The sequence below is a fragment of the Prochlorococcus sp. MIT2302 genome (assembly GCF_059772385.1).
This window is the reverse complement of sequence record NZ_CM186285.1, coordinates 785100-841540: the sequence shown is the minus strand read 5'-3', so window position 1 is coordinate 841540 and position 56441 is coordinate 785100. Positions and strand designations below refer to the sequence as shown.

Genomic DNA, 56441 nt, shown 5'->3' with positions numbered 1-56441 from the left:
CTCTAATTAGAAGATCAAGTTGTTCGTCCCAATTAGACATCAGTTATGGATATGGTTCTATATAAGCTTAATTTTTATAATAAGTTGTACTTAATGCTATTTATTACTTTTTGGCTCAAAAGGTAATCTACCTGAATCAGATATAACTTCAGAGGTTACTGAGACTGCCGGTTTATCTTGTTGCTTAAGTTGATCATCTAGTATTTTTTGTAAATTGTCTGGCAATGATTCTCTGCTAAGCAGAAAAGTTTGTAAGCCTTGAAAAATATTTGCAATAACCATATAAAGCAATACACCAGCGGGCAAAGGGAAGAATAAAAACATTCCGGTAATCATTACCGGTGTAATTTTATTTGCAGTTGATTGTTGTTTGTTAACAGGCATTCCTCTACCAGAGAGTACCTGAGAGATAACGAGCGTTAATCCAAACCCTGCTACTAGAATTGCAATATCCCAGTGAATAGCACCATCTACATAAAAGCCAACATTTCCTAGGGCTTTTATAAATAAGAAACCGCTTTTAGCAGCTAAGCCAGGGATCTTTGCTTCAACAGTTGCATCACCAGGATTGAGTGCATTTACAGTCCCATCAGAGGATACTTTTACAATGTTTTCTCCTTTTGTGACTTTCCAAGAAGGAGAAAATTTTGAACCAGTTTCATATTTCTTTAGTTCGTTAACGTATGAATCCCCACTCAAAGTTTGTAAATTAATTTTAACTGAATCACCTGAACCGATTTTTGTACCACCTGGAAGAGAAGCTACCACAGGAAAATGGTTCTTTTCAGTAATGAATATTGAGTGCTTCGCTGTCTTGAAAGGCTTTGGTTCCACTGCAGCAATTTGGTCTGATGGCAGAACTTTAATGTTTACCAAATAGGGAACATCAGCAAAAGGTGAACCTCTTAGAGTTGCAAATAAAGCAAATAATATTGGCATTTGAACTAAGAGTGGCAGGCAACCTGCTAAGGGACTCCCGAATTCACCCATCAATTTTCCTAATTCTTCCTGTTGCTTTTGAGGATTGCTTGCATAGCGGCTTTTGATTTCAGCCTGTCTTTTTTGCATAACAGGTTGAGCTATCTTCATCCTTCTCGCGCTTCTGATTGAGCCTGCGCTAAGAGGGAAAAGTGCTAAGCGAATAACTATGGTTAGTGCGACAATCGCTAGTCCGTAACTTGGAACTAATCCGTAGAAAAAATCTAGGATCGGGATAAGTAGATTGTCTGAGATGTACCCGATCACGGTTTTTAAGGAAGAAAGGTTGAAGTTGTTAGGCCAGTTTGCCTTAGAGGATGTGTTCTTGTCTCACATATTTGTAAGGACTCATTAGTTTGAAAAGCCTTGAACATCTTTGTTGGATTTATTTATAGGTGATTTTTCTATTTTTTCAAGTATGTAAGATTCTGTCTCTCGAAAGTTTGGGAGTGATCTCATTTCAAGTCGAGCTCCATCTTTTAAAACTAAAACCATATCACCATAAGATCCTAACCCTCTTGGAATTGCTCTGATCTCAGCAATTTGACTATATACAACTTGAGTTTTATCCCTACCAAACCAGCCACCAGTAACAGATATTCTACGGGTTGTTATCTTGTATCTGACCCAAAAAGCTCTTACTAAAGCTCCGAAAGTGAAAGGTAGACCGATCAGCGTAATTCCAGCGATTAAATTTATTATGAGGTCTCCACTGGCAGGCCCTCCTTCGTAAAAAATGTCTTCGTTTTGACTGATTATCATTTTGTTATTCCAGCCTTGATGAGCAGTTTGTCACATTCTTTCAAAAGATTGATATTAGAATTTTTCATGCAGGAAGGTTTCAAAGAAATAAAAGCCCAAACTTCTTTTTCGTGTTCGATATTAGAAAGTCTTTGAGCCAAATGTTGGTGAAATAACCGTCGAAGCTTATTTCTTGTAACTGATTTTTTGCTTACTTTGTTGCTTATGGATATTGCACATTTTATGAGGGGCTTGATTTTGGAGTCGTTCTCTTTGAAATGTAGTTTTGTATTTGCATTTGTAACTCTTAGAACCATTGAAGAGCTATAGAACCTAGTTCCCTTCTTGTAAATAAAGTCAAAACATTTATGACCTTTAAGTCTCATGTGTTTTGGCAAAACCATAAGAAACCGCTTCTGTTACAAGTATCCTTGTTAGGTGAAGATTTATTTAGACAGTTAAACGAGCTCTTCCACGTTTTCTACGAGTTCTTAAAACTCTCCTTCCAGTGTGAGATCTCATTCTCACTCTGAATCCAGAGACTCTTTTCCTTTTTCTACTAGTTCCACCAAAGGTCCTTTTTGTCATTTTTATTTATGCTCGTATTGGATTAGATATATGTAATTAATTTATCAGTTCACTGTACGTCTATGTTCCAAGTTCCTAAATATGTTGAGATGTCGATTTCTCCAACATTTTGAGAAAACGCCTGGAATTGAAACATACCTCTTTTTCTGGGATTGAAAATTTTCATTACCACTGCGTAAGAATCTTTGTTTAACGGAATTGGTTTTTGTGGGGATATATCAATTTTAGTTTGGTTCTTATTGATTCTTATCTCTGATGGAACATTCTCTACGCAACGGGTTCTTGATGTATAAGAACCAATTTTTACTTTGCATAAACTTAGTTTTTCAGGCTTAATTTTTGCTTCAAAATAATCAGGTACTCTGAGAGTCAATTTGCTGATATCTGATTTTCTTTCTTTACCCCTAAGAAAAAAGTAATAAGTTGCTCTTTCAAGTCTTTCAGATGAGGATTGAAGGTATCTAAGTTTTTTATAACCTTCCTCTGGGTACCATTGGTACTCAAAAAAGCCTGGTGATGCTGATGATTTCGGGGCTAAGTTATAAGCTCCTGCACTAAACAAAAATGCAGAGAATCCAATAAAAAAAATTTTTTTTACGATTGGTAAAGAATGATTTTTGAACATGACTTATTTTGGTTGATAGTTATAAGGCACTTAAGTATTTTTCAAGTGCATTAAAGTAAACCCAACTGAATATAGGCTGTTGTTGGGAAAAAAACTCGCTTTAACGGTCTGGCCTTAAATTTTTTGCTTTACCGAGGTAAGGGTTTTGAGGTGTTTGCTCATTTGGTAAAGAAACGTAAGCAAGTAGACGAATACATTTGGCCAAGTCGTCTTTAACAAACATTTGTTGACAGTCTAAAAGGGCAATTTCCCCCCAACCTTCTCTTCTTCTAGCAATAGACGCGGGGAAACAAGCATCTAAATCTTTGGTTACAGAGAAAGTAACAGAAATAATTTGATCGGGGATCAAATTATTTCTGGATACTAATTCAATTAGTAATTCATCCACTGCAGACGTAATTGATTCCACAGAGTTGTGTTCAGAAGTTGTTGCACCCCTTAATGCACATAAATTAAATTTATTTTGAAAATTCATAGCTTATGGCTTGTATAGCCACAGAATTTGCCCATTCCCCTCCAACTCTAGATTTAAAGCGTTTAAAAGGTTATGAATCAATTTTCCTCCTGGCAGAAACCCTAATAATTTCTTTTTGGTTTTGCCAAAGGTAATTGGCTTTGTTTTTTCATCTAGGTTCGCAATTTTTATTGCAAGCAATTTTGCATCATTTTCATCGCCAATTTCATCCACAAGTCCAAATTTTTTGGCTTGCTCTCCAGTGAAAACTCTTCCATCTGCAAAACTCTTAACGACTTCCGTTGTTAAGTTTCTTCCTTTTGAAACTGCCAAGACAAATTGTTCATAACTACTATCAATCAGAGATTGAAGCAATTGTCTCTCTTCGTCTGATAAAGGGCGGTCAGGAGAAAGGATGTCTTTGTAAAGCCCACTTTTTACAGTTTCAAATTTAATACCAACCTTTTCTAATAGCTTAGAGAGGTTGTTCCCTCTTAAAATCACTCCAATGGAGCCTGTTATTGTTCCTGGATTGGCAACGATTTTTTCAGCACCAACTCCTATATAAACCCCTCCAGAGGCCGAGATATTGCCAAAACTAGCCACAACATGACAACCTTTTTCTCTTAGTCTCAAGAGAGCACTATGAATTTCTTGGCTATCACCAACTGTTCCTCCTGGGCTATCAATGCGAAGTAATAGGGCTGGGAACTCTCTATCTTCAATTTGCTTTAATGCTTTTAGGACATTTTTTCGAGTTTCTGCATTGATAGGACCTTCAATACATATTCGTGCCATCCTTTTTTTGGATTTGCGTCTCAAGGGCCAAATCATTCAAATTGTGCATAACTTTATTGATATTAAAAAGGAGATTGCTTTCTGACCTTATGTTTGTCATTTGGAATTGGTTTTTGATGATTTTGCCGTTCGCTCTTTGGGGGACTTCAATGGCGGCTATGGCACCATTGGTTAAGGCTGCAGGGCCTGAGATTGTTGCCTCACTAAGGCTTTTGCCCGCTGGTCTAGTGGTTTTAGCTTCCGTACCTTTCTTGAAGAGAAGTTGGAATATTTCAAAAGATGATTTGGTGTGGTTTTTAGTATTTACTTTGATTGACGCAACACTTTTTCAGATTTTTCTGGCGAAAGGTTTAATGGAAACAGGCGCGGGATTGGGTTCGGTCCTTATCGATTCCCAACCTTTGATGGTTGCTCTATTAGCAAGGATTTTGTTTGGAGATGCAATAAATCCAATTGGATGGATTGGTTTGGTTCTTGGATTGGTTGGAATAATTTGTCTTGGGGTTCCTACTGAATTGCTGGGAAATTGGTTTTTACTTGGCAAATTTGAATCAGAAAGTAATTTCTTAAGCCATGGAGAGGTTTGGATGATATGTGCAGCCACATCTATGGCTTTAGGAACAGTTCTTATTAGATATGCTTGCAAAAACAGTGATCCTGTTGCCGTAACAGGATGGCATATGGTTTTAGGAAGTATACCTCTTCTCGTTTGGCATGTTTTTGATAAAAATTGGCCATTATTTCCAGACTGGTCTGCTTTTGAATGGACTTTGATGTCTTATTCAAGTTTGTTTGGTAGCGCACTGGCTTATGGCTTGTTTTTTTGGTTTGCAAGCCGTAAAGAATTAACTAGCTTTAGTACCCTTGCATTTTTAACACCAGTTTTTGCTTTAATTACTGGTGGAATTTGGTTAGGAGAGAGACTCTTCATTCTTCAGTGGATTGGAGTGGTTTTGGTTCTAATTTCAGTATTATTTGTAAGTCAAAGGAGAAGATTCTGGGGGGATAAAACTAATAATGAACTACTAGAAGAAGGTTAAATTTAGTGAGAAATAAACAATTAAAACTTATTCTTGTAAGTACACCTATAGGTTATCTTGGCAGTGGGAAAGGAGGTGGAGTTGAACTTACTATTATTTCTTTAGTAAAAGGATTAATTTCATTAGGTCATAAAATTATTTTAATTGCACCAGAAGGTTCAAAAATACCTTTTGAAAGTGAATTGCTTGAATTAAGATTAATAGATGGAATAGATCAACCTAGTTGGCAACATCAGAAGAGAACAGACCCAGTATTAATTCCCTCTAATGGTGTTTTACCGAAGTTATGGGAAACAGCTATTGATTTAGGAAATCATTCTGATGCAGTTATAAATTTTGCCTATGATTGGCTTCCTTTATGGTTAACAAAAACTCATGAAATTAAAATCTTTCATTTAATTAGTATGGGTGCTGAATCACTTATAATGAAAGAAATTATTAGTCAAATAAGTCAACTATTTCCATATCAGTTAGCTTTTCATACAAAAAGACAATCAGAAGATTATTGTTTGAAAACTGATCCAATTATTGTTGGTAATGGTTTTGATATGGAAAATTATTCATTCAATGAAAAAAAGAATGGTCCATTAGGTTGGGCTGGAAGAATTGCACCTGAAAAAGGTTTAGAAGATGCAGTAAAAGTTGCGAAACATCTAGGTGAAAAATTATTGGTTTGGGGACTTATTGAGGACAAAGAGTATGCTTCAAAGATTGAAAATACTTTTACAAAAGAAAGTATTGAATGGAAAGGTTTTCTTCCAACAAATGAATTTCAGGACCAATTAGGTCTGTGCAGAGCTTTGATAAACACACCTAAATGGAATGAAGCTTACGGTAACGTTATTGTTGAAGCGATGGCTTGTGGAGTTCCAGTAATTGCATATGATCTTGGAGGACCTGGGGAATTGATCGAAGATGGTTTTAATGGTTTTTTGGTGGAACCCAATGATATAGATGGATTGATCAAAGCAACACAATCAATTTCAAAGATTAAAAGAAAAAATTGTAGGGACTGGTTTGAAAAAAAAGCAACTAACAAAGTCTTTGCGCAACGAGTTCAAAATTGGCTTTATAAAGGTTTAAATAAAAAATATCTCTGATGACTTTTAAGATTAATTGAAAAGTTAAAAGAAATCATTTCAGCAATTTTATATTTGATTGATTTAAGATTTTAAAGAAAGTGGTAAAAAATAATAGCTATATTTTAAAAAACCAAATTTTTTTATTTCTGCTTGGAAACTACTAAACCGCAGAGATTAAAAGAAATGATTAATTTCTATTAAGTGAATTTAATAAATCTTGCTTACTACATTTCTCAGGGATTATAACAATGCCTAAATCGTCCTGAAGCCTCTGTAAATCCATTACTGAGTCTTCAGTTATTGAACTTATTACATCCTCAAGACTTGCCCCCATATCATTTGACATCTCAAGCAACATTCTCAAAGTCTCACCTTTTAAAGAGAGATTTACGTTTAGATTAACGTTTTGATCTGAGCAATGATCTGAGTTCATAAAGAAAATATTAAGATATTACGCGGTAGTTTGGTGCGATTTATTAAATAACTTCAGAAAATGACTTTTTTAGAAATTTTTCTAGTTTATTTTTTTGGAAATCTTAATTTCACATAAAAATGGTCAAAAAAAATCTTCCTAAGTAATGACTCAGGAAGATTTAACAATTTAGTTTAAGGCTTAAAACATCTCTCCTTTTAGTTTCTCAGCCCATCCTGAAAGCCTTTCATCAGTCATGTCTGATTCACTGTCTTCATCAAGAGGTAATCCACAAAATTCTTCTCCAACTACACTTTTTGATTCGTCAAACGTGTAATCAGATTTTGCTGTGTATCCAACCATTGAGGCGCCTGCCTGTTGGAAGTACCTATGGAGCTCTTCCATTGCATCACAGTAATTTTCTGTGTAAGTAGAAGAATCACCTAAGCCGAAAATCGCAACTTTCTTACCACTTAAGTCTAGTTCCCCGATGTCTTCAAGGATTGAGTCCCAAGCAGTTCCTGACCTTTCAGAGTCAGCACCGGTATTCCATGTAGGGATTCCACAAATAACCCCATCATGTCCAGTTAATTCACTAAGGTCATCGACATCTGAAATATCCTTTGGACCTTCAGCAGAGTCAAGTAAGCCGTGCAGCCGTTCAGCTATATCTTCGGTTTTACCTGTTGTTGTAGCGAAGTAGATTCCTACAGTCATGGAGCAATTTAAAATCAAGACTACTTTAAAGCAGCTTTGCACATTTAGAGTGAATTTGGCTTTTTTTAAATTTTCTTGTCTATTTAATATTGATTTTTGATACACAAATAAGTCATTATTTACTCTTTAGGTTTTTAGGTAAATAATTTCTAATTTTGTTTGTCGTTGAAATTACGATTCTTGAATGTAGTCTTTGGAGGGGTTTTCAGGGAAAAATGTTCATAAAAAATTCTAAGAAGAAATTGATTACTATTTATTTGAGATTGATTTGAAAAAAGATTAGGAAATTAGTAAAGAAGGTTCTCGTTAAAGGTCTTAATCTGAAAACATTTGTATTGGTTAGTTGAAAGCATTCGTTCTTAAACGAAAGGTTGACTTGATTTTGTGTTTGTAAAGCCTTTAAGTTATTTGGATATTTAATTTTAATTAATGGATATATCCCTTTTCGTTTAAATTGCGTCGATTTATAAGCTCGGTCCCATCATGCCAAAACCACTTTGAAGACCAAAGGAGATTATTACAAAAGTACTGATAGCCAATCCAATTAACACAGATGTGTAGAGCCTGTTTACTCCATAACCAGCTTCAACAGGATTAAAATCAGCAACTACGAAAGATTTCTTGCTGTATTTCCCTCTATCTGTAAGACCTATTGCCCCTAAAGCTGTCTGAGGTGTAAGTGACGCTCCCTCGTCATCTATGAACCAAGGCTTATTGGTGGTTTTGTTCTCAGGAGATGGTTCACCTAGAGAAGTAGCTGCGTATGAGTTATTAATTCTACTGGAATCTTCTTTGAAAAATCTTGGAAACATATAAGTGTGCCAGAGGCCTATTACGCCAGCCCAAGCAATCATGCTTACTCCAGCTAATCCGAAAAGAATTTCTTTAAAACCGAATTCCATAAATCAAACTAATTAATTTACGCCTTTCTAGGGGCAATGGCTCCACCATATCAGAAGTTTTGCGAGTCAACTTAGAGAGTTATTAAAGCTTCTAAATTCGGACCAATTTGTTACAGAATCCATAAGGTCAATCAATCAATCTGCCTTTTTGACTCTCGTATGCCAAGATTTACTGCATAAATAAAAAGTTGGATGATTAACCTCAAATTACTTTTGGTACTAACCCCAGTCATTTTTACAGTTGCCTTTACTGATTATTGGTTGAGAAGATGGGGAGTATTTGTCTGGGATAATGGACCTACCATTCAAAATGAGCAAGTCTGGGAAGATACTGCAATTGTTGCTGATAAAGGAAGACCTGCAGGGGGCTATCCAGTTTTTACTGTTAGGACTTTGGCGGTGAATGCATTGGGTATTCCCACAGTATTTTTCCTTGGTGCAATTTTCGCAATGCAATTTATTCGCCGTGGTGTAATAAACGCATAACTAAAAACTAAAAATAAAAAAAGGCTTATCGTTAGATAGGCTTTTTTTTATTAGAAAAATTATTTTATTCTAAATTTGATAGATAATTTTAAGATTATTTTTTTCATCAATCAGAAGATACCAATTCGTCTTATAATTGCTGTAGAAACAAGTCAGCTATGGAAAATCAAGAATCAACCCAAGCAGAAAGTAATAGCTTAACAGCTGTTTTAGATAATCCTAAAACTGATATAGACATTTCTCCAATTGATGATCAACCAGAAGTTTTAGAGGAAAGGAAATTATTTCCTACTGATCAAGACTCAATAACATCAATGATTGAAGATGCATTCCCTAATAGAGCATCTAACAATCAATTATCTGCTCGTCAAGCTAATTCATTTTCATTTGTTGGTAGAATATTTTTCTTATGGGTTTGGCCCATAGTCTTGCATAACAAAATTAGAAACTTAATAAATAATTTGAATTTTGCACAAGCCTACTCAGATCCTGGAGAAAATACATATTCAGTAAAAGATACTGAAACTGTATACACAATGACAAAAGATGCATTTGCAGGTAAAGGAGGAATGAAATTTATGGGTATTAGATTTATGTCTATTTGGGTTTTCCCTGTAGCAATAACTGGTGCAGTTATGGAATTTTTATTCGTTGGGCCACTTATGGGGACTAATCCTTTTGGCTAGTAGCTGAGTTAAAAATAATATTATTCTTTGAGAAAATATATAATATTATTTTTACACGTTTCTGAAAGGGAAAAATGGTGTAACTTTTTTTGTTGGGTTGCTGCTTGCAATAGATTTACCTCTGATGTACATGAATAAACCAAGTGTAATTATCATTACAGGCGGATGCAGAGCTAAGGATCTGCCAATTAGTTGTAGTTCTTCCCCTGACATTTTGAAAATTTAACTCTCTATTAACTATAGCCTCTAATGGTGCTCAATAATAAATATTTAATATATATAAAAGAATTTTATTGCTCTCTACTTTTGCTGTAGGTAATTTTTAAAATTAAAATTGAAAAATTAAGAATTAAGGTAATTATATTTGCAGTTAGAATTGGAATTGAATTGATATTTAAACCGTAAACAATCCAACAAATAAGACCTGTTATAAATATAATCAACATAACTAATGATACATCCTCTGCCTTTTTTGTTTGCCATGTTTTATATAACTGAGGTAAAAAAGCAGTAGTAGTAAGCAAAGCTGCTGAAAAACCAAATAAATCTATATAATTAAAGTGATTCATGTTTCTTATGGTAATCAATACGTGTGAAACTATATATTAATGAGGTTAGTATATAATCTAACCTTGAACTCGTAGTATTTTAATCAGAATTTCATGAGTGATCAGTCTGATTTCAAAAATGAAATTTTAAAGAAGAAATTTGAGATTTTATTGGATGAAGATAATGAGATTAAAAAATGGAATGAAGGTCTATTGATTAAATCACTTATCCTTTTACCCATAATAATCTTCATAGTAGGTTTATATATTATTAATAGACCAGAAAATATTTTAGATCTTTTATTTGTATTGATTTACCCTGTAGTTTTAATATTGATGGGGTTGACAATTCTATTCGTTATGAGAAGCAAATTAAAGTAGAAGATAATAATAGAATCTTTTAATTTAAATCTTGTTATGATGTAGCCAATAAGGTTCTCCCACTGTAAGCTATTGGTAATTAAACATTAATATCCAATGGCAGGCGGACCATTACTACAACTTTGGGAAAACCTACTACCATTTGCTAAGGATCTGAGAATTCGCTTTGCAATAGCAATGCTGGGTAATGTTCTAGCAATACTATTTATTTTCTCCTTATGTAAATTGTTTATTCCAGGATTGGAAGAACAATTATTTAATTGATTTTCTAGCCCAGAATTGATACATTTCTCTAAAAGAATTAGGATTTGATTTTTCAAATTTATTCCATAATTCTAAATCTTTTAAAGAGTCTATATCTTTATTATCTTTCTGAAATTCATCTTTTATATCTTTTGAAAGAGTAAAACCTAGGAATTCCAGATTAGATAGTGTTAACATCTTTTTAATTTCAATTAATGAGTAACAGTTTTCATGACTATGAAAACAGAGATCTCTACACATTGAGGTTGAGTAGAAATCTGACCAATTAGTTATTTCATTTAACCTCTTTATTTCTCCATTGAGAACGTCATTTCGGAAGCTTCTTATTTCATCATTGCTTGGTTTAATATCTTTTTCTTTGATTATTTCTCTTGCTTTTAGTATTTCTTTTCTTGCATATTTGCTGTAGAGACCTAACTTTAAAAAACCTTTTTCTTCTAATACATCCAATAGATTTGATAATCCCTCAGTAGGATCATTCATATGGTGAAGAACACCTGAACATTCTATTAAATCAAATTTTTTATTTAATGATTTTAATTCAAGTAAATCCATTTCAATAAAATCAACATTTTTCATTCCGTATTCATCGACCTTTCTTTTTGCATATGAGATGCTTGAATTGCTTAAATCGATTGCTGTTATTTCACAATTACTATATCGAGATGCTTCAAGTATTTGAATCCCTGTCCCACAACCAGCTATAAGAATATTTGTTTTTTTATTTTTTAATTGATCTGAATTAGAGTTAATTATATTTGGATAAATTTCAGAATTAATAACTGATAAAATGTTTAATTTATTTTCTTTAGCGTATGAATTATACCTCCACCTAGGATATGGGTTTAATTCATACTGGTTTTTTACTTCCTTAGATATAAAATCTTTTATATTCCCTATCTTCTTAATTCTTTTTGAAATCTTTTTTTCATCATTTAACTCCTTAATTTGTAAATTGAGTAGATTATTCAATTCTTCATTTTTTGATACATAATCATTCAAGTTAATGGTTTCATTGCTTATTGTAGATAGAGATTGATAGCAGGAGATTATTGCTAATTTATAATCTTTATTTTTATTATTATTGATCGTTTTCTTAAGTTCTTTTAGTTTATCATCTTCTTCTTTGGATATGTAATAGACATATTCATTTAAGAAACATTGTGATCCAAGACCTATAGTAAAATTCAAAATATTATTATTTATTTTATCTTTGTCTGAATAGCTCATTAGTATATTCTTTCGTATGTTCCTTAAAACTTTTTCCCATAACGGAGAGCAAAATATGAGTAATGAAAGTGCTTTTACTAATTCCTTATCCTTAACAAGAATATTAAATTCATTATTATTATTATTTAATTCTGATTCTGAAATCGATAATTTTTCTAATACTTTTTTAGAGATTAGGATGTTTATATTGCCAAATAGTTCTCTATGAGAAATATCTTTCCTATTTAAGATTTTATTAAGTAGTTCTCTATTATCTTTCGTTGATGTATTTAATATGTTTCCTTTTTTAATTAATTCACTTAAAAGTTGAAAACTTAAATCGCTATTTTTATTCAATAAAATCTCTTTTTTTATAAATGAGAGTGATTTTTTATAATCACCCATCTGGTTAAAGATAGTTGCTAGATTTAAATAACATTTTTCTAATTTATTATCTATCTCTATCGCTTTCTCTGTATGTAATATTGCCTTTTCTAGTTCTTGTTTATCTTTGTAGCATGCGCCTAGATTTAAATGTGCTATGGCAGATTCATTATTTATTTCCAAAGCTTTTAAATAATATTTTTCTGCCTCTTCATATTTATTAGAATCTTTATTTAGCAATCCTAGATTTATATATGCATCAAAGTAATTATTATCTAGCTTGATTGCTTGTTCAAGAGATAATTTTGCCTCATTATATTTATTTAAACTTTTTAGAATTAATCCTCTAATACAATAGCTATTTGGAAGATTTCGATTTAATTTAATGGCTTCTTCAATTATTATTTCTGCTTTCTCTAAATTATTTAACTTATAATATAAAAAAGATAAATTTAATTTTGAGAAAATATGATTTGGATAACTACTGAGACATCTTTCGTATAGTTTGATAGCTTTATCATTTTCATCTTTGTCTTCACATATAAGGGCATAATTTGAAATTATATCTGCATCAGAGTACCCATTTTTTAAAAAAGTTAAATATCCTTTTTCTGCTTCATCTAAATTACCTTTAATATGATGATTGATTGAGTGTGCTTTCAGATCCTTTTCTGAGAGGTTTCGGAGTTTTTTAGAGGAGCCTTTAGTCTCCTTTTTCTTTTTCCCGAAACCACTCAATGATTTTTATTTAATTAATACCATTATACTGAAACTTAAAATCTTATTTTCTTAACTTAATAAATTTAGAGTTTAGAAACTATATTTACTAGGTGTCGATGTATAAATTTTAGAGTCAATACTTATTATCAACTCATTACTCCTCCGATATACCTTAATTTTTTATATAATGAATCGTAAAGTTTATTATTCAAATGCCTGTAAAGTTAGGCGATCAAATACCTGATTTCTCACTCTCTGATCAGCTTGGAGTTAATAGAACAAACAAGCAAGCTAAGGGTAGGCCACTAGTTTTATTTTTTTATCCGAAAGATGATACACCTGGTTGTACAGCTGAAAATTGTGGCTTTAGAGATAAATATGATCTTTTTAAACTATTCGGAGCTGAAGTATGGGGGGTGAGTGGTGATGATGAAGCAAGCCATAGATCTTTTGCTGACAAAAATAAACTTCCTTTCCCATTATTGTGTGATACCGACAATTCTTTGAGAAAAGCTTTTGGGGTCCCCAAAGTTCTTGGTTTATTAGATGGTCGCGTGACTTATATTATTGACTCAAAAGGTATTATAAGACATATTTTTAACGACCTTTTAAATGGCCCTGCTCATGTGAATGAAGCTCTAAGAGTATTAGGTGAAATAAGAAATTAATTATTTCTAGTTAGATTTTTTTAATTTTTGGTTTTTTAAGAAAATCTCTTAATTACTCAAGATAATGTTTTTTTATTAATTTGTTTTCGTTGTAGTTTTTCTACCACTGTTTCTGAAGAAATCTTAGAAATATCATTTAAACCGTTTGCATCAAACCATGGGGCTGTCGTCCAATCGAATCCTTTACCGAAAGTATTGTCCGGAGAAACTATGTACCAATGGCAAGCAGTGTCGGGTACATCCACAGCACACTTTGACCAGTTATCACTCCACTGGGGTACTTGAACCCAAAGTAAAGTTGAGAAAAACATAGAGAATAAAGAAGTGAACATATATTCAGTTTTTCTCTACCCTAATGCTTTTCTCTCTCGAACGAGGATTATAAATTTTATTTTTTGTAAAATAATCAAATAATAATTATAAGTTAATCTAATTAATCTTCGTATCATTTTTTAAGTATCTCAGGCATAAAATTTCTTGGGTCTCTTCATTCTCCCCAGAGTTTACTATCCATTCTTTAAACTCTTGATAAAGAACCGATCTATCTACTCTATCTATTTCAGTCATCCTAATCAGGGTACAGCTAATTGTGACTGAGATTATTTCTTCAATAGAGGGGTGGTTTCTCAATTTTTATCTGAGTATAACTACAACAATCTAATTATAAATTCTCTTTGACGAGTCTTCTCGGCCATAACTTTATATTCAATTTATCAATCGAATATTATTATTTATAAATCCAAGGTATTTTTATAAATATTATTTCAAACTAGTTGTTATACCTTTATAATAGCTTATAAACTTGTTTTTCAATGGAAAGAGAGAGTAAAAACAAATCTTTCCTTTTTTGGATCGAGGAAATTTGGGAAGAAATAGAGGTTCAAATTTATGGAATATTAGGTTCAATATTATTTTTTTGTGTGATTTATTTTATTTTTAAACCTCATTGGATGAGTCCAATATTTGATCTTTTTTCGAAAAGTAAATTACCTGTAGGTTAAAAAATCAAATATTAAATGATTAATTACAACATTCAACTATTAGTGCTCTAAACTTTTCTCTTTGGCTACTAACTCTATAAATTTCCATACAAGGGCATGTTTATAGTCGTCCTTGTTTGGACAAGCAGATACGACTTCTTGCCATGAGAAATAATCTTGATCATTATGGTCTTTTAGTGGTGATCCAAAATCTCTTGCAAGATTAGAAAGAAAAGAGTATCCCAGTCTTTCTGAAGTGTATTGGATGATCTCATCTGAGTAACTCATATATAGCAATAGAGTGTCAGCTTGATAGTTATGTCTTGTGCACGCACCATTAGAACAACCACTATTCGCAATCTCTATGCATGCTTTATGGTCGTAGGTTTCCTTGATTAAATCAACTAATTTTCCCATTTGATTTTTCCATAGCCACTCATGTTATAGCTAAAAAACCATAATCACGTATTGAACCAAATAACAAATAAAAATTTAGAAAATAATAAATTTTTTAGCCAACAAATCTTGAGTATAACCACCTAAAAAATGCTCCAATAATTGGAATATTTCCAAATGTTCCTGAACAAAAATCAAAATAATCTCTATGTTCCTTGACCTTCCCTTCTTCATCAAATATCAACCTTGTTGTCCCATCGTATATAAATTCGATACCTTTTATTTTTAAACCCATTGTCCATTCAACAAAAGCAATATTCTTATTGATGGCAATTGAATGTGATTCTAAAAAAATATCATCACATCTTTTGATTAATCCATCTTGAGCTTTGATGTATGCATCAATTCCATTTTTTTCTTGAGTAGGATCAATAAATTTAACTTCTTGATTGTACAAAGATTCCCATTCTTTCCTTGATGGAGCTTTTTCTCCATAAGATAAGTTAAAGAATTTTTTTAACTCTTTCTCTTTGATGAGCATTGAATTGAACGTTAATAATTACAATTTAGATTATTTAAATAAACATCGCGTTTAAGCTATCTCATCAAGACAACTCAGAAATAGCTTAGATTTAGTGTCTATTCATTTAGTTCATATGAACAGGAAGAACATTCTTATTTCTATTGCTGTCCTTGGAATAGGAATAATTCTCTATAAATTGCTTTTAGGACTTCTCCTCCCAATAGGTTTGTTTGTCTCTCTTGGATATGTTCTGAAATTTTTACTCAAGGGTTCAGCGTCTGATTCGGTTAATGAGGCTTCTAAGATTTTTACTAATAGTGAGACCTCTTCTTCAACTGACAACATAGTTGAAATTAAGCCTGTCAAAGAAGAAAAGCCTGTCAAAGAAGAAAAGCCTGTTGAAGAAGAAAAGCCTGTCGAAAAAGATAAGCCTGTTGAAGAAGAAAAGCCTGTTGAAGAAGAAAAGCCTGTCGAAGAAGAAAAGTCTGAATAATTGATTAGGCTTGGAAAGCTATAATCATTGATAAAGTTTCTTTAATGGATATAAATTCAAAAAAAAGTTTTTGGTATTACAAGCCTTACTGGTGCCAACCTTGGTCAATTGTAAGCTTTGGAGTTTTAGTTCTAATTTGTAGTTGGAAATTATTTAATAACATTATATTTAGTTCAACCGTAGGCGTTTTTGTTTTTGTCTGGTGGATATTATTTTTAATACTTGCTCCGAATTCATATCAAGTAACTAACGATAAAGAACAACCATAATTAATTAATTATCTCAATAGGCTTGAAAATTAATTCTCTATTTAGAACAGACAAGTAAAATATTAATTTTAAATTAAGTCTTTACTTAACCTAAGCACTAATTGTTTTGGATGTGAGTCCTCTGCAACCACCTGAAAACCGATTTCGATTTGTCCAATAAAATCCAACTAATTCTCTTGTCGAGTTTGCTATGAGAGTTTCTCTGTCTATGCCTAGTGCGCTTGAAAGCTTTAGACTCTTTGTTGAGTTCCAGCTTGAAGTGCTTGAAGATTCCATTAGATACTCCAGTTGATTGTTTGAAAAAATACGAGAAAAATCTCTTACCTCTGTTGACCATTTCATTACTCATGCTCTGTAAATAAAATGATTTTGCTGTGGCGGGTAAAAAATTGAGATTTTTCAATACGCTGATAACACATCTTGATAGTACATCAGTATTGCTGAAATTCAATTTTTATTTCCTGGCTATGTAGTTAAATTTAGTATGTATTAATTGTATACAGTTATTTGCTAATGATTTAAGTATATTTTAAATAATATATAATCTTGTTAATTTGTTTAAATTAACAAGATAAAACTTAATTATATTCAAGATAAAAAAATAATATATTATAATAACATTATTATCTTGTAAAATATAATAAAAAATTAGATATATAAACTTAAAATTTAAAATATTATCTATTATTATTTAAATGTAAACTTATCTAAAACTAGTATCTCCTGGGTTGAAAAATCGCTAGCCGATATACAATTTATCCACTCTTTATACTCTTGGGCAATAGCTAATTGATCTCCTGGGCAGACCTCTACTGTTCTTTTTAAAATCTGAGATAAACCCTTAACTAATATTTCTTCTATGCTTTTTTGATCTTCTTGCATTTAATTCTTATATCTAATCTAGAGTACCTTTTAATAATTTGGTTGTAAAGTGATTATTAATTTCAATAAAAAAGATTTGCTAATCATTTTTTATAGATAAATTAATCATGCAACATTGCTCTCATCATTTTTCTCTAATGATGGAATAAATCCTAACTCTTCTATCTTTTCAACTAATGTAAGATTGGTATCCTCTTTACTTGATTTTAATTTCGTAGGATTAGTTTTTATTCCCTTCTTATTTACATTATAATCTATTTCTAAATTTTTTTTAACTACATTTTTGTTAACTGATAATATTATTTGATTAATAATATTGATATTAATCAAACACAATGAAGTTATAATACCAATAATAACTAAAAAAATATTATGAATGTAAAAATATGACAAAACTAATGCTAAAGAAAAATACTCTATGGCATGATTAATTTTGGTTTTTTTCATGATTAGGCAACATCCTGATCATTTCTTATGTTTTGTATTTCCAACAAGGTCAAATCATAGGATGATTGGATTTGATTGTTATAGTCTAATTCATCAATAAATTTTGATAGGCTGTCTTTTCTTTTTATCCAATTATTCCTTATCGTTTTAGGTAAGTCAGGGAGATGTATGTCTTTTTTATCTAGAGATCTTGTATATCGTTTTCTTTGCCCAATATCCATTATTGAATTGCAGCTCTCATTATTGTGAGAAAGATCATTTTTGACCTCTCTTGATTCTGTAATGGCCTTTAATTCTGAAAGACTTCGAATAAATGGAATCATGCTGCATGCCTCTCTTTACTATTTTTGATTAGTTCGTTTTTTAATTTTCTATTTTTTTTATATGCATTTATATAGTGTACGTCGTAAGATCCCAATCCTTCTCTCTTAGGGTTGTATAAATGGATAAATCCACTTCTGGACTTTGAATTATTATTCATAATATCAAGCCACTCTCTTTCTTTCGTTTACGTCGCTCATATCATCTGCATCGCAAAGATGCTTTGGCTTGTATTTCTGTAGTAGTCTCTTCGTTATACTATAGTCAATTGTGCTGATATTTTTAGATTCAAATTCTAATTTATTTGAACCTCTAGAGCTTAAATTAGTAATCTTCATTTGAATAGTAATGCTGAGAAAATTTTAGGGATTTAGGATTAGACTAGTGAGTCTATTTTTTCTCTGTTCGATAGAAGCTTGCTAAGCTTCTTGTTTTCATCTTGAAGATTGCTTATGACTTTCTTGTATGTCTCGATTCTTTCTTTGAGGGATTTAATCTTTTGGCTTTCAGTCTTTTGAGCAGATTTATTCGTCTTCTTTTTGCCCCCTTTTACTAGGCCTCTTACAGTTGCCTCTGTCATTCTCTGACCATTTTCCACGGCTTCAAACACCTTTTGTCGCTCCTTGTCTGTTACCCCTTTGCTTCCCATTAATGCCAGTGACCTAGGGGTTAACGACGCAAGCAGGTTGTCGTCTATATCGGAGCCACCGAGCCAGTTAGTGTATGCGCTTACAAGGTCAACGGCGAACCTCTCAGAGCAATTGATTGCGCCCGACTTCAGAAAGGCTCTCCAATTCCCAGGCTTGATATTGCTCTTGATGTCGGAGAGATTTGCCGCGACAGCCCTTAGCGACTGTCCGACGCAATTCAGCTCATCGTTGATCTCGACGACCGATTCTTTGACATACTCCACCTGGGCCGGCACGAGCCCCTTAGTCACCTCGCTATTGAGTGAAATACTCGGTAAGTCGACCACCTCCGAGGGTGATAGTTCCATAAGCCTTGGCAAGTGTATGTCTAATATACGTCTTGTGACGAATCGGAACAACTGATACTTATGTACTACCATTCAAGGGGTGCACTAACTGATTGTCATGAGCTAGTTTTAGGTTTGTATTTTTTAATTTACACGAATTTTGTATGGTTTTATTAAAAAAAAGTATTCTTTTAGTTAATTAATATTTGTTTGCAGATCGAATAGCTGTCTTGTATTTAATAGATAACTTCGTTTTTTAATTTACCTGTATGCGAATTAAAACTTAGGCGTGCTTAAACCTAAAAGTTGTCATTTTTAGGTTTAAGCTTTTGCGTTCAGTTGATGTTTCTGAGTATAAGTACTTTTGGGTTTTGTGCTTTGTTCTCATCCAAATACTCAGTTTTAAATGATCACCAGTTGATTTAGAATTAAATTAATTTTAGCGATATGGCTATTTGAATAGAGAAGTACGTATGTGCTTCCTAATTTAGACCCCTTCAGGTTATGCCTATCACTACTAATTCTTGTCATATCAATACTAATGTATTTCCAGGACATAATTTCCAGTCTTAATAAATTTTGGAGTCAGCAAGGTTGCTTGCTACTTCAGCCTTATGACTTAGAGAAAGGTGCAGGAACAATGAGTCCTCATTCTTTCCTTAGAGCTATAGGTCCCGAACCTTGGGCTGTAGCTTATCCTGAGCCCTGCCGCAGGCCAACTGATGGCAGGTATGGAGACAACCCAAATAGAGCTCAACATTATTTTCAATACCAAGTTCTAATTAAGCCCTCTTTGGATGGTATTCAAGAAATTTATTTGTCTTCTCTTGATTGCCTGGGTATTTCGGCCAAAGATCATGATATTAGATTCGTTGAAGATAACTGGGAATCTCCAACTTTGGGCGCTTGGGGAGTTGGATGGGAGGTCTGGCTTGATGGGATGGAAGTTACCCAATTTACTTATTTTCAGCAATGTGGTGGTATTGATTGTAAGCCTGTCTCGATTGAGATCACCTATGGATTAGAAAGATTAGCAGTGTATTTACAAGGTGTTGAGAGTATTTGGGACCTTTCATGGGACAAAAATAATAAATATGGTGATATTTGGCTTCCTTTTGAAAAAGGTCAATGTAAGTATAATTTTGAAGAATCTAACTCAAATAATTTAAGAAAACTTTTTGAAATTTATGAAGAAGAGGCTCATCATTTAATAACTAAAAAACTTCCTGCACCTTGCCTCGACTATGTTTTAAAATGTAGTCATACATTTAATTTATTGGAAGCTAGAGGAGTTATATCTGTTACGGAGCGAACTAAGATTATTGCAAGAATTCGATCTTTGGCTCGTAAGGTCGCAGAAGCTTGGTTAGACGAAAGAGAAGCTCTTGGATTTCCTCTAGGCTTAGATTCGTGATTAAAACCAAGTAATACTTTTAGTTTTTGTTGATAAAAAATATATCCAATACTTCTAGCTGCTGTATAAAAAGATACTTTTTGATGTTAGTGCTCTGGAATGTCTTGATGAATACACTATTATGGGCAGGTCAAATTTGTGTGAGGACACAATGAAGCTTTTTCAGCGTTTGCTGGTAGCTCCTGCTGCTTTGGGCCTAATGGCACCAATGGCAGCAAATGCAGATATTTCTTCTGTATCAAACGAATCTGAAGTTATTGAAGCTCGTGTTGATGGTGTAGAAGCTCAGCTAGAAGAAATCCAAGCTGGTGCTTTCTCTTCAACCACAACAATGAGTGGTAAGGCTGCGTTCGTAACTGGTTATGTTGACGATGACAATCAGACTGATTCTGACAAGGTCACACTCAACTACATGTATCAGTTGAACATGAACTCCAGTTTTACTGGTGAAGATCTTCTTTACACAAGAATTAAGACTGGTAACTTTACTAAGAATGGTCGTTTCTCTACAAAAGGTAACGGAGACTATCTAGCTGCTTCTAACCAGAACGGCGGTACTCTAAAAGTTGACAAGATTTGGTATCAGTTCCCTGTTGGCGATAGCCTTCAAGTATGGGTTGGACCAAGGATTGAGAACTACTACATGCTAGCTAGTGCTCCATCAATTTACAGGCCAGTTACTAAGCAGTTCGCTCTTGGTGGTAACGCTTCTACTTATGGTTCAAGTACAAGCCCTGGTTTTGGTGCTGCTTACACTCAGCAGGTTGATGATCCATCGGCCGGTAGGTTTGCAGTAAGTGTTAACTACACCGGAAAGGGTGGAGATAATGCATCAGCTGGACTTCTAGACGACGATTCTAAGGAATTCTTCTTGACTAAGGTTGAGTACGGAACACCTCAGTGGCAAGTATCAGCAGCATTCGCTAGCAAGACAAATGGTGAAACTTATGATGGTTACTACCACACTGCAGCTGGTGAAGATTACAGCAAAGACTTAACTTCAATCGGTTTAAGAGCTTATTGGAAGCCTGAGACTTCAGGATCTATTCCTCAAGTTCAACTAGGTTATGACATAGCTTCTGTTGATGATGCTGCTGTTGGTGATCCAGACGAGATGTCTGCTTGGATGGTAGGTCTAGGTTGGACTGATCTATTTGTAGATGGCAACAGAGCTGGACTTGCATTTGGTTCTAGACAAGCTGCAACTTCTTACAATGGAGCTGGTTCTGATCCTGCAGAAGACAACACTGTTTGGGAAGCTTATTACTCATTCAAAGTTAATGATGGTGTAACTATCACTCCTACAGTATTTGGTGGTTCTGATGTTGAAGCTGACGGCAAGGACGTCAACGGCGCACTTGTACTAACAGAGTTTAAATTCTAAATTCTGCTTAAAACAAAAAAATCGCCCCTTAGGGGGCGTTTTTTTTTTCATTAAAAAAGCCCCCTAAGCGGCTTTGCGCTAATTAAAACTTACCAGCAATTTTCTCCTTCCCCGATAGGAATACAAACATCAGCTTTTTTTGCTTTATCGGCAGCTTTTTGGGCAGCTTCGTCAAGCTTTCCATCTTCATCTACGTCTTGATCAGTAGTCCATTCTTTTGTGCCACCCATGCCACCATGTTTTTCTCCTGCGATTGAATGATCTGGAATGATTGCGGTTGTAGCTAATGCCGCTGTTGCTGCTAGGAAAATTCCTACAGGACTTTTTTTAGGCATATGTAATTAGGTTTTTTTGTATTTTGATAGTTTGAGTCTATCAATGAAAGTTCATTTTTTACTTTATTAAGTATAAAGAACTTGATTAATCTCCCATTCTTCTCAATATATTGCTGTATGCCTGGAAAATTAAATCTAATTCGTCTGATCTGCCATGTTTAGCTAGTAAACCTTTTGCACCTGCATCTAGGCCGAATAGAAAATTACGATCTTCATTGTTTTGCACATAGCTTTGAATCCAGCCTACACATACATAACGTTCACCATCTTTTACTTTAGCTACAGAATGAAGTTGAGTGCTGGGATAAATTATCATTTCTCCAGCAGAAAGTTTTATTTTTTCAGTTTTATGGATTGTCTGAATAATTAATTCACCACCTTCATAGTCTGTTGGTTCGCTTAAAAACAAAGTAAAAGAAAGATCACTTCTTCCTGAGGGCATATATGGATTATCAATATGTGTACCATATCCATGCCCAGCAAGGGATTTAGTAAACATGACACCATGAATAAGACTGGGTAATGTAAAACTTTTTAAAAGAGGATTTGAGATTATTTTATTAACAATAGTATCTCTAAGCTCAATTGATAAGTTTGAATTTTTATCTAATTGAAAATTTGATTTTATTTTTGCAGCATGGCTTCCTGCAGTCTTTTTGCCATCTTGCCATGAATATTTTTCGGCTTTTAGCTTTTGAATTATTTGAAGAGCTTCTGATTGATCGATTAGAGAATGAGTTAAATATTCCATGTTCAATATCTAAGTTTGACTGACATCCTAAAGCATAAATAAGATATCAATTTATACTTCTATGAGTATAAAAGTTGCGTTGCTATATTTAGCCCTAACTTTTTGTCTAGTCTACTTTCAAATATTAATCCCTTCCCTAGATTGATTAATGAATTTAATTAAGCGTCTTTTTACTTCTGTAATAGCAGGTTCACTATTAGTCTCTTCAGGACTTAATCAAGTAAAGGCCTCTGATAGAGAAGTAAGAATTTACTCAGGTAGGCATTACAACACTGATAAGCAGATATATAAGAAATTTGCCGAGGAGACCGGGATAAAAATCCGATTAATTGAGGCTACAGGTATATCTCTAGTTGAGAGATTGAAAAGAGAAGGGTCAAATTCTAAAGCAGATGTGATTCTTCTTGTTGATGCGGCTCGAATTAGTAATGCAGCAAAGAGTGGACTTCTTCAGTCATATAGATCTGCTGAATTAGATAAGAATGTTCCATTGGAATATAGAGATCCTCAAGCAAGATGGTATGCCCTTACAAGAAGGGTGAGAGTTATGGTCGCAAATCCTAAAAAAGTCGATGTGAGTTCAATTAAAGATTACTCAGATCTTGCTAATCCTGCTTTGGATGGTCTTGTTTGTGTTAGGAAAAGGAGTAGTCCATATAATCAATCTTTAGTAGCCAATCAAATTGTAAATAAAGGAGAAGTTAAAACTAAAGAATGGTTAAAAGGAATGATGTCAAACATTTCTCAGCCTTTTTTCCCTGGGGATATAGGTGTTATTAGAGCTGTTGCTCAAGGTAAGTGTGGCGTAGGGATAGTTAATCACTACTATGTTTCAAGAATGCTTGCAGGTGTTAATGGTAGTAAAGATAAAAGGTTGGCTAAAAAAGTAAAGGTTCTCACTCCTAACCCTGCTCATGTGAATGTAAGTGCAGGTGGAATTGCTAAATATGCTGAAAACAAAGAAGAAGCCATTAAACTCCTTGAGTACCTTGCTTCTCCTACAGGTAGTAGAGGGTTGGCTGGCCCAACATTTGAACATCCATTAATCGGTTTTAATAAAACGGATGAGGTTACTCAATTTGGAGGATTTACTCCTGATGATGTGACTATTGATCAATTAGGAGGCAATAATAAAAAAGCAATCAAGCTTATGAGACAGGCAGGTTGGGATTAAACATTTAATAAATTTTTAATTCTTTTTGTTTTTCAGTAGAAAGATAAGATTGATTTAAACTTGTTTCAAAGGAGAGGTGGCTGAGTGGTCGAAAGCGAACGACTCGAAATCGTTTGATAGCTAAAACTATCCGTGGGTTCGAATCCCACCCTCTCCGTATTTTTGCAATTTTCGGCAAAGTATGGATTTGTTGATGACTGTGTTGGAATTCACCTTCAGAAATATTTGTGGAAAAAACTGAGTAACCGACAAAGACTACAAAAAGTATTTATAAATTAAAAGACGCACTTCACCCTGTCACTTTGTTGCCTTCTCTACGGAGAAATCATAGATAGTTTGGTCTCTCTACACCCTGCATGAAAAAAATAGGGAAAATCCTAGAATACAGTTAATTAAGTTTTTCTTAGGATGAATTAAATGAAGAACGTTGATAAAAAGGTGGTCAGCGATTTTGGTATGGAATGGGATCAATATGATCAAAGTCAACCGGGTCCGCAATTAAAAGAAGCATTTCTACAGTATTTTTCATTATTTCCAGAGCAATATATAAATGCTCATTCAGTTGGATTTGATGCTGGATGTGGTAGTGGAAGATGGGCAAGATATATAGCACCTAAGGTTAAACATCTTTATTGTTTTGATCCAAGTCAAAAAGCACTGAATGTTGCCAAAAGAAATTTATCTAAATTCGACAATTGTTCTTTTGAATGCGCATCTATTGATGACTGCTCTATTGCAAATCAATCTATGGATTTTGGTTATTGCTTGGGTGTTCTACATCATCTTCCAGACACAATTAGTGCGCTGTCTAATTGCGTCTCTAAATTAAAAAAAGGTGCTCCATTGCTGGTTTATATTTATTATAAATTAGACAATAAACCTTTATGGTTTAAATGTATATGGAAATGTGTAGACATAGTCAGAAGATTTACCTGTGTTCTGCCTTTTAAAATTAAATTACTTGTTGCTAAGTTGATAGCAATTTTTATATATTTTCCAATAGCAAGATTTTCATTAGCGTTAGAATTTTTAGGCATGAATGTTTCAAATATTCCATTGTCTGATTATCGCAAGAAAACTTTTTATTTTATGTCTACAGATGCTTTAGATAGATTTGGAACTAAACTTGAAAAGAGATTTACTAAAGGAGAGATACTATCTATGATGAAAGATTGTGGGTTGACATCTATAGAATTTAGTAATTCAACCCCATTTTGGGTTGCTATTGGATATAAAAACTAGAATTATTATTATTAGTAATTCAATCAACGAAGAGGAATTTCAATGAATTTGATTGTCATTTTTATAAAATATAATTAAAGAGATTTTATCGTATCAAGAACCAACGAATTTTCTAAACCCTCATATTATCTCAAATCTCAATCCTCCATATCTACTGGCAAAACTGACTTCACCTTGACTTCACCAAGCTATATTCCTAGCTATTGATATTTTATCCTAGTAATTTATATATCTTTTTTACCTTAAGAATACATGCCTTTCTATTATTTTTGAATTTTCTAGTTGTGTAATGTTTAAGGATTTACTTGCTGATTGGTTTTAATTAATTATATTTTTAATAGTAGGTTAATATCAAAATCTAATTTTTAAGATAAACTTTAATCAATCTATGTTGAATGGGTCCATCAAATTTACGAGTAAAAGGTGGCCTGTTTGCTGGGAATTCCTGATGCCAAGGACATAATTCATCAAAAATAATAATATCCTTATCTAACCATCCATATTCTGAGAAATTAATTAATGTATTATCTGGTAATTTTTTGGAAATTCTATTGCAGCAATAAAAATAAGTTTCAGAACTTTGTCCCCTTATCATATTAAAATAGTTTTCTATATCTTCTGAGTTCATTTCTTGCATCGAACAAACATTGATAAAGACATCAGCATTAATATCAATGCTTTTATATTTTTCTGCTTCTATATAGTTAAAGTGATTCGAGAAAAAATCATCATTGGATCTTATTAAAAAATGTTCAGTTTCAGGAAATACTTTTTGTGAGTAGTATAGATCAAAGATAAGTGTTCTTCCTAGATTGATGAATATTATTTTAGATGTTGGAAATACTTTCTTAATTAGGCATCCAAGAGCACCATAACCGTCTCCAATAATGCAGAATGTTTTTGTATCAAGTTTAGAGATTGATTTTGATAACTTATTAACTATTAATGCTTGTCTTGCGAGATCATAGGAGAAGGTTCGAGAAGATTGATTTGCAACGAAGTGAGTCTTATGAATGATATTTTTATCGCAATCCTTTAGAAGTTTAGAAATATAGAGCCTTGTTGGAATATTTTTAATTGAATTTAAAATACTTTTTTGCTTATAGTCTCCAAATCCAAACCCTTCTAATACCCAATCATCATTTAATTTCTTTACTTTTTGCAAAAGTCCGAACTTTCTCCAATGTGATGATGTTTGACTAGAAAAGTCAGACCGATTGTAAAAATCGTTTAAAAGTATAGATATTGAATCTTGATTGTTATTTTTTAATTTATTCAAATTTCATACCTTGAATTAAAAATAGATTTTACTTAATTAAGCGCGGAAAAATATCCTAAGTCTTATTTATTCATATATGAGAAATATCTATTTAACTACCTTTTAATTAATGGAAAAAGTCTATTTATTCAATTCTTTATAAACTCTTTATGGTGCTCTCCGCAGCAGAATAACCTATTTTCTGTAATTGGGGCTTTGTTTATGACATGCATCTGCATCTCAACAACTGAGGGGTTAAAGAATGTGTCGTTGGATTGCTAATCTGATTTGGGTTTATTGTTCGCTTAATTTCTTCTATATGCTCCCTTATCCTCAAGATCAATAACACTCTCTCCGAAAGAAATTAACTCTGAGCAAGATATGAACGATATAGTGGTTTCAAAAGCCAGAAACTATCATTCTGAAAAGATCTGGAGATGGTGTAATGATCACATATATTAGAAAAATGTTTGTCAATAGTGAAAAAATATCTTGGGAAGATCATTCTTCTTGGTATGAAAACTTTTATTAGATAATGATAAGAAATTATGTGTAGTAGAAAGAAGGAGAACCTATTGGAGTTGTTATGTATGATGAATATGATAGTAGAAGTAATATATATGAAGTTAATATAAACATTACACCTTCTAATGGAGGAAAAGGTCTTGGGAAAAAACTGCTAACTAGAAGCATAAAAAAACTTTTTGATGAAGTAAAAGATTGCAAACTGATTAGAGCCAAGGTTGAAAATGTTAATGAATCTAGTAAAAAAATTTTTACTTTATGGTTTTGTTTCTTGAGAGAGTGAAATGAATATGAACACCTATGAATTATCTCTTGAATAGGTTGGGATACAAAATACCATATAAAATATTGAAATGACTAAACTTTCGGTGTTGATACAAAATCTAACTTCTAATTCAAGAAGATCATTCTTATTTATGTTTGTCCAACTCATTTGAAGAAAAATGCATAATGCAACCAAGCATACAGTTTTAATCATTGTGGCTCATTCTGATGATGAAACTCTAGGGATAGGAGGGACAATTGCTAGGCATAAAAAAAATGGTGACTATGTTTATGCTTTATCTATGACTAATGGTATTGGATCACGAGAAAATTCTGAAAAGAAAGAAATCGATAAACGTTTTAAAGCGGCTGAAAAAGCCTCTGAAATTTTAGGTTTTAAATGGTTGAAAGCAGGCGATTTCCCAGACAATGCGATGGACTCAATACCACTTCTAAAAATCATAAAATTTATTGAGGAAGTAAAGAATCAAATAAAACCTACACTTATATATACACATAGTTCCGCTGATTTAAATATTGATCATAGAATAGTAAGTGAGGCTACATTGACTGCATTTAGACCGCAAGACAAAGAAATATGGCATGAAATCCGAACATTCGAAGTGCCTTCTTCTACAGACTATGGACACAAGTCCATTACAAATTTATTTTGTCCAAATTTATATATTAATATTTCTGATTTATGGAATGATAAATTAAATGCTTTGAAAGCATATAAGGATGAGATGAAAAATGCTCCTCATTCCAGATCAATTCATGGAATAAAGAATCTAGCAAAATACAGAGGTAATCAAGTTGGTATAGATTTAGCGGAGGCCTTTGAAATTATTAGGAAGATTGAAAGATGAGTAATATCTTAGTAGCCTCTTCAAAGGGGTGGTTTAATAAGTTTGCTAAGTCCAAAGAATATAATAAATTATCTATTACTTATATTGTAGATAAAAATGAACTTTCAATTGATAAGTTAGATAAGATTAAACCAAGATACATATTCTTTCCTCATTGGAACTGGAAAGTTGAACCAGAGATATACGAACGTTATGAATGCATAGTTTTTCATACAGCGCCTTTACCATATGGGAGAGGTGGTTCCCCAATACAAAATTTAATATTAAAAGGTTATGAGAAATCTCCTTTATGCGCATTAAGAATGAACTCTACTATTGATGGTGGACCTATATATCTAAAAGAAGAAGTTTGTTTGGATGGAAATATAGACGAAATATTTAATCGAATTGCTTCTCATATAGAAGAAATGATAATACATATATGTAAGTATAATCCTAAACCAGTTAAGCAAGAAGGTGATTCCTTTACCTTTAAAAGACTTGGATATAAAGATAATGAACTAAAAAGTTCATTATCTTTATATGAGATATATGATAGGATAAGGATGGTAGATGGAGAGGATTATAAAAGTTCCTATATCAATTTTGGGGAGTATAAAATTGAATTTACAAATGCTGAAATTGAAAATAATCAAATATTTGCTAAAGTTAGAATATTTCATAGCATAGAAAAGGATTAAAATAAAAAATATTAGTATATATATGACTTATAAATAGTAAAGTTGAATTTTAATTAATACTTTTGTTTTTATGTTTTTTTATTCTAATAGTCAATATATCTTTTGAAGTTAAGATAGCATTGTTTCTAATGAAATTATATTAGAATCTCTTAAGATTTAATTTTTAAAGGTCTATAGATTCTTCTTTTAAATAATCAAATACCGTACAGTTCTCAGAAGAGTTCATGTGATGGATTCCAATAACTTCACTCGAGAAGTCTGGAGTTATATCACAAAAGAATTCTCTTTCAAAAGAATGCTCTGTTAATGTGTTTAATTTATATATTTTAGCGGATTTTCCATAAAGATTAAAAGAAGGAGATTGATTTACAAGATAAATATCACCTGATTTTGATAATAATCCTCCCATCCTCGCTGAAGAAGAATCTATTACTATTGGATTTTGTTTATGCTCAACCCATTCTTGATCTATGGGATTATGACTCCAATATGCAAATAATTCAGAGTTATTTTCTAAAGAGTCTGATGGATCTATATTGACAAACAACCACCATTTTTCTTTATAAAAGAATACAGTACTATCTGATGCTTTTACGTTGTTAAATATAATTCTTTCCAATTCCCATTCTAATGGAAAATTTGTTGATTTATATAATCTAACATCATTATTTTCAGATGACTCTGGAATCATATAAAAATTTTTATTATATTTAAATACAAATGGATAAGACAGATGGAACTTCTCATTAATTGCCTCGCCAATATATGTAGCGGAGTCTTTTTCTAGAGAGTAAACTGCTATAGTTGCTTTTTTATCAATGTAAGAATATTTTTCTACAAAACAGAAATATTTTCCTTCAAAACTAATTACAAATGGATCAGCTAAAAAACACTTTGAAGGATTTTTTATTTTACAACTTTTGTATAAAATAATATTTTGCCAGTTATTAAATGAAAAAGAGACACCCCATCTAAAAAAGATCTTTTTTATGTTTCTTTTGTATAACTTTTTGATAATAAAAACAAATAGATATGATATATATTTTAATTGCTCTTTAATAGATGGTACTGTATATAAAGACATACAATAGGGTTTTGAATTGATAAATCTAGGCAATTTATTTCTATTTGAAATATCTAAAAGTACGTTTTTCATATGATAATTTGATTTTTTATAAACGTTATATTTGTTTGCTGTATAAGTTAATTGTGTTCTGAAATTTCCTTTTTTTAGGACTTTCCCTCCATCTAATTCTTCTGTAAGAATTTGAATAGTGAATCCAGTTTTTGATAGCATATGAAAAACCTCCCAAAAACAAGCTGGCCCACCTCTATTTATTAGATTATCAGCATGATGGAATGAAATTATTCCATACTTTGCTGAGCTTAAAATCTCACCTCTAAGTATCCCTGACCCCATTCTTATTATCAGATCTAGATCAAAATTTCTAATTTGATCTAGATCTGATTCTTTATATCTATAGACAAGTCCTGACTTCGAAAATTGAGGTTTAATATATATTATATTTGAAAAATATTTTTGAATATTTGTTTTTACTTCCAATGATTTATGAATAATTAATTTATTTAAATTTAAATAAATTATTCTTGTTATTAATTTATCTAATTTAGATAAAAATTTAAAACTTATTCGTCTAATAGAGCCTTTTATTCCGTGATAATTTATTCGTGAATAAGTAGTAGACATAGGTATTTCTTGAACAATTGCTAATATTAATTCGAAGTTATTTCTTTCATTCATCCATTTTATTAGGTCATAACTCTCTTCAGTCACTTCCAGAGAATCTGCAATTATTCCTATTTTCATCTTAAAAAAAATACTAGGATTTATATGTCTATATTCTACTCTTGTTTTAAATGTTAACCAACAACTTTTTCTTATTCAGGATTTAAATTATACTATTCTTTATTATTATATTATAAAATTCTATCTTTCTACTCAATTTTTTTCTCTTGTATTATTATAATTATTTTACCCTGATCTATTTTTCTTAGATTATTTATGATCAGTTTATATTAGTAAAAATCTTAGAGGCTTTGTAATTTAAATGCAAATATCATTCAATGATTTATCTTTTAATTGTGTATAAATATTGTTTGCATATTCCAAACTATCTTTATCCATATCTAATAGATGATCTTTAGAGTTTGAGACCCCAACTTTAAACTTAAATTTATCAGAATTTTCATTAATCATTAATTTATTGTATAGTTTATTTTTATACTCAGGGTCTGTGCAAAGGTCCTCATAACATACTAATTTGATATTATTATTATTATTTTTTGATAAGACATTTAACAACCATTCATATGTATATATCCATTGTTTAAGCCAATAGTTAATTTTCATATCATCAAATGATTGCAATATTTTTTCTTGTGCATCTTTGTATATGAAGGGCTTTTTCCCTTTACCAAATTCCCAATGACCAATTAAATTCATATAGTCCAAAACAAATTGATCGTTATTCTGAATGCTCGTAAGTCTTTTATGGACTTGTAATAGTGATTTAGCTTGTGCCAGTGGTGATCTAAACACTACTAGGAATATTGAGTTTGAGAAGTAAGAAGCTAATGCAGTTAGTCTAAGATGGTGATTATTGTTTTTGATAACAAGTCTTTTCTGACCGTCTAAATTTAAAAATGACTCCAATAAATATGCGTAACCAAATGCATATTCTTCTGTGAATATATGAGGAGTTAATCGTTTATTATCATTTTTATTTTTATATATTGTATTTATCCAATATGGTTCATCTAAGCATTCTGCAGTCTGTGAACTTATAGTTAAACCATCTCCATGAAGCCTTTCTGTTTCTTTGATTTGCTTACTTCCATTGAGTTTTGAATATAATTTGGCTAGTCTTGGTGAAAGTATAAAAGGCATATATTTATAACGAAGTGATGAAAATTCATTAGTACTATCGATAGACTTAAGAAGTGCAGTGGTACCTGCTCTTGCTAGACCAGTTATAAAAATATGTTGAAACTTATTTAAGTTAATTTTAACAGAGTTAGTTTTAATCCTTTCTATAAAGAAATTTACTATTTCCCCATTACCTAACAATTGCTGATGCAATATTTGACTCAGTTTTGAATATTTATTCATTTATTTTTCTTTATTAAAATTAGATATGGAGCCGTAGAGAAAAGAACTAATAATTCTAAAGATGAAAACAATTTACTAATTATCAGCATTGTAAATGTAAAAAAATATGGGATTAAAAAAATAAATATATTTAAAATCAACTTAGCTCCCGTAATTGAAATCTTATCAAGTTTTATCTTAAGATCATTTATATTCTTTACCGATCCATTAGATAAAACCTTAACTATACTTCTTATTGAATCTACATAATTCAAAATTGTGAATTTAATCTTATTAATTTTACAAAGATAATAAACTTCTAATGAACCTAACGTTAAAATAAATACTAGGAAAAACAACTTTATAAGTATACTCATCTTTTAATCCCTTTTGTTTTGTTTAATATCTTTGGGTTTACTTTTTTTCGAAGTAAGATTCTTAAAGTATTTAAACGATTTTTTTAGATACCTTAATAGAGTCAAGAAGAAAGAGGCAAAAAAAGTTATAACAACAGTAATAAAAACTACAATACCAGCAATGGCTACTCCTGGACCTCCATAGGCATAAGCTGGACTGCCTATACACATTATTGATAAAAGAAGAAGAAATATATATTTATTAGATTTATTAAATCGAAAATGTTCTTTTGTCATGATTTAATTTTTTTGAAACTTATTAGTTAATAATTCTATAACACCATTAGGAAGAGTTTGTAATCTTCTTGACCAAACCATCATATAATATATGTTTGTCTCATCATTTCTATTTATATATTCCCATAATATTTTTTTAGTTTTTGCATCGTATTCAAATAATCTACCATAAGTAGTTTCTTCTATATAGATTGAATCATTTTCGATTAAATATTGTGAACTTCCTTGAGAAATGGTTTTAGGAATTAATTGTTTATCTAAAAAGCTAAAGTCTTCTCTATTAACAACTAATTTTTCTTCTTTTTGATTTCTTAGAGAATTATTATAAATTCGTACTTCTGGTTTTTCTTCTTGAATAAGTGAAGGTAAATTATTAATTGTTATAAAGATATTATTATTAGAAGATTCAATATTATTTTCAGTCATAACATTATTATCAAAAAATGATATGAATTTTCCTTCTTTATCTAATATGTCTACATCATGCTGCTTATTACCATACCCATCAATCATCCAAATAACCTGTTCTTTTTTTAAGTCATACGCAATAATATTGGATTGATGTCTAAGACTTAGTAAAACTATATTGGTTTCTTCATCATTATTTAGTGGTTTAACATCATTCAGGTGGAATGGATCAAGAGTTGGGAATGGCTTATAAAGCTTATAATCTAAACCTGCTGTTTTATATATATCTTTTAATAAATAAGTTTTTATAAGTTTTAAATCTTTATTTAATATCGCGAAACCTTCATTCCAGTAAAGTTCTCTTTTACTTTCTTTGGTTTTTTTATTTACTACCTGTATCGGAACAAAAATATTATCTTGAGAATCAATTTCGATTGAATGATGGTAAAAATGTTCTGAATTATGTTCCAAAATTTTACCCTTCGGCGATAATTTTATTAAAGGAGATGTATATCCATCATCAGATTGAACAGCTGTTATTAGATTACCGTCATCAAGTAATAGCGGATTAAATAAAGTTGTGGAATTAGGCTGTTTATCAATTTTTAATTTATTTATTATGTATTCAGTATCTACGTCCCATTTATACAGTGAGGTTTGCTTGTTTAAATCCCACAATTCTATCAATGGTTCTCCGTCTTTTTTAGGGTCAGCGGCAGAAAGAAGTAGATAACCTGCATTTTCTCTAGTTCCTTTTTCATAATTAAAGGTAAATCCTGAGTTGATTTTATTAAATCTTTCTCTTACTTCAGATAAATCTTGAGCAACCAATCCAGATGTTGTAGATTTATTGATTAATGTTTTTATATTTTTTATATTCTCTCTTGTTTTTGTCAGAAAAAATCTACCAGGTGCTGTAATTTTTGTTTTCTTTATGAGCTTACAAAAAGAGCCTTTTTGAAATTGATATTTATTACAGTGATCACCCTCATATACTACAACTGATTGGAATCCAATGATTCCAAATACTAAAACCACGTATGGAGGGAGTGTTTTTAGTATTTTCCTAATCATTAGAACATTTGAATTCCTTTTATAATACATTTTATTATTTATCTCTTAGAAATTTTTTATATTAATCAAAAATGTATTGATTCTATATCTTATAACATAATTTTATTTATGTGATTCATTTATGCATCTTATAAGTAATCTGCTATTGATTTAAAAAGGATGTCGTATTTCAAATTCTAAATCATACTGCCTAATACTATTTTTTTCGAGAATATATAAGATTTGGACTTACAATAATTTTATTTTTTTGCAATTTAATTATTTTATAAGAAGTCTATGATGAGTAATTTATCTAATTTCTCTTTTGTAGGCATATGTGTGTTGAATAAGATACATATTTAAAGCTTTTAAGGCCTTTATTAAGCTTAAATTATTTGGATTAACATTAATTATAAAGAATTCCGAACGAGAAGACTTTATTGGTGGTAGAGGTTTAAAATTTTTAAATATTAAATCTATAAGTTCCATATATTCTTCATATTCATTGGAAATTACATTAACACCTATTGTATTATCATGAGTTATGTAGAATGATCCAAATATTGTTGAAAATTTTTTTACTAAGTACCATTTCCTATAATTAGAGCACTTAACAAATTTTAAATGTTCATTAAAACTCGGATTTTTTTGATGACTAATATTAAATTTTTTGTTTTTTATAAGATAAAATAATTCTTTGATATGTTCTTCATTATTTTTATTGACTTCTATAAATTGTAACAAGGTGAGATAAATTATTTATAATTATTATCACATATCATTTACATGATTTAGATAATCAAAAGAATATTATTACATATTTTTTCAAATTTGACTATAGGTTTTAATTAATCTCTTTTGAATAAGACCCTTAAATTTACGAGCATGTGTAGAATATTAATTGCTATTATCGATATTAAGGGCTTAATTTATTAAAATTATAATATCTTCATTTAATCCAATATAAGCTGATAAGTTTGTTAATAAAGTCCGGTAACTTATTAGGAAATCTATCATAGCAATTAACTATTTTTCATCTTTCTATTCCTAATGATTCAGAAATATTATTTAATCTCTTCGTTATTTATCTCTTGCCTAGAGCAAATATTTATAAATATATCAATTTTATATTGTTATCTATATTAAGATTTATTTGTTTCTATATTGTTAAAATCATCAGAAAAATATTATTATTTGATCTTATCAAGAAAGGGAATTTTTGTGGAAATTATTTGTTTGAATAATTAATATCTTAAAAAATTATAAAGTCAAATCTAATGTGGAAATAACAGTGTAATTTCTGTTCCCACCGCACCAACCATCTTTAAAATATGAAATGCCTAATTGTTTCTTAGAAGGAGTAAAATCAGTAGTTGAATAGGTATAGTCTATTCCAAGTGTATAACTAACAGCATTCAGCTTTTCTAAGTAATTTAGGGTGGCATCTTTCATTACGTGAGAAACATATATCTCCTTTCCAAAGTCCGTTGTAGCTACAGAGTTATCTATGCAATGTCCATTAATAATACTTATAAGTAACATTCCTTCTGTTGCTCCATTTTCTTGATTTTTAGCAACAACATAGAATGCTTCATTTTGCTTAACGAAGTTTACTTGTTTAATATAACTTTCTAAATCTCTTACTTGCATCCCAGCATCTGCAATATGTAATTTCATATATTCTTCTGCGACTTTATTTATATCTCCAATTGTCTCATGATTTAAAATTGATATTTTAAATCTTTTTGAGTATTTTCTTACATATCTTGCATATCTTTTCCTTACTTGATTTCTCCAATTTTTTACTAACATAAAGTGGTTAGATTGAAAAATTGTTTTGTAACCAAGTTTATTTAGAACTAATTGTCTATTGATCAATTCAGCACCTTTTACTCTAGGATTATTAACGGTTATAGTTATTTTTTTACAATTTATTTTTTCAGCATGATTTCGTAATTCGATTAAAAGATCTTCTTCTATTGATTTGTTAGATGAATTGGAAATCACAGGCCATCCTATTCCAGCCGTAGTTCCTCCACTAGGAAATGAGATATTCTTACAAGAATCAGATTCACTAACGATATATGAAAGAAATCCTATGATATTTTTACTTTTGTCATAACTAATTAGAAAACCTGTATATATCACACTTCTATAACAATTCAAGAATTCTAATAATGCATATGAATTTTGATACCATGTGTAAGAACTATATTTTATTAAATCAAGTATTGATGCTTTTGTAGATCTTTCTAGGGGTTGATTCAATTCATCTAGAGATATTTTTCTTATTGAATTATTCATTGCTTATCTTATGCAAGCTATATTGGCCAATTATAATACAATATTTATCTTTATTTTTAAACCTTAGATTTTTATATTGATATTTCTATACTTTGAATTGCTTTTAATTTATATAAGGAATTAAGCTTTGAATATTAAAGGAAATATAATGAAAAAGTGATTTTTATTCTTTATCTTTTGTAGTTATAATCTATTTGACTTTTCATGTTAAAACAATAAAGAATTGACAAAATACTAAAGGTTATGGAAAGACACAAGTATAAAACTTTACCCGGAACATCGCTTATGTAAAGTGATAAGGAAACAATGAGCTGAGTAAAACCATATAAAATAATAACAGTATCCCTATGGAACATTCCTGTTTTAAGTATTTTATGATGTATATGCCTTCTATCTGGATAAAATGGTGAGTAACCTTCTGCAATTCGTGCGAATATTACATAGCTCAAATCAACGATTGGATGAAGAAATATAAGAAATAGAATGGGAATTGGTAAAACTTGTAAATATTCCGAAGAATTAGGAAGTTGATATTCGTAAGTTAATCCTATAAGACTTATTATGGCTAAGGAACTTCCAAGTAAATAGGAGCCACCATCACCCATTAGAATTTTCGCAGGATAAAAATTAAATCTAAGAAAACCAAGTGATGCTCCACAAAAACAAGCCATAATAAATGCCATATCTATGTTGTTTGAATCAAGAAAAAGTATTAATATCCCAAAGCTAATTATTATTGATATTCCTGAAGCTAGGCCATCTAAGCCATCAAGCCAGTTCATTGAATTTGTGATGGCCACTATCCATAAAATACTAAAAAGAAAGCTAATTATTTTTGGAATTTGAATAGGCTCAATGTTATAAAATATCCATGAAATATCTACTGCGTTGAAGTTTAAACCTAATGAATATATTAATGATGCAAAAATTATTTGTAATGAAAGCTTAAATAAAGGTTTTAATTGGTATATATCGTCACTACTACCTAAGCAATAGAAAAGTAGAGAGCTAATTATTATTACTATTAAAGAGTTCATGTTGATTAAATGATCTGAATTTAAATATCTAATAAATGACAATAATATAATTCCTACAATAAAGCCAAATAATATTCCAAGACCACCTAATCTAACAATATTCTTCTTGTGTTCTTTTCTTTTATTAGGCTTATCTATTACGTTAAATTTTATACCTATTAAATTTACAAAAGGCATTGATAAAGCTGTTAGGATAAGTGAAAACAAGAATCCAATCGTTAGATAAATAATAACTTGATCTAGACTTCTAGATACCAAGTTGTCTAGCATTTTCTCTAAACAGGTATGTAACAATAATATACCATTAAATAAACTTTAAACGAATTTAAATCTAAATCTCAACCATAATAATTAAGCTAAATTACTAATACGTCATCTAATGTTTATTAGAATTATTATGTATTGCTAAAAATAATCATCTGAAATTTGTATGGGAATGTAGTAAAATTTTAATGATTGTGTTGTTTTTATTAATGAAAGCAGTCACGCTTGTGCAACTTAATGAAATTAATTTCTCCATTGTAAGGAAATATATAGACGATGGATATAAGCTGGATTATTTTAAGAAAATACTTGATACATCAATTGATACATATGAAGATGAAACTTACCGAAATTTAGAGCCCTGGATTCAATGGATTTCTATTTTTAATGGTAAATCGTTTAAGGAACATGGTGTATTTCATTTAGGAGATGGAAAAAACATAAATTCAGGTAATATTTTTTCCGATGTTACTAATTTACTTGGAATGAGCTGTGGGGCTATTGCTCCAATGAACATATATGCTAAAGATATAAGATATGACTATTTTATTCCTGATCCATGGTCTGATCAGGCAGCTAAAGGAAAAAAAAGGCTAAAGCTTATTTTTAAAGCAATTCAACAGGGTGTTAATGATAATTCTGGGAAAGGTATAAATTTTATTAATAAAATATTTCTATTATCAGGTCTTTTTCTTACGCTTAAGCCCATAGATATTCAGGAGATATTTATATATTATTTAACTATAAATAATAAATCTTATAGAAAAGCTATATTCTTAGATTACATATTAGTACTTTTAGAACAAAGACTTAGTCAAGAAAATAATACAGAATTTTCAACTGTTTTTTTAAATGCTGGGGCTCACATACAGCATCATTATCTTTTTAATTCTAAAGTTCTATTGGATAGTCTCAAATATAAGAATCCAGAGTGGTATATAAAAGAGGGGATTGATCCATTAGGAGAAGTTCTTATTTTTTATAATAAGATATTGGAATCATACGAGAAAATTGGAAAAAAAATAATACTTATGACCGGCTTACAACAAGTTCCATGTGAAAAAATCGAATTTTATTATCGGCTTTCAAATCATGACAAGTTTTTTAAGTATTTAGGTATCGAATACAAGAAAATACTTCCTCGAATGACGAGAGATTTTGAAATTCAATTTGAAACTAATAAAGATCGAGATGAATGCAAGAATAAGTTAACTAAAATAATAGATAATAACGGTATTAAAGTATTTAATGAATTAGATATACGAGACAAGAGCATTTTTTGTACATTGACTTATTCAGATGAAATTACCAGTAATGTCGCATTTAAATACGGAGAAAAAAATATAAATTTAGCCATGCATACTAATTTTGTAGCTGTTAAGAATGGTAAGCATGACAGGAATGGTAAATTATTTATATCTGATAGAGATTTAAGTAGAGAATATTGTAAACCGATTGAACTTCGTGATATTAGAAAACTTATTATTTCTGATATCCAATCAACTAAATAATAGAGTTTTCATTATATATATTCATTTTAGAACTTAACAGCTGATATGTTATAAAAATCATTTCTTTTAATTAATTTTGCATAATTGAGAATATTATTAATACAATGATCATTAGATTGTAGCAATATACTGTTATTTTGTTGAAGTAATTTAAGATTATTATTAATGAATTTTTCAAGTGCTTCCCAACCCAATGAGTTAAACATGAATATTATATTTTTTGGATCCTTGATTTTGTATGATACAGCATTTTCACATATAAATTCTATTTCAAGCTTTTTTTTATCTTTATGTTTATCATTTCTTCTTTTAAGATTTTTTTTCGATATTTCACTTAGTTTTCTATCAAGTTCTAAACCCTTTAATGATTTAAAACTATAGTATTCTCCCAGATACATTGTTGAGATTCCAATTCCGCTTCCAATATCTAGTAAGCAATATTCATTGATATTTATCTTATCTTCTATTAGAAAACTCATTAATCTATCAAGATTTTTTAGCCAAACAGTTTGGAAGCCATGATACCCTTTCTTCTCCCAGTCATCTCCATGAAGAATCGCCCCCTCAATAATAAAGTCTTGGCAATCAATTCTTTTTAAAAAAGATTTATTGTATGTGTCATTTTCTTTTCTTGTTAAATCATCAATATATCTATTATGATTGTGCATTACGATACTAATTTATAAATTAATTTTATATATATTATATTACATTATATTTGAAATCAACATTTTTTAATATTTTCTAGGATTTGGTCTAATTACAAAATTCAGAAGAGTAAATTTATTATAAATTTACTTTTGGCATTCAAGATAACTTGCCTCTCCGTAGGCAGCATCAAATCCGAGTTTTCTGCTATGAGCAAAAGCCTGGCATGAATTGATTGGATGAGTCATTAATATTAAACTTTTCGATGGCTTAATCTCATTCCTTTTTTCCCAGGATATTGTAATTGCATTAATAGACTTTGGTATGTTTTTCCTTACGATGTCGAAATATGCATGCGTTCTATGAAGAGTGATAATTGGGGCGCTCCACAATAGACCGCTTCTATTTGTCAATAATGTAAAAGTTTCAATATCAACAGGCTTCATTAATTGGAATATTAGTAGTTTTGATAATTTATCGGGATTCTCTCTCGAAAGTATTTCTTTTTCAATTATCTTTGAGGTTTCTTTGAAGTGATTTTTTATATCTAAGATTAGAAATAAATTATTATTGTCTACAAAAGTGAGTATTTTTTTGAAATTGCAATCTTTTGGTTTGAACGGTTTGGGTTCTTCAGGGCCGTGATGACAGCGAAGTATTTTTGTATTATCAAGATATAGATCAACTTCAAGAAATTTTGCTCCTTTTTCTAGTGACATCATGGCAGAACTTATCTCATTCGCACGTTTATAGTCTCCTAGAGCATGTGCTACAAAGCCCCTTTCTTTAAGTTTTACTTGCCATTTATAGTCTAATTTGCTTGGTTTCCAATGATCTGTTAGAGACCACCACTCACTTCTAACTAACGTATAGTATGAGTTTTTAATAGCTCTTACAAAGTCCCCTTGATGGAAAGGATGAACTAATTCTAATAGTAAATAACTTAGATAAATGAATTTCACTAAAGAATATTCTTGGATCTGAAATTATAAATAGTTGATATGATAAACTTTACTATTTTTTTAATTTGAATTTTGTTAGAAATTTGCATTGCAATAATTGATCCTATAGAGATAATTATTAAAGGATAAATTGCGATCACAATTGAATCAAGGCCAAAAACTCTAAGCATTACTGAAATGGGTAGATGGTAATGAATTTTTAGGTATTGAATTAGATACCATATACACAATGCACAAACTATTACAAATCTAAGGTATTTATTTTTTAAAAGAAATGCAAATATTAATATTGCAGGAGGTGCATAAATGCTATAAATACCTGAAAATGGAGAAAGAAAAGCAGAAATTAAAATGAATAATATCGAGTATTTTAAATATTTGTTAATGGCACTAAGAGATGGTGCAAAGAATTTGAAGATCCTTTGCAATCTAATAGTATGTTTAGTGGTTTTTTGCTGTTTAGCAAGCACGCGATTCGTTCCTAGCGGAGTAGACAAGGGATTTTTATCTCTTGTCCGAAAAAAAGTTTTTCCTTTAAGTAAAAAAAATGAACCTAATAGTATTAATCATATATTAAAACCTGTTGTTTATAAAAAATTAACTGATGATATTTTATTTTCTAGATCTGATTCTAAGTATCAAGATAAAGGAAATGTGGTTATTTTATTAATTGCGGAATCACTCGGTGAATTAGAAGGTATCCAACTTTTTCAAACTCTAGAATCTAGGTTTAAATTTAATCTTAATAAATCAATAAATAATTCTTTAAAAAAAAATTATCAGCTAATTTCTCTACCAAAGTCGATTGCATTAGGAGGTACGTTTTTATCTGAGTTGTCATCACTTTGCTCTTTTTCAAAAGATGATTACTTAAGAGTACTATATAACAATGACAATTTACATAAAGAGAATTTTACAGAATGCGTCCCTAATTTATATAAAGATTTGGGTTATAAAACCTTTTATATACATACAGCAGGATTAGACCTTTATGCACGAAGAAAAATAATGCCTGCTTTAGGATTTGATCAAATTTTCTCACCAAGTGAATACAATAAAAAGTTTATACCTATTGAACATATTGTTAGATGTGCAACAAAAATGTTTTGTTCAAAACCCGATAAAACTAGTTTTGATTTTGCCTTAGAATATCTAAATAATAATAGTGATGATAATATTTTTATTACTTTGTTAACTGTTGACGCGCATGGTCCATATAAGTCGAACCTAATAAAGAAAAAGAGTGAAATTCAAGTTTTTAAAGAAAAGGCAATAAAGTCGATAGATGAAATTTCCTTATTTGTTGAAAATGTATTAAAGTTAGAGGAAGATCGTAAGGTTTCAATATTAATTACATCTGATCATCCACCTACTTTAACATCATTTATAAATAAATATCCTCGAAATACATTAAGATACAATTTCTCTTTATTTATAACTCAATCAAATTAATACTAATATAATTTTTATTTATATTAGTATTAATTAGTCATTCTTTGAGTTTTCTTTAAATACATCCCAAGTTACAGGATCACCTCTCTCGACATCTTTTATTATAATTTTGCCAATTATTTCATCTTGATATTTTGGCTCTATTCCGTATCCTGGCCTGATTCGTCGAAAATCATTAATACTAATTTTTGAGCCTTTTTTTAAATCTTTAATAAAGTACAAAGATCGACGAAATACCTTACTGCTAACCTCTTTATCTGCTCGCCCTAATTTTTTTGATCCTAAAGCCATCCATGCTTGGGTTCCTATCTTTTTAAGTTCCTTTAATTCAACAGGCTCAATAGAAAATTGGCTGTCAAAACCTTTTTCTTTTCTAGATAAAGTAAAGTGCTTTTCTATAGCTGTTGCGCCAATTGCGATGGAAGCAATAGCAGCTGTATTTCCTATTGTATGATCTGATAAACCGACCTCTACACCAAACTCTTTTCTTAAAAAAATAATATTTTTCAAATTTGATTGTTCTAGTGGCGCTGGATATGCGCTAATGCAATGAAATAATAGTAAGCATTCACAACCATATTCTCTTGCCGTAGAAACAGCCTCATTAATTTCTTTAATTGATGCCATACCTGTAGACATTAGTATTGGTTTTTTTTTGGATGCTATATATTTAATTAATGGTAAATCAACTAATTCAAATGATGCAATTTTATAAGCAGGTGTAGTTAATTCTTCAAGAAGATCAACAGCAGTTTCATCAAAGGGAGTAGAGAATATTGTAATACCAATATCTTTTGCAAAGGAAAATAGTTGATAATGCCAATCAAAGGGAGTATGCGCTTTTTCGTATAGTTCGTACATTTTGTATCCATCCCAAAGTCCTCCTTTGATTATGAAATCTTCTTTATCACAATTTATAGTCATTGTATTTGCAGTATATGTTTGAATTTTTATTGCATCTGCACCAAAATCTTTCGCTGCTTTTATTGAGTTTTTAGCTTGATCAAGTGATCCATTATGGTTCGCAGACAGTTCTGCTATGATATAAGGAGGAAAATCTTTAGAGATCTTCCGATTATTTATCTCAAACATTTATTTAACGAAGTCATATAAAGTATAATAGTTTATTATTCTTTATAAAAGAATAATAATGTATATGAATAATTATATACAAATATGCCTATTATTTTAAAATATCAACTTATCTAATTTTGATAAATTGTATTAGAAAGTAAATTTATCCCCTTCCAAGGATTGGAGTAATCTAATTTACCTTTTGCTGAATTTTTTAAATACCTTAGGATGTTAATTATAGATGTATAATAATTAATTGAATTTAGTAATCTTGTTCTATTTTTTATTGCATAGGAACGTGGTGAATACTGGTCCATTTTAATATCAAAATTTTCAGAATAAAATGATGGTAATTCAAAGTCTGGAAAATTTTTATTTGTTTTCTCATAAAAATAACTTTTTGGATTCAGTTTAAAAATGTTTCTACTATTAGAGAATCTAAAATGAAAATCTAGTCTTTCACATTGAGAATTACCTTGATGCATTAAACCTGGTGCAAAAAAGAGTACATAACCAGCTTTACCTTCGATTTCATAATAATGTGTTTTTGGTAAAGTTAAAGGTAAAAATGTATCTGGCATTTTATCTTCTTTAATCCTATTATTTGATTTTCCCCAAAAATCGAAGTTAGGTTTAACTATTCTAAAACCATCTTGATCCTTTAGATATATGGCCACTTGAATGGTATTCATTTCAGATATATTTCCATTCCAACCTTCAAAATCTCTATGCCATTTTCCGATATACTTATAATTCCTCATCGTGAATAATCTTGCAAGGTGAAGATATACTTTTTCCCACCCCATAAGTTCCTTAATTGTATTTCCTAATTTAAGATTTATAAATAATTCTTTGACAATTTCATTTGATATTAACTTATTAAAAGGAGATTCAATAGCGGCTATATTATCATTTGTAAGATGAGGATAATAACATCTTCTTAGGGGATAGTTGATTTTTATAGCTTTATCTCTCAACTCCTCTACTCCTCTTTTGTATCTTTCTACTGCCTCTTCCTTAAAGCCCATACTAATTAAAGTCCAACCTCGTGTCTTTAATTTGTAAATATCAGCTGAGGAGACTTTCATCTAAAACTTTTCCTATGTTGAGACTACATTAAATTAAAAAATAATTCAAGTCAATTATTTTTATGGAGAATAATTTCCCATTAATCTTATTACTGTTATATTGCAAATAATAATTTATATCAAAATGAAAGAGCAACTTTTTGCTTTTGGACTAAAGTCTGAAATTTCTAATGATTTATTAAGTCGTTTTATATTAGATAAGCAATTTATACATACCTCTTACGATTATGGTTCTCAGTTAGATTATTTGAAGGATACTTCAAATAAAATCAATATAAAATTAAATTTAATTTATAAAGTATATTTGAATTTTTATGATATATCTTCTGATATTAGACTTCCTCTTTTACTCCAAGTAGAGAGAGTATATGAAAAGTTAGAACCTTATCTAGATAAATTAATCTTACAAATTTCCTCTGTACCAGCTAATAAAAATTTCTCTAGCAAGGATATTTCGAATTTCTTAAATATTTCTTTTAATAAATATAAAGTTACTTATTTCTTTGTCGAATCATTTGTTGAAAGTGAAAGATATGTTAAAAGACTGCTAATTAAACTTATGAAGGCAAGAGATGCCTTAGGACTGGAAAAAGATATATATTTTGGGGTTACTAGCTATGAAAGTCCTTCTTGTAAAGGTTTCTCAGAAAAGATGATTGAATTTGTTAATTTGCATAAGTTATATTATATGCCTATGAGAATATTTAGAGGATCTAATAATAGAAATTCAATAGATTTGGCATTAAATAAAGTTTCATTAGAATCCAGGTACAGTAATTTCTTTAGGGCTATAACATCGACAACTAATTATGAACATTACAAAAAACTATCCGCTATGAGAAGTGAGGAGATTAATACTTTTAACAAGTATTCTTATTTGGCTAATCATATAATCGCAAGTAATCCATATGGTATATGCTATGACGATAATATAAGAAAAAAGACAAAAATCAAAATAATAATGATAAAATCATTTTTAAAACGTTTAGTATTTATTTTCTCATCAAGATCTAAATTTAAGAAATTCAAAGATTTATTTGTTATTATTAGAGCTGGATTTATTTAAAATAATTAGTATAGATAAAATAGTTTTCTCTTCTTAATTCGTTTTTATAGTAAATTTAGGCAGGCGTTAATTATGTCTTCTTTATATATAGATTGTGAAGACCATGTTCTAATTGAATTCTCTTTAATCTTATTATATTTCTCAATATTTGTTATTAAATCTAAAACTTTAGATTTTACATTTTCATTGTTATCATAAATAATACTATTAACTAAGTCTGAGCAATAAGACTTTACCTCTCCTACATTTGTAGTTATTGGTATCAGTCCAAGTTGCATTGATTCAACTATTGACATCCCCATGCCCTCAAAGTCACTAAGCTGAAGAAAGAACGAACAATTTTCTACATATTTTATTATATATTCGATTTCCATTGCCTCATAAATTTTTATATTATCTTCTAGATTTAAATTATTTATTAACTTAAGAAGTTTTCTTTTTTCTCCAAAATCTTCTCCTATTATTGTGAACGTTGCCGTTGCATATTTTTTGTAGATTTCTTTAAAAAAATTTATTGACTTATCTATTCTCTTTTCTGAACTTAATCTTCCCCAATATATAAAAGTTGGTGAACAGTATGAAATAGCTATGGGCTGATATCTTGATGTTCTAAAACTTATTACTCTTGTTTTATATTTTTTTTTAGTAAATATTAATTTGCTCAATCTTTTTTTTAATGTTTCTTTAGAGTCTCCCCATATTTCATCTGAAATTAAGGCAGCGATATTTGTGATAATTGAATCCAATATATGAACATTATTAGTTGAGTGCAAAAATAAAATAAGTTTTATTTTTCTCTTAAATAAAATAAGGAAAAGAGCTATTAGATTACTTTTCCATAATGAAGCTATAATTATCGATGGCTCTTTATCCCATAAATGAAAAAATGATTTAATATATGATATTATTAATTTATAATCATTCTTGACTTTCTTGTTAGATTTAGGCTTGCTTAAAGGGTACACATTAAAATCAAATTTTTTGTGTTTTAGATTAATTGTAGTTTTTGCAGCAATTTCTACTCCTCCAGTACTTTGGGTTGGTATTATATGGTAAATTATTTTTTTCATAATTAATACCTCTTAGGTATTTATTCTAATATACCATAATTAATAGATTCTAATAATTACAATATTGTTTCGTAGATCTTTTTATATCAATGCCTTTGTTCATATCTTTTCAATATAATTTTACTATCAAATTCGTTATTTATTTATATAATGATCTATATGTTTAAATTTGTGATAAATATTTGTATTATGTTTAATGTATTGAAAAATTAGATTTAATTATTTTTATGTGTGGCTTTGTTCTGGTCATATCAAAAAAAGCATTTGACCATACTGATTTTGTCAAAAAAGCCCTTAATACACTTAAAAATCGGGGACCAGATCAGTATAAATATCAATCATATCTCAATAATCGTTTATGGCTCGGTCATACTCGACTTTCTATTAATGATTTTTCTAGTGCTGGTTTACAGCCGATGAATTCCGACAATGGTAATTCACTGATTTTTAATGGTGAAATTTATAATTTCAAGAATTTGATCTTTGAATATGACCTCTCCAATCAATTGATTAGTAAAAGTGATACAGAGGTACTGATAACCTTGTTGAATAAATTTGGTGTACAAAAAACTTTATCAATTATTCACGGTATGTATGCATTTGCCTTTCTTGATATCACAAGAAGGAAGATTTCTATAGTTACAGATCTTTTTGGTGAAAAACCCATTTACTACTTTAATTCAGGTGATGATTTTATTGCTTCATCACAATTAGATGTTATAGCTTCTTTTCGTAAATACAATAAAATTATTAACCATAAAAAGGTATTTGAATACTTACAATTTGGTTATGTCAGCAATGAAGATTCAATTTATGAAGGAATTAAAAGATTGCCACCCTCTACATTATTAGAACTTGATATAGACGATTTAAAAATAAAAAAAATAAATAATACTAATCTGCACCTTTACCACACTTTGGATAATTCTAATAAAATTAGAATTAATGACGTTAGAGATAATCTAATTAAATCACTTGAGGGACAACTATCCTGTGACGCCACTAAAGGACTTTTCCTCTCTTCAGGCACTGATTCATCTCTTATCGCTTCGTTAGCCGTAAAAGAATTAGGAGTTAAACTACCCACGTTTAATGCATCTTTTAAGGGTTTAGGTTGGGATGAAAGTCAGGGAGCTCAGCTCGTAGCTGATCAGCTTGGTCTTGAATTGAATAAGGTAAATATTGATTCTTCTGTAGTAGAGAAATATATAGACAAGCAACCTTTTATTTTTCATGAACCATTTGCTGATCCAGCCCAAATTGCAAGTTTTGAGATTTCTAAATTTGCAAAGAAGAATAATATAAGCGTTCTGGTTGGAGGTGATGGAGCAGATGAGTTGTTTTGTGGATACCTCAGATTAAAATATGCTAATTATTTATCTTTAGTTGAGAATTTAAGTCTAAGAATGCCCTTGAGAAAAATATCAGAATTTATACATAACACATTAACAAATATCTTTAGAATGGATAATCAATTTTTATATAGAATTGAAAAGTTGAACAATATATTGAATGTTGACTCTCAAGATAGCTATACAAAGCTTTCCGCATCTGATCCTGATATTTGTAAATATACTAAATTTTCCATAGACATAAAAAACGATCATATCATGTTTCAAGATAAGAATTTGATAAATTACGTTGATGCCATGGATTTGTGCCGCTATCTACCCTGGGATATTCTTGTTAAACTTGACCGTTCATGTATGTTTAATGGTGTTGAATCAAGAAGCCCCTTTTTAGATAAGAATTTAGCTAATTATGCTCTTTCCTTTCCAGTTGAAATGTTAATGGGAAAGGTTCATCTTAAAAGTATTCTTTCGAATTATATTAGTAGGGAATTAATTTATAAGCCGAAAAAGAGTTTTGGCATTCCTCTTCATCAACTAATTAATAAAAATATTTTATCAGTGTTAGACAATTTATTAATGAAAGATCAAGAAGTCTTTCCTTATTTAAAAAAACAAAATATTAGAGGCCTAATCAAAAAATCTGAATATACTTCATTAAGTGCGAGGGAAGCTATTCTCTTATGGAAGGTTCTTATATTATATAAATGGTCATCAGTTCAATAATATTTCTTTTAGTATTGTTTTATCATTCATTTAATTATAATATTTATAATAGATTTATAAAAACTATTTATATGTGTTTTGTCTAAATGAATAATAGAATCTTAATTCACTCTGAGAAACGTAAGAAAATATTGTTTTTTATCAATGTAGACTGGTTTTTTATCTCACATAGGCTACCTATCGCTCTACAAGCAGTGAAGACTGGTTATGAAGTACATATTGTTACAACAATAACTAGCCAATCGAATTTAACTTGTTTTAAGAGTAATTCCTTAAATGTTCATCCAATTATAATGCATAGGTCGCGAGCAAATATTAAAAACTTTTTCATCAACCTAGTAAAATTAATTTTTATTATTAATAAAGTAAAACCAGACCTGGTTCATGCAATTACAATTAAACCGATTTTAATTAGTGGAATAATTAAAAGTATTTTTAAGGATATATCATTTGTGTTTTCTATTTCAGGTTTAGGTCTCTCATTTTCGTCTAGTGGATTCTTTTCAAATATAAGACTTTCTATTATTAAGTCTATTTATAGAATAGCTTTGAGTGGGCAAAATGTATTCGTTATTTTTCAGAATAATGATGATATGTCAAAAATAGATGCTATTTGTAAATTAAATCTCTCATCAAAAACGATTATTAAAGGCTCGGGTGTTGACTTGAAATCCTATATTCCTCAATATAATATAATTAAACCTCCTTTGATCTTGTTTGCATCAAGATTGTTGATTTCGAAAGGTATTTTAGAGTTTGTTGAGGCAGCAAAGAAAATAAAGGCTGCTAAATTTGTTGTCGCTGGTATGTTTGACAATGAAAACCCTGATTGCGTTGACAAAGCGATATTTCAATCTTGGATAGATTCCGGCTTGATTGAGTATTTAGGCTTGAGGACGAATATGAATGAGATTATAAATAAATCTACAATGGTCATACTACCCTCATATTATGGTGAAGGCCTTCCTAAGATTTTAATAGAAGCTGCAGCATGTGGAAAACCTGTAATTACAACAGATCATCCTGGATGTCGTGATGCTGTAATTCCAGGAAAAACTGGAATTATTATTCCCAAGAAAGATTCTGATTCACTAATTGTTGCTATTAATAAATTGATTTCATCAGATTATTTATGCAACTTTATGGGTAGAGGAGGAAGAAAATTAGCAGAGACAAAATATGATATAAATTCAGTTATTAGTAAGCATTTAAATATTTATACTTCTTTAATTAGATGATCTGATTGTTTTATTTTATTTGAAAACATGTTAAATTTAAAAAATTATTTTATTATTTAAATATTTATTGAGAGAGAGTAAAGAATCAACTAATTGACCAGTTTTAACTATTTCTACTCTATTTGAGTTGTTGATTTTTTTTATAAAATCACTTTTGTTCTTATCATTTAAATAAGAACTTATATATACATATCTTTTAAAATTTGATATTTTTTCTTTTGCAAAGAAATCACATTTACTAATTAGATATGATGTCCTATATTTTTTATACTCTCTTGCGATTCTACCTATAAAATGTATATAGTTTTTATTATTTGTATCTCGAGGCAATAAAGTCCCTCTATCGAAAATATTTGAAAATGGTTCTTTGAACATTATTTTCCCTTGATAATTACGTGGATTTTTTTCCAAAAGTATATGCAGATGTTGGCTTTGAATATATTTGTGCTTGATAATTACTTTATCTGGAAGATATATTTCATGAATTGGAATTGATTCAGGAATATAGACTTTATCAAATGAACCCAATCCCTCTACTAAGACTGATCTATCATTTATTTTTAATTTCTTTATTGTTTCCCTTTTAAATATTATTTCTTTAGTGTTAACAATTTTATTTATAAGTGGCTCTATGTTGATTTTTCTATATGGGTAATTTGTGTTTTTCCCGTCAATTTTGACCGGTATTGTACCTATCTCATGTGTAACTCCCATGGCTTCTATTAATTTTAAAGCACTAAAAAAATTATTCGCCTCGTAATCAGAGCAAGCAATCATAATATTGTTGTAAATAGAAGTAGATTGATTTATTTCTTTAAATGGTTTACCTATTCGCCATGCCCCACCTATATTTCTTCTACTCTCAACAATAGTTACTTTATTTGATGAATTACTTAGTAGCTTTGCAAGAGTGAGCATTACTGGTGAGCTTCCTACTATTAAGCATTTCATCTAGAACTTTCTTATTAATCCGGAGATATATGTAGTATCTTACAATCTTCTTGGGAATTTAAAAATATATCTTTTTATTCATGTTTTATATTTTAGCTTATTTATGCTTTTTATTATCTTTATAATAAGCTATTTTGCTACTTAAATTGATTTATTTCCCATCTTCTTGGATCTATTATGTTGGTATCTGATATGTAGAATTGATCGTAATCTATATCTTTTCTATTTTTTGTATGAAAGGCACTTACTACATCTTTAAATTGCTTGCTATTCGTAACACCAATTAAAATATAATCTATTTCTTTGATTTCGAGTGCAAAATGAATTGCCATCTGCAATATTGTAGAATTTAAACTTTTCGCATATTCTATAAGTGATTCATGTTGATTAACAAATTCTTTCGGAAGCCATTTAGGAAGATTATTTGATTTCTCTAATATCAAGCCCTGAAGAAATATACTTCTTGCAATGATTTCTATATTGTAATTCTTTATGTATTTAATGTGACCATTTCTTATAAATTTCTGATCATATAGCGATAGTGGAAGTTGAATAATTTGAAGTTTTTCTAGTGGTAATTTATATAATTCATTAATATCGTAAATGGATACTCCAATTTTATTTACTAAGTTTCTATCTCTTAGGCTTTCTAACCATTCTAAAAGATATTTACTATCAGAGCGAAGTAAGTCACTGCTACTATGAATCAGAAAAGTATCTATTTTTTTAATTTTAAGATTTCTTAGACTCATATTAAAACTATTATCCCATTTGTTAATCATTTCAGTTCCAAATTTTATTCCTGACTGTGAACTTAATTTGCTAATTAGTTTAAAGTCATGAAATGATTTTAATGTTCTCCCAAGTTTCTTTTCGGCATCTCCATACGCTTGAGCTGTATCAAAACCACCTATCTTTGATTTCATAGATAACTCTATTATTTTTTCTATTTCTTTAGTTGTTATTTTTCCTGATTGATTTGTTATTCCATAATCTAAGCCAAATTGTGCTGTACCCAGATAAAGTCTTTTTAGTGAGTACATATCGATATTATTTTTTGAAGCATTGATAATATATTAAAATTTTTTTATCAATAGTTTATGATATTTAAACAAGTTTAAATATCATTGTTTTTGTTTAGACTGAGATAAAATAAAGACTCAGCGAAGCTCCAATCTTCATCGGTGTCAATATCAATTGCTTTATCTTTTCGAAGAATAAAACCAATATATCTATCGTCGAAGCCTGATTGGGGTGAATTTTCTATTAAATCTTCTGGAAATATAGTGAAATTACCTGTGTCAAAATATCTTTTCTTTAGGTTTTGTGAATTTATTGAAAACTTACCTGCCTGAACAGGTTTTAGATTGGACGATTCGTCCAAATCAAAAGCCCATTCAATAGGGACGGGATATTCTGAAACTGTCATAACAGGTTGTTTGTTTCCTGATTTCAGATAAAGCTTCTCTGCATCCAAGAAATCACTTGAGCTAATTAATGGTGAACATGGGAGAATAGACCAAACTTGATCAAATGTGTAACCAATTTTTTTATATTCTTTGAGTACAAATTTTAATACTGGCATTATAGGAGTTGTATCACTAGCTAATGCTTTTGGACGGAAAAAATCTGGTGTAAATCCTAATTCAGAGACGACATTATATATTATTTTACTATCAGTAGATACATGAATTTTATCAAATAAATTAGTTGATTCTGCAGTTGATAAGATATGAGATATCATTGGCTTACCAAAGAAATCCTTGATGTTTTTATTTGGAATTCTTTTTGATCCCCCTCTGGCTGGTAATATTGCTAATCTTTTCATTAAAATTATTTTTTGAACATAGAAAAAATCTCTTTTATTGTTAGCTTTTTCAAAGTTAAGGTTGTGCCAAATGTTCTATTTATTAAGTAAACAATATATACCAATATATATTTTAGATTTCTTAAATTCAATAGATTATCGAATTTAAATGATGAGAAGCCACTAGGAAATAATGGAATAAATGTTGTTGCATGATATGAGTGAATAAGTGGAATATTACGTTCTTTGTTTAACGAACCTAATGCTAAATCTAATTCGCTTTCCTTTACATAGTAATCGTTATAGAAAGTTAATCTGGGAAGATCTAATTTGGGATTATAATTTGTCACTCCATGAAAAGAGTTTGCAGTATGTATAAAGATAATTAATCTATTTGGCCTTGGATCTATGCTTATGATTTTTTTTAAACCATTTCTTGAGAATAAAACTGTTTCTCCACCCCATCCATTTTCCCACCTATCACTAGCATAAAAAATAGTATTAGCAATATGTCGATATTTATTATTATTTATTGAGGAATGATCTACATGTGCACCTAAGCATCCATTGCTTCTAGTTGAATGCAGTGGTGAATACCCTGAGAAATTATTTGTATCTGATAAACTCAAAAGTCTTTCCACTCCGATCTTCTTTGAAATAGCATCTTTTATATTCTTACCTGCGAATATATTTACTATCTCTTTAACTTTCATAGGTAAATTATTTGCTTTATAAATGATCTTTTTTTCTACTTTTGTATCAAACGCAGTTAGTACCTCTAGTTTTGAAGAATTTAAGGATCTTTGTAATTCTATAAATTTATTTTCTGGTAAGAAATTATCGATAATTAAATATGGAAAGGGATATTCATTCCAAGTATCATTGAGTTTCATTTATTTAGTATAAAAAGGATCTTCTGAAAAATTTCTCAAGGCAAAGCTATATATTGTCTTAGATCCCAATGATATTGGATGTTCAACCAAAAACCCTCTCATATTTTCATTTGAATTATATTCATTTATTGCTTTTGGTTCGCCAAGGTTTGGATGTCCTCCTATTGCCCAAACATCATCAAAAATATACAGTGACATAGGTAGTGATATATTATCTAGCCATTTTAGAACTGTAATAGTACTCGAGTATAAATCCACGTCTATATGTATTATTGATGGTGGATGAACAACCATTTCAGAACGAAGTTTTTCATTTAGACTTTCCTCGTAAAAACCTTTAATGAAGTCTGCTTTTAATGAGTAAGAGGCCATATTTTTTTTGACCTCTTGCAAGGTCCCGCAAAATGCCCCCTTCGTCCAGACAGGTTGTTTGTGGTCTAAATCTGATTCGGGCAAACCCTCGAAAGAATCAAAGGAATATAAATGCATATTAATTAATTCGGGATAAAAAATCATGTAAACTCTCTTTAGGATCCCCATAAGAATTAATGTGTTTGCTTTATATGTTCCAAACTCGTAGAAATGCCCAAGCTGCCTTGGCCTGATTGTCTTTGCGCCTAAGTTTGCTTGCAAGGCGATAGCATTTCTAAATGCCCATATTTTAGATATTCCATGAATACTTCTTTTAAAATTAATTGATGGGAATGGACTCCAAAAACTTGGTGATATTATCATTCTACAAATATAAAAAAATGAGCGAATCATTGAATCGTAAAACATTTAAATTTCATGCATTTTAAACAATAAATGGATTTTTAAGCAAGGGATTATTATCTTTTACTACTGATTCATTTTTGCTCTTTCCTATTATATTTTACTCAGATTTTAATTATTAAATTGTTTTGATTAAATTAAAAAATCATGGTCATAACTTTCTAGCTAAAAAAAATTAATTATTTAATTTCCTACTAAAATATATTATCATTTCTTGCACTTAGCATCTAAATGCTATATACATTACTGAAACTAATTTTTTACTTGTGATATAATTATATTTAAGAATAATACTAACATGAAAAAGTATTTTGCTGAATTACTCATTTGTCTTATAGCGAAAATAAGAAAGCCTTTTTTTTTAAATTTCCAAAAAAAATATATCCGCAAAAAAAATCAGTTTTTATATGAACCTATTTTTGTTATTGGAGCCAATAGAAGTGGTACTAGTGTTTGCTGCAAGCTGATTGAGGACCATCCTCTTTTATTTAAAACCCATAAAGATAGAAATGAGAACCTGGATTATTCAACAAAAAAAATGATAGGTGGCCATTCTGTAGGATTCTCCGAGGCTCATTATTTGTTAGAAGGACTAAATCTTAATTCTTTGAGAAAAATTAAAGATAAATTCTTTTGGGGTCACCCTAAGAATATTTCTTACTTTTATCAAGAAGGTTATAAAGATAAAATCGATATTTCAAAATTAATATCCATTGTTAAAGAGGCTGAGTCACATGGTAAGAGGGCTATTATCAAAGATCAATTAAATACCTTAAGAATTAGTTTATTAGTAGATATATTCCCTAGGGCGAAATTTATTTTTCTAAAAAGAGATCTTGAGAATTTTTTGATCTCTAATACAAACAAATGGTATGGTTCAGAGGTAAATGATGATCAGGTTAAAGATATTGTTTTACATTGGACAATTACTAATCTTACAGCATTAATAGAATTAAAGCATTATGCAAATAATCGATATATAGAGATTGACTATAAGGACATAACAAATACTAACGATATAAATATAGTAAAAAAAACTGTTAATAAAATATTTGATTTCCTGGATTTATATCCATTTGATGTTGACTATTCAATTTTAAGTGCTTCACAGAAATTTAAGGGATCACAATTAGATCAGTTGCCAACAAAGATTCGAGATAAATATTCTGAATTATTAACAATAATAAATAAATTAATATAATAAACAGTCTATCAACTAAAAAACTATTTTTAAATAATCAATGTTTGATTAAACTTTATCTATTGAGCCAAACTTTCATTTCTATATCGCTAATCTCGTTTCTGTCTATATCTGCAAACAGAAGACCTCGCTTATTCAATTTATACCTGTGTATTAACTCCTGAACTATTTCGGCACATAATGTTGGCTTCTTTCCAATCGCAGTTTCTGCAGCCAAGACAATACCTGTCGCACCCATTTCCATAGTTCCAACAATGTCGTTTAATTCGGCTCTGGTTGGTATATTCCCACTAATTAGGCTTTCTAAAACGTTAGTAGCTACATAACAAGGTGTCTTATTGCAAATAGCGACTTCAATAATTCCTCTTTGAGCAAATGGAATGTCCATAATATTTATTTCTCTTGTAAGGTCTCCTCTATCAATTAAAATCGCATCTGAAGCATTACATATCTCATCTAAATAATGAATACTTAATTTACTTTCAATTTTACTTGTTACTCTTGCATTTTTGTTAAATTCTTTTACCAATTCTATTGACTTTGTTGATTTGCAGAATGAGATAAATATTTCATTTATTCCAACAGATTTTGAAATCTTTAATGCTTCAATATCTTTTTCAGTAAAATCTGCTAATTCAATTTGGTGATTTAGAATGTCAACACCTTTATTATTTCCTACAGTACCACTATTAATACATTTGCATATTATCTTGTCTTCAAAATTATTTATTATTCTTGCAACTGCTCCATTAAAATCAAATCTAATTAACATATCTTTCTCTAGTTTTTCGTAAATAGAATTTGGATATAGTTTAATTGAATTAATTACTTTAGAAATATTTTTTGGTTTAGGTATTTCGAAAGTTTCACCTTCCATTAAGGATATTCCAATTGACTTATCATTAGAAATATTGGTTCTAATCTGTGCACCTTCAGT

Annotated in this window: 65 protein-coding genes and 1 tRNA gene (2 of these 66 cut by a window edge); 24 read left to right on the top strand and 42 right to left on the bottom strand. The window is 30.1% G+C overall.

Translation table 11 applies throughout. The features are described from left to right. The 8 genes from AC6EI2_RS05045 to sppA all read right to left on the bottom strand — a co-directional run. Nucleotides 1–40, bottom strand: the 5' end (the start) of a protein-coding gene (locus AC6EI2_RS05045) for a Ycf46 family AAA ATPase (protein WP_498463301.1). It extends 1439 nt beyond the left edge of the window; only the first 40 of its 1479 coding nucleotides appear in the window; the start codon lies at nucleotides 38–40; the stop codon falls past the left edge of the window. 56 nt (nucleotides 41–96) lie between these two features. Beyond that, nucleotides 97–1245 carry a membrane protein insertase YidC gene (gene yidC / locus AC6EI2_RS05040; RefSeq protein ID WP_498463300.1) on the bottom strand — a complete coding sequence of 383 codons (1149 nt, stop codon included), beginning with the start codon at nucleotides 1243–1245 and terminating at the stop codon, nucleotides 97–99. Between the two features lie 84 nt (nucleotides 1246–1329). After that, nucleotides 1330–1740: a PH domain-containing protein gene (locus AC6EI2_RS05035; protein ID WP_498463299.1), complete on the bottom strand. Its 411-nt coding sequence runs from the start codon at nucleotides 1738–1740 to the stop codon at nucleotides 1330–1332. Further along, on the bottom strand, nucleotides 1737–2123 hold the full coding sequence (gene rnpA, locus AC6EI2_RS05030) for a ribonuclease P protein component (RefSeq protein ID WP_498463298.1): 387 nt from the start codon (nucleotides 2121–2123) through the stop codon (nucleotides 1737–1739). Before rnpA ends, AC6EI2_RS05035 begins: the two co-directional genes overlap by 4 nt. Nucleotides 2124–2169: 46 nt before the next feature. Further along, nucleotides 2170–2307: a 50S ribosomal protein L34 gene (rpmH, locus tag AC6EI2_RS05025; RefSeq protein WP_413678338.1), complete on the bottom strand. Its 138-nt coding sequence runs from the start codon at nucleotides 2305–2307 to the stop codon at nucleotides 2170–2172. A 49-nt stretch (nucleotides 2308–2356) separates the two neighbouring features. After that, complete coding sequence (locus tag AC6EI2_RS05020) at nucleotides 2357–2932, bottom strand: DUF2808 domain-containing protein (RefSeq protein ID WP_498463297.1); 576 nt, start codon at nucleotides 2930–2932, stop codon at nucleotides 2357–2359. A 100-nt stretch (nucleotides 2933–3032) separates the two neighbouring features. Next, a complete protein-coding gene (gene aroH, locus AC6EI2_RS05015) occupies nucleotides 3033–3407 on the bottom strand; it encodes a chorismate mutase (RefSeq protein WP_498463296.1) in 375 nt (124 codons plus the stop codon). 3 nt (nucleotides 3408–3410) lie between these two features. Next, entirely contained in the window at nucleotides 3411–4220 is an 810-nt protein-coding gene (gene sppA / locus AC6EI2_RS05010) for a signal peptide peptidase SppA (RefSeq protein ID WP_498463295.1), read from the bottom strand. Nucleotides 4221–4273: 53 nt separating this feature from the next. Between sppA and AC6EI2_RS05005 the strand changes: the two genes are divergently transcribed. Then, nucleotides 4274–5224, top strand: a complete 951-nt coding sequence (locus tag AC6EI2_RS05005; RefSeq protein WP_498463461.1) for a DMT family transporter — start codon at nucleotides 4274–4276, stop codon at nucleotides 5222–5224. Nucleotides 5225–5229: 5 nt separating this feature from the next. Beyond that, nucleotides 5230–6324, top strand: coding sequence for a glycosyltransferase (locus AC6EI2_RS05000; protein ID WP_498463294.1), 1095 nt, complete (start codon nucleotides 5230–5232; stop codon nucleotides 6322–6324). 169 nt (nucleotides 6325–6493) lie between these two features. Here AC6EI2_RS05000 and AC6EI2_RS04995 read toward each other — a convergent pair whose 3' ends face one another. The 3 genes from AC6EI2_RS04995 to AC6EI2_RS04985 form a co-directional block, all read right to left on the bottom strand. Further along, nucleotides 6494–6739, bottom strand: a complete 246-nt coding sequence (locus AC6EI2_RS04995; protein WP_498463293.1) for a CopG family transcriptional regulator — start codon at nucleotides 6737–6739, stop codon at nucleotides 6494–6496. 180 nt (nucleotides 6740–6919) lie between these two features. Beyond that, a complete protein-coding gene (fldA, locus tag AC6EI2_RS04990) occupies nucleotides 6920–7435 on the bottom strand; it encodes a flavodoxin FldA (protein WP_498463292.1) in 516 nt (171 codons plus the stop codon). Between the two features lie 464 nt (nucleotides 7436–7899). After that, a complete protein-coding gene (locus tag AC6EI2_RS04985; protein ID WP_498463291.1) occupies nucleotides 7900–8337 on the bottom strand; it encodes a hypothetical protein in 438 nt (145 codons plus the stop codon). A gap of 192 nt (nucleotides 8338–8529) precedes the next feature. On the opposite strand from AC6EI2_RS04985, the gene psbF reads away from it, so the two are divergent. Together psbF and AC6EI2_RS04975 are read left to right on the top strand one after the other, a co-directional pair. Beyond that, nucleotides 8530–8823: a cytochrome b559 subunit beta, long form gene (gene psbF / locus AC6EI2_RS04980; protein ID WP_498463290.1), complete on the top strand. Its 294-nt coding sequence runs from the start codon at nucleotides 8530–8532 to the stop codon at nucleotides 8821–8823. A 158-nt stretch (nucleotides 8824–8981) separates the two neighbouring features. Beyond that, the gene (locus AC6EI2_RS04975) at nucleotides 8982–9509 is read left to right on the top strand and encodes a hypothetical protein (RefSeq protein ID WP_498463289.1); all 528 of its coding nucleotides are present in this window, start codon (nucleotides 8982–8984) and stop codon (nucleotides 9507–9509) included. 51 nt (nucleotides 9510–9560) lie between these two features. On the opposite strand, the gene AC6EI2_RS04970 is transcribed toward AC6EI2_RS04975, so the two are convergent. Next, nucleotides 9561–9722: a hypothetical protein gene (locus AC6EI2_RS04970; protein WP_498463288.1), complete on the bottom strand. Its 162-nt coding sequence runs from the start codon at nucleotides 9720–9722 to the stop codon at nucleotides 9561–9563. A 77-nt stretch (nucleotides 9723–9799) separates the two neighbouring features. Further along, nucleotides 9800–10078, bottom strand: coding sequence for a SemiSWEET family sugar transporter (locus AC6EI2_RS04965; protein ID WP_498463287.1), 279 nt, complete (start codon nucleotides 10076–10078; stop codon nucleotides 9800–9802). A gap of 93 nt (nucleotides 10079–10171) precedes the next feature. Between AC6EI2_RS04965 and AC6EI2_RS04960 the strand changes: the two genes are divergently transcribed. Further along, nucleotides 10172–10438 (top strand): hypothetical protein, encoded by a 267-nt coding sequence (locus AC6EI2_RS04960; protein ID WP_498463286.1) that lies wholly within the window; start codon nucleotides 10172–10174, stop codon nucleotides 10436–10438. Between the two features lie 96 nt (nucleotides 10439–10534). After that, complete coding sequence (locus AC6EI2_RS04955; protein ID WP_269611017.1) at nucleotides 10535–10702, top strand: hypothetical protein; 168 nt, start codon at nucleotides 10535–10537, stop codon at nucleotides 10700–10702. Here the strand turns inward: AC6EI2_RS04955 and AC6EI2_RS04950 are convergent. Then, complete coding sequence (locus AC6EI2_RS04950) at nucleotides 10691–13033, bottom strand: tetratricopeptide repeat protein (RefSeq protein ID WP_498463285.1); 2343 nt, start codon at nucleotides 13031–13033, stop codon at nucleotides 10691–10693. The genes AC6EI2_RS04955 and AC6EI2_RS04950 overlap by 12 nt on opposite strands. Nucleotides 13034–13227: 194 nt before the next feature. Between AC6EI2_RS04950 and AC6EI2_RS04945 the strand changes: the two genes are divergently transcribed. Further along, entirely contained in the window at nucleotides 13228–13683 is a 456-nt protein-coding gene (locus AC6EI2_RS04945) for a peroxiredoxin (RefSeq protein ID WP_498463284.1), read from the top strand. A gap of 56 nt (nucleotides 13684–13739) precedes the next feature. Here the strand turns inward: AC6EI2_RS04945 and AC6EI2_RS04940 are convergent, their stop codons facing one another. Then, nucleotides 13740–14015, bottom strand: a complete 276-nt coding sequence (locus tag AC6EI2_RS04940) for a DUF8643 family protein (RefSeq protein ID WP_498463283.1) — start codon at nucleotides 14013–14015, stop codon at nucleotides 13740–13742. A gap of 480 nt (nucleotides 14016–14495) precedes the next feature. On the opposite strand from AC6EI2_RS04940, the gene AC6EI2_RS04935 reads away from it, so the two are divergent. Then, a complete protein-coding gene (locus tag AC6EI2_RS04935; protein WP_498463282.1) occupies nucleotides 14496–14684 on the top strand; it encodes a hypothetical protein in 189 nt (62 codons plus the stop codon). Nucleotides 14685–14723: 39 nt separating this feature from the next. On the opposite strand, the gene AC6EI2_RS04930 is transcribed toward AC6EI2_RS04935, so the two are convergent. Together AC6EI2_RS04930 and AC6EI2_RS04925 are read right to left on the bottom strand one after the other, a co-directional pair. Beyond that, nucleotides 14724–15080: a hypothetical protein gene (locus AC6EI2_RS04930; protein ID WP_498463281.1), complete on the bottom strand. Its 357-nt coding sequence runs from the start codon at nucleotides 15078–15080 to the stop codon at nucleotides 14724–14726. 94 nt (nucleotides 15081–15174) lie between these two features. Next, a complete protein-coding gene (locus AC6EI2_RS04925; protein WP_498463280.1) occupies nucleotides 15175–15600 on the bottom strand; it encodes a nuclear transport factor 2 family protein in 426 nt (141 codons plus the stop codon). Between the two features lie 115 nt (nucleotides 15601–15715). Here AC6EI2_RS04925 and AC6EI2_RS04920 point away from each other — a divergent pair, with 115 nt between their 5' ends. After that, complete coding sequence (locus AC6EI2_RS04920; RefSeq protein ID WP_498463279.1) at nucleotides 15716–16075, top strand: hypothetical protein; 360 nt, start codon at nucleotides 15716–15718, stop codon at nucleotides 16073–16075. Between the two features lie 44 nt (nucleotides 16076–16119). Continuing rightward, complete coding sequence (locus AC6EI2_RS04915; protein WP_498463278.1) at nucleotides 16120–16344, top strand: DUF6737 family protein; 225 nt, start codon at nucleotides 16120–16122, stop codon at nucleotides 16342–16344. Between the two features lie 90 nt (nucleotides 16345–16434). On the opposite strand, the gene AC6EI2_RS04910 is transcribed toward AC6EI2_RS04915, so the two are convergent. From AC6EI2_RS04910 to AC6EI2_RS04885, 6 genes are all read right to left on the bottom strand, one after another. Next, nucleotides 16435–16686, bottom strand: coding sequence for a hypothetical protein (locus tag AC6EI2_RS04910; protein WP_498463277.1), 252 nt, complete (start codon nucleotides 16684–16686; stop codon nucleotides 16435–16437). A gap of 345 nt (nucleotides 16687–17031) precedes the next feature. Next, nucleotides 17032–17226, bottom strand: a complete 195-nt coding sequence (locus AC6EI2_RS04905) for a hypothetical protein (protein ID WP_498463276.1) — start codon at nucleotides 17224–17226, stop codon at nucleotides 17032–17034. A 105-nt stretch (nucleotides 17227–17331) separates the two neighbouring features. After that, complete coding sequence (locus tag AC6EI2_RS04900) at nucleotides 17332–17673, bottom strand: hypothetical protein (protein ID WP_498463275.1); 342 nt, start codon at nucleotides 17671–17673, stop codon at nucleotides 17332–17334. Between the two features lie 2 nt (nucleotides 17674–17675). Continuing rightward, on the bottom strand, nucleotides 17676–17996 hold the full coding sequence (locus AC6EI2_RS04895; protein WP_498463274.1) for a hypothetical protein: 321 nt from the start codon (nucleotides 17994–17996) through the stop codon (nucleotides 17676–17678). Next, a complete protein-coding gene (locus tag AC6EI2_RS04890) occupies nucleotides 17993–18154 on the bottom strand; it encodes a hypothetical protein (RefSeq protein WP_498463273.1) in 162 nt (53 codons plus the stop codon). The genes AC6EI2_RS04895 and AC6EI2_RS04890 overlap by 4 nt, the downstream gene beginning before the upstream one ends. 216 nt (nucleotides 18155–18370) lie before the next feature. Beyond that, nucleotides 18371–18991, bottom strand: a complete 621-nt coding sequence (locus AC6EI2_RS04885) for a hypothetical protein (RefSeq protein ID WP_498463272.1) — start codon at nucleotides 18989–18991, stop codon at nucleotides 18371–18373. A gap of 520 nt (nucleotides 18992–19511) precedes the next feature. Here AC6EI2_RS04885 and glyQ point away from each other — a divergent pair. Further along, nucleotides 19512–20384 carry a glycine--tRNA ligase subunit alpha gene (gene glyQ / locus AC6EI2_RS04880; RefSeq protein WP_498463271.1) on the top strand — a complete coding sequence of 291 codons (873 nt, stop codon included), beginning with the start codon at nucleotides 19512–19514 and terminating at the stop codon, nucleotides 20382–20384. A 151-nt stretch (nucleotides 20385–20535) separates the two neighbouring features. Beyond that, a complete protein-coding gene (locus tag AC6EI2_RS04875) occupies nucleotides 20536–21768 on the top strand; it encodes an iron uptake porin (RefSeq protein ID WP_498463270.1) in 1233 nt (410 codons plus the stop codon). A gap of 89 nt (nucleotides 21769–21857) precedes the next feature. On the opposite strand, the gene AC6EI2_RS04870 is transcribed toward AC6EI2_RS04875, so the two are convergent. Together AC6EI2_RS04870 and AC6EI2_RS04865 are read right to left on the bottom strand one after the other, a co-directional pair. Then, nucleotides 21858–22103 (bottom strand): hypothetical protein, encoded by a 246-nt coding sequence (locus AC6EI2_RS04870; RefSeq protein WP_498463269.1) that lies wholly within the window; start codon nucleotides 22101–22103, stop codon nucleotides 21858–21860. Between the two features lie 85 nt (nucleotides 22104–22188). Continuing rightward, nucleotides 22189–22854, bottom strand: coding sequence for a Fe2+-dependent dioxygenase (locus tag AC6EI2_RS04865; RefSeq protein ID WP_498463268.1), 666 nt, complete (start codon nucleotides 22852–22854; stop codon nucleotides 22189–22191). Between the two features lie 148 nt (nucleotides 22855–23002). On the opposite strand from AC6EI2_RS04865, the gene AC6EI2_RS04860 reads away from it, so the two are divergent. From AC6EI2_RS04860 to AC6EI2_RS04850, 3 genes are all read left to right on the top strand, one after another. After that, a complete protein-coding gene (locus tag AC6EI2_RS04860) occupies nucleotides 23003–24028 on the top strand; it encodes an extracellular solute-binding protein (protein WP_498463267.1) in 1026 nt (341 codons plus the stop codon). Nucleotides 24029–24098: 70 nt separating this feature from the next. Next, nucleotides 24099–24185: transfer RNA gene (locus AC6EI2_RS04855), tRNA-Ser, on the top strand. A gap of 260 nt (nucleotides 24186–24445) precedes the next feature. Continuing rightward, nucleotides 24446–25270 carry a class I SAM-dependent methyltransferase gene (locus tag AC6EI2_RS04850; protein ID WP_498463266.1) on the top strand — a complete coding sequence of 275 codons (825 nt, stop codon included), beginning with the start codon at nucleotides 24446–24448 and terminating at the stop codon, nucleotides 25268–25270. Nucleotides 25271–25628: 358 nt separating this feature from the next. Here the strand turns inward: AC6EI2_RS04850 and AC6EI2_RS04845 are convergent, their stop codons facing one another. Further along, nucleotides 25629–26549 (bottom strand): putative sugar O-methyltransferase, encoded by a 921-nt coding sequence (locus tag AC6EI2_RS04845; protein ID WP_498463265.1) that lies wholly within the window; start codon nucleotides 26547–26549, stop codon nucleotides 25629–25631. A 565-nt stretch (nucleotides 26550–27114) separates the two neighbouring features. Here AC6EI2_RS04845 and AC6EI2_RS04840 point away from each other — a divergent pair. From AC6EI2_RS04840 to AC6EI2_RS04830, 3 genes are all read left to right on the top strand, one after another. After that, nucleotides 27115–27336 (top strand): GNAT family N-acetyltransferase, encoded by a 222-nt coding sequence (locus AC6EI2_RS04840; RefSeq protein ID WP_498463264.1) that lies wholly within the window; start codon nucleotides 27115–27117, stop codon nucleotides 27334–27336. Between the two features lie 160 nt (nucleotides 27337–27496). Further along, nucleotides 27497–28186: a PIG-L deacetylase family protein gene (locus AC6EI2_RS04835; RefSeq protein ID WP_498463263.1), complete on the top strand. Its 690-nt coding sequence runs from the start codon at nucleotides 27497–27499 to the stop codon at nucleotides 28184–28186. Further along, complete coding sequence (locus tag AC6EI2_RS04830) at nucleotides 28183–28866, top strand: formyl transferase (RefSeq protein WP_498463262.1); 684 nt, start codon at nucleotides 28183–28185, stop codon at nucleotides 28864–28866. Before AC6EI2_RS04835 ends, AC6EI2_RS04830 begins: the two co-directional genes overlap by 4 nt. Nucleotides 28867–29029: 163 nt before the next feature. On the opposite strand, the gene AC6EI2_RS04825 is transcribed toward AC6EI2_RS04830, so the two are convergent. The 5 genes from AC6EI2_RS04825 to AC6EI2_RS04805 form a co-directional block, all read right to left on the bottom strand. Further along, nucleotides 29030–30694, bottom strand: a complete 1665-nt coding sequence (locus AC6EI2_RS04825; RefSeq protein ID WP_498463261.1) for a glucosamine inositolphosphorylceramide transferase family protein — start codon at nucleotides 30692–30694, stop codon at nucleotides 29030–29032. A 237-nt stretch (nucleotides 30695–30931) separates the two neighbouring features. After that, the gene (locus AC6EI2_RS04820) at nucleotides 30932–31996 is read right to left on the bottom strand and encodes a sulfotransferase (RefSeq protein WP_498463260.1); all 1065 of its coding nucleotides are present in this window, start codon (nucleotides 31994–31996) and stop codon (nucleotides 30932–30934) included. A 635-nt stretch (nucleotides 31997–32631) separates the two neighbouring features. Next, nucleotides 32632–34110 (bottom strand): arylsulfotransferase family protein, encoded by a 1479-nt coding sequence (locus AC6EI2_RS04815; RefSeq protein WP_498463259.1) that lies wholly within the window; start codon nucleotides 34108–34110, stop codon nucleotides 32632–32634. A 1239-nt stretch (nucleotides 34111–35349) separates the two neighbouring features. Next, nucleotides 35350–36393, bottom strand: coding sequence for a hypothetical protein (locus AC6EI2_RS04810; protein WP_498463258.1), 1044 nt, complete (start codon nucleotides 36391–36393; stop codon nucleotides 35350–35352). A gap of 170 nt (nucleotides 36394–36563) precedes the next feature. Continuing rightward, complete coding sequence (locus tag AC6EI2_RS04805) at nucleotides 36564–37700, bottom strand: glycosyltransferase family 4 protein (RefSeq protein ID WP_498463257.1); 1137 nt, start codon at nucleotides 37698–37700, stop codon at nucleotides 36564–36566. Nucleotides 37701–37903: 203 nt separating this feature from the next. On the opposite strand from AC6EI2_RS04805, the gene AC6EI2_RS04800 reads away from it, so the two are divergent. Then, nucleotides 37904–39205 (top strand): hypothetical protein, encoded by a 1302-nt coding sequence (locus tag AC6EI2_RS04800; RefSeq protein ID WP_498463256.1) that lies wholly within the window; start codon nucleotides 37904–37906, stop codon nucleotides 39203–39205. 26 nt (nucleotides 39206–39231) lie between these two features. Here AC6EI2_RS04800 and AC6EI2_RS04795 read toward each other — a convergent pair whose 3' ends face one another. Beyond that, entirely contained in the window at nucleotides 39232–39873 is a 642-nt protein-coding gene (locus tag AC6EI2_RS04795) for a class I SAM-dependent methyltransferase (protein WP_498463255.1), read from the bottom strand. A 126-nt stretch (nucleotides 39874–39999) separates the two neighbouring features. Further along, on the bottom strand, nucleotides 40000–40815 hold the full coding sequence (locus AC6EI2_RS04790) for a PI-PLC domain-containing protein (RefSeq protein ID WP_498463254.1): 816 nt from the start codon (nucleotides 40813–40815) through the stop codon (nucleotides 40000–40002). Between the two features lie 351 nt (nucleotides 40816–41166). Between AC6EI2_RS04790 and AC6EI2_RS04785 the strand changes: the two genes are divergently transcribed. Next, nucleotides 41167–42267, top strand: a complete 1101-nt coding sequence (locus AC6EI2_RS04785) for a sulfatase-like hydrolase/transferase (protein WP_498463253.1) — start codon at nucleotides 41167–41169, stop codon at nucleotides 42265–42267. A gap of 33 nt (nucleotides 42268–42300) precedes the next feature. Here AC6EI2_RS04785 and pseI read toward each other — a convergent pair whose 3' ends face one another. Next, nucleotides 42301–43359 (bottom strand): pseudaminic acid synthase, encoded by a 1059-nt coding sequence (gene pseI, locus AC6EI2_RS04780; protein WP_498463252.1) that lies wholly within the window; start codon nucleotides 43357–43359, stop codon nucleotides 42301–42303. Between the two features lie 113 nt (nucleotides 43360–43472). After that, entirely contained in the window at nucleotides 43473–44318 is an 846-nt protein-coding gene (locus AC6EI2_RS04775) for a phytanoyl-CoA dioxygenase family protein (RefSeq protein ID WP_498463251.1), read from the bottom strand. Nucleotides 44319–44553: 235 nt separating this feature from the next. Here AC6EI2_RS04775 and AC6EI2_RS04770 point away from each other — a divergent pair, with 235 nt between their 5' ends. Continuing rightward, a complete protein-coding gene (locus tag AC6EI2_RS04770) occupies nucleotides 44554–45495 on the top strand; it encodes a hypothetical protein (RefSeq protein ID WP_498463250.1) in 942 nt (313 codons plus the stop codon). A gap of 44 nt (nucleotides 45496–45539) precedes the next feature. Here the strand turns inward: AC6EI2_RS04770 and AC6EI2_RS04765 are convergent, their stop codons facing one another. Then, a complete protein-coding gene (locus AC6EI2_RS04765) occupies nucleotides 45540–46565 on the bottom strand; it encodes a glycosyltransferase (protein WP_498463249.1) in 1026 nt (341 codons plus the stop codon). Nucleotides 46566–46792: 227 nt separating this feature from the next. Here AC6EI2_RS04765 and asnB point away from each other — a divergent pair, with 227 nt between their 5' ends. Then, nucleotides 46793–48640: an asparagine synthase (glutamine-hydrolyzing) gene (asnB, locus tag AC6EI2_RS04760; protein ID WP_498463248.1), complete on the top strand. Its 1848-nt coding sequence runs from the start codon at nucleotides 46793–46795 to the stop codon at nucleotides 48638–48640. An 86-nt stretch (nucleotides 48641–48726) separates the two neighbouring features. Next, nucleotides 48727–49878 (top strand): glycosyltransferase family 4 protein, encoded by a 1152-nt coding sequence (locus AC6EI2_RS04755; RefSeq protein WP_498463247.1) that lies wholly within the window; start codon nucleotides 48727–48729, stop codon nucleotides 49876–49878. Between the two features lie 36 nt (nucleotides 49879–49914). Here AC6EI2_RS04755 and AC6EI2_RS04750 read toward each other — a convergent pair whose 3' ends face one another. From AC6EI2_RS04750 to AC6EI2_RS04730, 5 genes are all read right to left on the bottom strand, one after another. After that, on the bottom strand, nucleotides 49915–50829 hold the full coding sequence (locus AC6EI2_RS04750) for an NAD(P)-binding protein (RefSeq protein ID WP_498463246.1): 915 nt from the start codon (nucleotides 50827–50829) through the stop codon (nucleotides 49915–49917). Nucleotides 50830–50966: 137 nt separating this feature from the next. Then, on the bottom strand, nucleotides 50967–51872 hold the full coding sequence (locus AC6EI2_RS04745) for an aldo/keto reductase (RefSeq protein WP_498463245.1): 906 nt from the start codon (nucleotides 51870–51872) through the stop codon (nucleotides 50967–50969). Nucleotides 51873–51946: 74 nt separating this feature from the next. Beyond that, nucleotides 51947–52657, bottom strand: a complete 711-nt coding sequence (locus tag AC6EI2_RS04740; RefSeq protein WP_498463244.1) for an acylneuraminate cytidylyltransferase family protein — start codon at nucleotides 52655–52657, stop codon at nucleotides 51947–51949. A gap of 5 nt (nucleotides 52658–52662) precedes the next feature. Then, nucleotides 52663–53529 (bottom strand): 2OG-Fe(II) oxygenase, encoded by an 867-nt coding sequence (locus tag AC6EI2_RS04735; RefSeq protein ID WP_498463243.1) that lies wholly within the window; start codon nucleotides 53527–53529, stop codon nucleotides 52663–52665. After that, nucleotides 53530–54264 (bottom strand): TylF/MycF/NovP-related O-methyltransferase, encoded by a 735-nt coding sequence (locus tag AC6EI2_RS04730; protein WP_498463242.1) that lies wholly within the window; start codon nucleotides 54262–54264, stop codon nucleotides 53530–53532. A gap of 337 nt (nucleotides 54265–54601) precedes the next feature. On the opposite strand from AC6EI2_RS04730, the gene AC6EI2_RS04725 reads away from it, so the two are divergent. Then, entirely contained in the window at nucleotides 54602–55504 is a 903-nt protein-coding gene (locus tag AC6EI2_RS04725; protein ID WP_498463241.1) for a sulfotransferase, read from the top strand. Between the two features lie 55 nt (nucleotides 55505–55559). Here AC6EI2_RS04725 and AC6EI2_RS04720 read toward each other — a convergent pair whose 3' ends face one another. Next, nucleotides 55560–56441, bottom strand: partial view of a pyruvate kinase gene (locus AC6EI2_RS04720; protein WP_498463240.1) — the 3' portion only. 180 nt of this gene lie beyond the right edge of the window; the window shows 882 of its 1062 coding nt (coding positions 181–1062); the start codon falls outside the window, past its right edge — the gene reads right to left on this strand; the stop codon is at nucleotides 55560–55562.

What these genes read in the sequence shown, in the direction of transcription:
- AC6EI2_RS04835 (WP_498463263.1), top strand. Translation starts at nt 27,497, where the DNA reads ATGCATAATGCAACCAAGCATACAGTTTTAATCATTGTGGCTCATTCT.
- AC6EI2_RS04745 (WP_498463245.1), bottom strand. Translation starts at nt 51,872, where the DNA reads ATGTACTCACTAAAAAGACTTTATCTGGGTACAGCACAATTTGGCTTA.
- AC6EI2_RS04895 (WP_498463274.1), bottom strand. Translation starts at nt 17,996, where the DNA reads ATGATTCCATTTATTCGAAGTCTTTCAGAATTAAAGGCCATTACAGAA.
- AC6EI2_RS04945 (WP_498463284.1), top strand. Translation starts at nt 13,228, where the DNA reads ATGCCTGTAAAGTTAGGCGATCAAATACCTGATTTCTCACTCTCTGAT.
- AC6EI2_RS04995 (WP_498463293.1), bottom strand. Translation starts at nt 6,739, where the DNA reads ATGAACTCAGATCATTGCTCAGATCAAAACGTTAATCTAAACGTAAAT.
- AC6EI2_RS04815 (WP_498463259.1), bottom strand. Translation starts at nt 34,110, where the DNA reads ATGATTAGGAAAATACTAAAAACACTCCCTCCATACGTGGTTTTAGTA.
- AC6EI2_RS04850 (WP_498463266.1), top strand. Translation starts at nt 24,446, where the DNA reads ATGAAGAACGTTGATAAAAAGGTGGTCAGCGATTTTGGTATGGAATGG.
- glyQ (WP_498463271.1), top strand. Translation starts at nt 19,512, where the DNA reads ATGTATTTCCAGGACATAATTTCCAGTCTTAATAAATTTTGGAGTCAG.
- AC6EI2_RS04765 (WP_498463249.1), bottom strand. Translation starts at nt 46,565, where the DNA reads ATGAAAAAAATAATTTACCATATAATACCAACCCAAAGTACTGGAGGA.
- AC6EI2_RS04735 (WP_498463243.1), bottom strand. Translation starts at nt 53,529, where the DNA reads ATGAAACTCAATGATACTTGGAATGAATATCCCTTTCCATATTTAATT.
- AC6EI2_RS04785 (WP_498463253.1), top strand. Translation starts at nt 41,167, where the DNA reads ATGAATAATATCGAGTATTTTAAATATTTGTTAATGGCACTAAGAGAT.
- fldA (WP_498463292.1), bottom strand. Translation starts at nt 7,435, where the DNA reads ATGACTGTAGGAATCTACTTCGCTACAACAACAGGTAAAACCGAAGAT.
- AC6EI2_RS04935 (WP_498463282.1), top strand. Translation starts at nt 14,496, where the DNA reads ATGGAAAGAGAGAGTAAAAACAAATCTTTCCTTTTTTGGATCGAGGAA.
- AC6EI2_RS04930 (WP_498463281.1), bottom strand. Translation starts at nt 15,080, where the DNA reads ATGGGAAAATTAGTTGATTTAATCAAGGAAACCTACGACCATAAAGCA.
- AC6EI2_RS04770 (WP_498463250.1), top strand. Translation starts at nt 44,554, where the DNA reads ATGAAAGAGCAACTTTTTGCTTTTGGACTAAAGTCTGAAATTTCTAAT.
- AC6EI2_RS04725 (WP_498463241.1), top strand. Translation starts at nt 54,602, where the DNA reads ATGAAAAAGTATTTTGCTGAATTACTCATTTGTCTTATAGCGAAAATA.
- AC6EI2_RS04875 (WP_498463270.1), top strand. Translation starts at nt 20,536, where the DNA reads ATGAAGCTTTTTCAGCGTTTGCTGGTAGCTCCTGCTGCTTTGGGCCTA.
- AC6EI2_RS04900 (WP_498463275.1), bottom strand. Translation starts at nt 17,673, where the DNA reads ATGAAAAAAACCAAAATTAATCATGCCATAGAGTATTTTTCTTTAGCA.
- AC6EI2_RS04870 (WP_498463269.1), bottom strand. Translation starts at nt 22,103, where the DNA reads ATGCCTAAAAAAAGTCCTGTAGGAATTTTCCTAGCAGCAACAGCGGCA.
- sppA (WP_498463295.1), bottom strand. Translation starts at nt 4,220, where the DNA reads ATGATTTGGCCCTTGAGACGCAAATCCAAAAAAAGGATGGCACGAATA.
- AC6EI2_RS04890 (WP_498463273.1), bottom strand. Translation starts at nt 18,154, where the DNA reads ATGAATAATAATTCAAAGTCCAGAAGTGGATTTATCCATTTATACAAC.
- AC6EI2_RS04820 (WP_498463260.1), bottom strand. Translation starts at nt 31,996, where the DNA reads ATGAATAAATATTCAAAACTGAGTCAAATATTGCATCAGCAATTGTTA.
- AC6EI2_RS04750 (WP_498463246.1), bottom strand. Translation starts at nt 50,829, where the DNA reads ATGAAATGCTTAATAGTAGGAAGCTCACCAGTAATGCTCACTCTTGCA.
- AC6EI2_RS04840 (WP_498463264.1), top strand. Translation starts at nt 27,115, where the DNA reads ATGTATGATGAATATGATAGTAGAAGTAATATATATGAAGTTAATATA.
- psbF (WP_498463290.1), top strand. Translation starts at nt 8,530, where the DNA reads ATGATTAACCTCAAATTACTTTTGGTACTAACCCCAGTCATTTTTACA.
- AC6EI2_RS04940 (WP_498463283.1), bottom strand. Translation starts at nt 14,015, where the DNA reads ATGTTCACTTCTTTATTCTCTATGTTTTTCTCAACTTTACTTTGGGTT.
- AC6EI2_RS04865 (WP_498463268.1), bottom strand. Translation starts at nt 22,854, where the DNA reads ATGGAATATTTAACTCATTCTCTAATCGATCAATCAGAAGCTCTTCAA.
- AC6EI2_RS04955 (WP_269611017.1), top strand. Translation starts at nt 10,535, where the DNA reads ATGGCAGGCGGACCATTACTACAACTTTGGGAAAACCTACTACCATTT.
- AC6EI2_RS04830 (WP_498463262.1), top strand. Translation starts at nt 28,183, where the DNA reads ATGAGTAATATCTTAGTAGCCTCTTCAAAGGGGTGGTTTAATAAGTTT.
- AC6EI2_RS04860 (WP_498463267.1), top strand. Translation starts at nt 23,003, where the DNA reads ATGAATTTAATTAAGCGTCTTTTTACTTCTGTAATAGCAGGTTCACTA.
- AC6EI2_RS04755 (WP_498463247.1), top strand. Translation starts at nt 48,727, where the DNA reads ATGAATAATAGAATCTTAATTCACTCTGAGAAACGTAAGAAAATATTG.
- rnpA (WP_498463298.1), bottom strand. Translation starts at nt 2,123, where the DNA reads ATGGTTTTGCCAAAACACATGAGACTTAAAGGTCATAAATGTTTTGAC.
- AC6EI2_RS04800 (WP_498463256.1), top strand. Translation starts at nt 37,904, where the DNA reads ATGAAAGCAGTCACGCTTGTGCAACTTAATGAAATTAATTTCTCCATT.
- AC6EI2_RS04915 (WP_498463278.1), top strand. Translation starts at nt 16,120, where the DNA reads ATGGATATAAATTCAAAAAAAAGTTTTTGGTATTACAAGCCTTACTGG.
- AC6EI2_RS04925 (WP_498463280.1), bottom strand. Translation starts at nt 15,600, where the DNA reads ATGCTCATCAAAGAGAAAGAGTTAAAAAAATTCTTTAACTTATCTTAT.
- AC6EI2_RS04805 (WP_498463257.1), bottom strand. Translation starts at nt 37,700, where the DNA reads ATGCTAGACAACTTGGTATCTAGAAGTCTAGATCAAGTTATTATTTAT.
- AC6EI2_RS04975 (WP_498463289.1), top strand. Translation starts at nt 8,982, where the DNA reads ATGGAAAATCAAGAATCAACCCAAGCAGAAAGTAATAGCTTAACAGCT.
- aroH (WP_498463296.1), bottom strand. Translation starts at nt 3,407, where the DNA reads ATGAATTTTCAAAATAAATTTAATTTATGTGCATTAAGGGGTGCAACA.
- AC6EI2_RS04970 (WP_498463288.1), bottom strand. Translation starts at nt 9,722, where the DNA reads ATGTCAGGGGAAGAACTACAACTAATTGGCAGATCCTTAGCTCTGCAT.
- AC6EI2_RS05035 (WP_498463299.1), bottom strand. Translation starts at nt 1,740, where the DNA reads ATGATAATCAGTCAAAACGAAGACATTTTTTACGAAGGAGGGCCTGCC.
- AC6EI2_RS04965 (WP_498463287.1), bottom strand. Translation starts at nt 10,078, where the DNA reads ATGAATCACTTTAATTATATAGATTTATTTGGTTTTTCAGCAGCTTTG.
- AC6EI2_RS04730 (WP_498463242.1), bottom strand. Translation starts at nt 54,264, where the DNA reads ATGATAATATCACCAAGTTTTTGGAGTCCATTCCCATCAATTAATTTT.
- AC6EI2_RS04825 (WP_498463261.1), bottom strand. Translation starts at nt 30,694, where the DNA reads ATGAAAATAGGAATAATTGCAGATTCTCTGGAAGTGACTGAAGAGAGT.
- AC6EI2_RS04905 (WP_498463276.1), bottom strand. Translation starts at nt 17,226, where the DNA reads ATGCAAGAAGATCAAAAAAGCATAGAAGAAATATTAGTTAAGGGTTTA.
- AC6EI2_RS04920 (WP_498463279.1), top strand. Translation starts at nt 15,716, where the DNA reads ATGAACAGGAAGAACATTCTTATTTCTATTGCTGTCCTTGGAATAGGA.
- asnB (WP_498463248.1), top strand. Translation starts at nt 46,793, where the DNA reads ATGTGTGGCTTTGTTCTGGTCATATCAAAAAAAGCATTTGACCATACT.
- AC6EI2_RS05005 (WP_498463461.1), top strand. Translation starts at nt 4,274, where the DNA reads ATGTTTGTCATTTGGAATTGGTTTTTGATGATTTTGCCGTTCGCTCTT.
- AC6EI2_RS04910 (WP_498463277.1), bottom strand. Translation starts at nt 16,686, where the DNA reads ATGAAATGGTCAACAGAGGTAAGAGATTTTTCTCGTATTTTTTCAAAC.
- AC6EI2_RS04740 (WP_498463244.1), bottom strand. Translation starts at nt 52,657, where the DNA reads ATGAAAAGATTAGCAATATTACCAGCCAGAGGGGGATCAAAAAGAATT.
- AC6EI2_RS04885 (WP_498463272.1), bottom strand. Translation starts at nt 18,991, where the DNA reads ATGGAACTATCACCCTCGGAGGTGGTCGACTTACCGAGTATTTCACTC.
- AC6EI2_RS04810 (WP_498463258.1), bottom strand. Translation starts at nt 36,393, where the DNA reads ATGAATAATTCAATAAGAAAAATATCTCTAGATGAATTGAATCAACCC.
- AC6EI2_RS05020 (WP_498463297.1), bottom strand. Translation starts at nt 2,932, where the DNA reads ATGTTCAAAAATCATTCTTTACCAATCGTAAAAAAAATTTTTTTTATT.
- pseI (WP_498463252.1), bottom strand. Translation starts at nt 43,359, where the DNA reads ATGTTTGAGATAAATAATCGGAAGATCTCTAAAGATTTTCCTCCTTAT.
- AC6EI2_RS04985 (WP_498463291.1), bottom strand. Translation starts at nt 8,337, where the DNA reads ATGGAATTCGGTTTTAAAGAAATTCTTTTCGGATTAGCTGGAGTAAGC.
- rpmH (WP_413678338.1), bottom strand. Translation starts at nt 2,307, where the DNA reads ATGACAAAAAGGACCTTTGGTGGAACTAGTAGAAAAAGGAAAAGAGTC.
- AC6EI2_RS04960 (WP_498463286.1), top strand. Translation starts at nt 10,172, where the DNA reads ATGAGTGATCAGTCTGATTTCAAAAATGAAATTTTAAAGAAGAAATTT.
- AC6EI2_RS04795 (WP_498463255.1), bottom strand. Translation starts at nt 39,873, where the DNA reads ATGCACAATCATAATAGATATATTGATGATTTAACAAGAAAAGAAAAT.